Source organism: Microbacterium proteolyticum (assembly GCF_029639405.1).
In the GTDB taxonomy this organism is placed as follows: domain Bacteria; phylum Actinomycetota; class Actinomycetes; order Actinomycetales; family Microbacteriaceae; genus Microbacterium.
The window spans coordinates 3352215-3406841 of sequence record NZ_CP121274.1 but is presented as its reverse complement, the minus strand read 5'-3'; the positions used below and the strand labels follow the sequence as shown (position 1 = coordinate 3406841).

The following is a 54627-nucleotide window of genomic DNA, read 5'->3' as shown; positions in this document are numbered from 1 at the left end:
GGCCCGATCCTCGCCCCACACGCTCCGACCGCGATCACTAGACTCGACCACGGACCGACGACGCTCCGCTCTCTTCCACCCAGAACCAACGAGGAGTCCTTCGTGGCACTTATCGAGGCTGTCAACGCGCGCGAGATCCTGGATTCGCGCGGTAACCCGACCGTCGAGGTGGAGGTGCTCCTCGACGACGGCATCGTCCAGCGCGCGGCCGTCCCCTCCGGCGCGTCCACCGGCGCGTTCGAGGCCTACGAGCTTCGCGACGGCGACAAGAGCCGCTACGGCGGCAAGGGCGTTCTGAAGGCCGTCGCCGCGGTCGTCGACGAGCTCGGCCCCGCGATCGAGGGCGTCGAGGCCAGCGAGCAGCGCATCATCGATGAGATCCTCATCGAGACCGACGGCACCGAGAACAAGTCGCGCACCGGCGCGAACGCGATCCTCGGCGTCTCGCTCGCCGTCGCCAAGGCCGCGGCCGACAGCGCCGACCTGCCCCTGTTCCGCTACCTCGGCGGCCCGAACGCGCACCTGCTGCCCGTGCCGCTGTTCAACGTCATCAACGGTGGCGAGCACGCCGACAACGGCATCGACTTCCAGGAGTTCTTCCTCGCGCCCATCGGCGCCGAGACCTACGGCGAGTCGCTCCGGTGGGGCACCGAGGTCTACCACGTCCTCAAGGGCGAGCTGAAGTCCGCGGGCTACAACACCGGTCTCGGCGACGAGGGCGGCTTCGCCCCCGACCTGCCCAGCAACCGCGAGGGCCTCGACTTCCTCATCCGCGCGATCGAGAAGGCCGGCTTCACCCCCGGCCAGGACATCGCCGTCGGCCTCGACGTCGCCGCCACCGAGTTCTACAAGGACGGCGTCTACACCGTCGAGGGCAAGGAGTGGAGCGTCGACACCCTGGTCGACTACTTCGCCGACCTCGTCGCGAACTTCCCGATCGTCACCATCGAGGACGCCCTCGCCGAGGACGACTGGGACGGCTGGAAGAAGCTCACCGACGCCATCGGCTCGAAGGTCCAGCTCGTCGGCGACGACCTGTTCGTCACCAACCCCAAGCGCCTGAAGCAGGGCATCGACCTCGGTGTCGCCAACTCGCTCCTGGTGAAGGTCAACCAGATCGGCACGCTGTCGGAGACCCTGGATGCCATCGCCCTCGCGACCCGTTCGGGCTACACCTCGATGCTGTCGCACCGTTCGGGTGAGACCGAGGACACCACGATCGCCGACCTCGCCGTCGCGGTGAACGCCGGCCAGATCAAGACCGGTGCGCCCGCGCGCAGCGAGCGCGTCGCCAAGTACAACCAGCTGCTGCGCATCGAGGAGGACCTCGGCGACGCCGCCGTCTTCGCCGGCCGCTCGGCGTTCCCCCGCTTCAAGGGCTGAACGCACCCGCGCCGGAAGGGGGGAGCCGATCGGCTCCCCCCTTCGTCGTTCGCGGGGCCCGGCCGAGGGGATCCCGTGAGCCCGGCGCGTCATCCGGGCGTCGGTGTCCCGCGACGTAGAGTCGGATACCGGCCGTCGCGGGCAGCGCCGCGGGTGCGAGGAAGGAGACGTCGTGGATCGACCGACGCTCCCGTCCCCCCGCGGACGGAACGAGGCGCCGGCACCTGCCGCGTCGAAGCGCCGGCGTACGCGTGCCGCGCGGGAGTCGACCCCGCGTCCCGCCGCTCCGACGCGGACCCGTCCGGCCGCGCGCCGCGTCGACGTCCGAGAGTGGCTCGGCGGCCTGCGCATCTCGGGGTTCGTCGTCATCATGCTGGGCCTCGTGGTGCTCGGCACCTTCGTGCTCGTCCCGACGGTGGGCACGTACATGGACCAGCGCCAGCAGATCCAGGCCCTGCGCAGCGCCGTCGCGCTCAGCGAGAGCGAGGTCGCCGACCTGCAGTCGCAGCGCGAGCGATGGTCGGATCCCGCGTACATCACCACTCAGGCGCGCGAGCGGCTGTACTACACGATGCCCGGCGAGGTCGTGTACCTGATCGACGACGACCTGCCCGCATCGGCGGCACCGCAGGAGCAGCAGGACGTCGTGCAGGAGGTCGGCCAGACCCGGACCGACTGGATGTCGCAGCTCGTGCGGTCGGTGACCTCGGCCGGCGCCGCGCAGGTCGCGGTTCCGAGCATCGGCGTGCCCGACCCCGCCGCGTCGACACCGGCTCCCTGAGCCAGGACCGCCCGATCGGTGCCGCGGACACCGCCGGGTACCCTGGATGCGATGAGCACCCCGCCCCTGCCCCCCGCATCCGACGCCGACCTCGACGTCCTGCAGTCGCAGCTCGGTCGTGTCCCGCGCGGAGTCGTCGGCATCGCGGCGCGGTGCGTCTGCGGCAACCCGACCGTCGTCGCCACGTCTCCGCGGCTCGACGACGGCAGCCCCTTCCCGACGTTCTACTACCTCACGCACCCCGCGGCCACGGCGGCGATGTCGGTGCTCGAGGCGGGTCACGTGATGAAGGAGTTCTCCGACGAGCTCGCCGCCGACGACGATCTGAGCGCCGCCTACGCGGCGGCGCACGAGGCGTACCTGCGCGACCGCGCGGTGTACGGCGAGCCCGAGGAGATCGCGGGGATCTCGGCCGGGGGGATGCCCACGCGTGTGAAGTGCCTCCATGCCCTGGCGGGGCACGCCCTGGCGGCGGGCCCCGGCGTGAACCCCATCGGCGACCTGGCCCTGTCCCGCGGCACCTGGTCGCCGGAGCGCTGCGAGTGCGAGACTCCCGGGGCGGGCGGATGAGACGCGTCGTCGCGGCTGTGGCATCCGTCGTCGTGGGCGTCGTGGTGCTGACGGGTGCGGCGACGACCCCGACTCCGCAGGATTCCGTCGACCCCGTCCGCGCGTCGCAGTACTGGCTCGATCAGTACGGCATCACGGAGGCGTGGAAGACCACCCGCGGCGCGGGGCAGAAGATCGCGATCATCGACACCGGTATCGCACGCGGCCCGGTCGAATTCTCCGGTGCCGTCGTCGGCGGCACCGACGTCTCGGGAGTCGGCGCCGCCGACGGGCGCACCCCGGTCGGCGCGGTCGATTCCAACCACGGCAGCTGGGTGGCGTCTCTCGCCGCCTCGCGGGGCACGGGCGACGGCAAGGGCATGATCGGCGTCGCCCCGGATGCCGAGCTGCTCTCGATCTCGGTCGGCTTCGGTTCCGTCACCTCCAAGTCGTTCACCGAGCAGATCGTCGACGCGATGCACTGGGCCGTCGACCAGGGTGCGACGGTCATCAACATGTCGCTGACCACGAACACCCTGGACTGGGACCAGAGCTGGGACGAGGCGTTCCAGTACGCGTTCGATCACGACGTGGTCGTGGTCGTGGCCGCCGGCAACCGGGGGAGCGGCACGTCGCGCGTCGGTGCCCCGGCGACCATCCCCGGGGTCCTCGCCGTCGGCGGCGTCGACCCGTCGGGCACGGCCAGCAACGACGCCTCCACCCAGGGCATCACCATCGGTCTCTCCGCGCCGAGCGAGCGTCTGCTCGGCGTGTCCGCCGACGGCTCGCTGGTGCAGTGGAACGGGACGAGCGGCGCTGCGCCCATCGTCTCCGGCATTGCGGCGCTGGTCCGCGCCGCGCATCCGGACCTGGATGCCGACAACGTGCTGAATCGGCTGATCCGCACCGCCAAGTCCACCCCCGGCGCGGGGTCGGGTCAGGACCCGCTCTACGGATACGGACTCGTCGACGCCGCGGCCGCCGTGTCGTCGGTCTCGGTGCCGTCGGTGTCGTCGAATCCACTCGGTGACCTGGCCGAGTGGGTGCGGCTCTACCGTCGAGCGAACGCCCCCGCGCCCACCGGTGCAGCGACGTCCGCACCGGTGGAGATCCCGGCCCTTCCGCCGGTGGAGTCCGCGCCGCGCGCGTCGTCGCCGCTGCTGCCGACCCGCGACAGCCTGCTGTACGGGACCCTGCCGCTCGCGGGCGCGACCCTCGCCGCTATAATGATCACGCTCGGCGTCAGTGCTGCTGCCCGGCGTATCCGTAAGGCGCGCATTTCTCGCGAGCCGAGCCGCACCACAAACCAGGAGTCTCTTCCATCGTGACCAGCACCGTGCCCAAGATCCTCATCGTCGGCGGAGGCTACGCGGGTTTCTACACTGCGTGGAAGCTCGAGAAGCTCCTCGGCCGCAACGAGGCCGAGGTCACTCTCGTCGACCCGCTGCCGTACATGACGTACCAGCCCTTCCTCCCCGAGGTCGCGGCCGGCGAGATCGAGGCCCGCCACGTCGTCGTCGGCCTCCGTCGCCACCTGAAGCGCACGACCGTCATCGCGGGCAAGGTCACCGGCATCTCGCACGCCACGAAGACCGCCACGATCACGCCGATCGCGGGCGACGACACCTGGACGCAGGAGTACGACCAGATCGTCGTGACCGCCGGCGCCGTCTCGCGCACGTTCCCGATCCCGGGCATCGCCGAGAACGCGATCGGTCTGAAGACGATCGAAGAGGCCGTCGCGATCCGCGACCGTCTGACCTCGAACTTCGACAAGGCGTCGGTGCTTCCCGCCGGTCCCGAGCGCGACCGTCTGCTGACCGTCGTGGTCGTTGGCGGTGGCTTCGCCGGCATCGAGGTCTTCGCCGAGCTGCGCGCGTACGCGTCGTCGCTGCTCAAGCAGTACCCGACGCTGACCTTCGACGACACGCACTTCCACCTCATCGAGGCGATGGGCCGCATCATGCCCGAGGTGTCGCAGAAGACGAGCGAGTGGGTGCTGGCCGACCTGGCGAAGAAGGGTGCGTTCGTGCACCTCGACACGCAGGTCAAGGGCGCCGTCGACGGCGTCGTCGAGCTCTCCACCGGTGAGCAGCTGCCCACCGACCTCATCATCTGGACCGCCGGTGTCATGGCCAACCCGACCGTCGTGCGCGGCAGCGACCTGCCGGTCGAGGAGCGCGGTCGCATCCGCACCCGTCCCGACCTGCGCGTGGGCACCGACGAGGAGTTCGTCGAGGGTGCCTGGGCCGCCGGCGACGTGTCGGCCGTCCCCGACCTCTCGGGTGGCGGCGTGGGCGGCTTCTGCGTCCCGAACGCGCAGCACGCGGTGCGTCAGGGCAAGCTCATGGCGAAGAACATCGTCGCGGTCCTCCGCGGCGAGGAGCCCAAGCAGTACTTCCACAAGAACCTCGGCGCGGTCGCCGGACTCGGTCTGTACAACGGTGCGTTCCAGTCCGGGAAGATCGCGCTCACGGGTCTCCTCGCCTGGTTCGCCCACCGTGGCTACCACGGCCTGGCCATGCCGACCTGGGAGCGCAAGTTCCGCGTCGTCGGCGACTGGGTGCAGAACTTCTTCCACGGCCGCGAGACGGTGTCGCTGGAGGCCGTGCAGAACCCGCGTGCCACGTTCGAGGAGTTCGCCGCCCGCCCGCGTCCGGCGCAGTCCGCGGCCGAGCCGGCCCCGGCTGACAAGAAGCCCGAGGCCGTCGCCGCCAAGTGATCGCGTTCGAGACCCCCGCACGTCGCGTGCGGGGGTCTCGTCGTTTCCGGATGCCGTCACCCTCCGCGCTACGGTGGAGCGTGGCATCCGCCCCCGTAGCCCAATGGCAGAGGCAGGCGACTTAAAATCGCTCCAGGTGTGGGTTCGAGTCCCACCGGGGGTACGTGTCGGGGCGCCGCGCGCGCATCGCTCATCGCGTTGCATGCGTATCGACTGGGAGTCGTTCCCAGGCCCCTGGTGCGCGCCGCCCCCGCCGTTAGGATTGTGCGGCAGTCGTCGAACGGAGAACCGGAACATGTGGGAGTGGCTCGTCCCCGTCATCGTGATCGTCGCAATCCTGGCGATCGCGGGGATCTATCTGTGGGCGACGTACAACGCCCTGGTCTCCCTCAACGTCCGGGTCGACGAGGCGTGGAGCGACATCACCGTCCAGCTCAAGCGTCGCGCCGATCTCCTTCCCAACCTCATCGAGACGGTGAAGGGGTACGCGGCTCACGAGAAGGCCGTGTTCGAGAACGTGACGCGGGCCCGCGCCGAGACGATCTCGGCGCAGAGCCCCGCGGAGGCGGGCGTCGCCGAAGGCCACATGCAGCAGGCGCTGCGGTCGCTGTTCGCCGTCGCAGAGGCGTACCCGCAGCTCCAGGCGAGCCAGAACTTCCTGCAGCTGCAGCAGTCGATCGTCGACACCGAGGACAAGATCCAGGCGTCGCGCCGGTTCTACAACGGTGGCGTGCGCGAACTCAACACCAAGATCAAGGTGTTCCCCAACAACCTCTTCGCCCGCCAGCTGGGCTTCCAGGCGCGGGAATTCTTCGAGGTCGTCGACGGCGCCGCGATCTCCGAGCCACCGCGCGTCCAGTTCTGACGGCATCGACTCCGCCGCCCCCTCAGCCCGTCACGGGTGAGGGGGCGGCGTCGTTCCGAGGGTGCTCGTGCCGTTCGGCGCGCAGGGCTCCCGCGAGGGCGTCGGCGGCGTCGCCCCACCGGGACACCGTCACGCGCTCGAGCCCCTGCCATTCCGCGGCGGTCCGCAGTTCCGCTGCAAGCCGCTCGGCGGCATCCGCGGGTGCGCCGTGCTCCCACCACGCCGACTGCACCCGCAACGCGGAGGCACCCCGGTCGGCCTTGAGATCGACGCGTCCGACCACGTCGTCGCCGACGACCACGGGCAGCGAGTAGTAGCCGAAGCGCCGCTTCTCGGCCGGGGTGTAGATCTCGATGCGGTAGTCGAAGTCGAACAGCCGCTCGGCGCGGTCGCGGAACCACACGACGGGGTCGAACGGGGTCAGGACGGCCGTCGCATCGACGCGGCGGGGGCGGGCGGCATCCCGGTGCAGCCAGGCCTGGGCGGGCCGACCAGCGACTCGCCACCCCTCGACGACGACGGGCTCGAGCTCGCCGGTATCGACGAGGTCGCGCACGGCGCCGAGAACGGCGGGGCGGTCGCGGATGCGCCAGTAATCGGCGAGGTCGGCGGCGGTGGCGACGCCGTACGCGACGGCGGCGCGTCGGACGAGCTCGTGGATGGCCTCGGCCCGGGGGACGGGGGAGTGGAGGGCCTCGGGCGGCAGCACGTCGGAGGCCAGCGCGTATCGGCGCTCGAACCCGCGACGGCCCGCGATCGCGACGTCGCCCATGAGCCACAACCGCTCCAGGCCGTTCTTGACGTCGTCCCATCCCCACCACGATCCGCGCGACCCCGCGCGCGCATCGTGCTCGATGTCGGCGGGGCGGAGCGGTCCCCGCGCCGCGAGCTCGTCGCGCAGCCAGCCCAGCAGTGCGGCGTTGGCCTGCGCCCAGTCGTCGGTGCCGTACTTCTCGCGGGCCGCGTCGCGGCGGAACTGCAGCAGCGGCCAGTCGGCGACCTCGACGAGGGATGCCACGTGCGCCCAGGACTCCACCCACCGCGGGCGGCGCGAGAACGCCAGGCGATCGAGCAGGGCGGTGTCGTAGGCCCCGAGGCGGGCGAACAGCGGCATGTAGTGGCTGCGGGAGAAGACGTTGACGGAGTCGATCTGCAGGATCCGCATGCGCCGGAGCGTCGAGGTGATCTGGCGTGTACCGACCACCGCGGGACGCGGGCGTCCGAGGCCCTGGGCGGCGAGCGCGATGCGGCGTGCCTCGGCGCGGCGAAGGGTCGTCGTCATACATCCCAGCGTAGGCATGGCTGCCGACATTCCCGGCGTTCCCGGGGCGGGGGCGGCGGTAGGCTGACGGGATGACCGGAACCGATCCCGAGGACCGCGGATCGTTCTTCGACGCCCTGCGTCGGCGCACCGTCTCGAGCGACCTTTCGCCGGCGGTCCCCTCGGCGCTCCGCCAGGCCACCGCCTACTCGTGGCGACTGCTGGTCATCGCGGCCGCCATCGGCGTGGTGGTGTGGCTGGTCATCCAGCTGAAGCTCCTGGTCATCCCGTTGCTGGTCGCGATCCTCATCACCGCGCTCGTGTGGCCCGCGTTCTCGTTCCTCCTGCGGCACCGGTGGCCGCGCTGGCTCGCCATCGTCGTCACGGTGCTCGGGACGATCGCCGTGATCTCGGGGCTGCTGTGGCTCGCGGTCTGGCAGATCACGCGGGAATTCGGCTCGGTGCGCGACCGCACGGTGGAAGCGATCGGCCAGTTCCGCCAGTACCTCATCGACGGCCCCCTGCACCTGTCGGCGCAGCAGATCGACGACGGGCTCCGCCAGGCGGGGACGTTCCTGCAGCAGCAGGCCGAGGTGCTGTGGACGGGTGCGCTGGCGATCGGGACGACGATCGGCCACGTCGGCACGGGGCTGCTGCTGACGCTGTTCATCCTGCTCTGCCTGCTCGCCGACGGCGGCGGCATCTGGCGCTGGACGACGCGGCTGTTCCCGCGCGTCGCGCGCCCCGCCGTCGACGGCGCCGGCCGCGCCGGGTGGCGCACCGTCATCACCTACGCCCGCACGCAGCTGCTCGTGGCCACGATCGACGCGATCGGCATCGGCCTGGGCGCGTTCCTGCTCGGTGTGCCGCTCGCGATCCCGATCGGCGTCCTGGTGTTCCTGGGCGCGTTCATCCCGTTCGTCGGCGCCGTGGTGACCGGGGCCCTCGCGGTCTTCATCGCGCTGGTCTACAACGGGCCGCTGATCGCGCTGTTCATGCTCATCGTCGTGCTGGGCGTCCAGCAGATCGAGAGCCACGTGCTGCAGCCGATCCTCATGGGATCCGCCGTGAAGGTGCACCCGCTGGCGGTGGTCCTCGTCGTCGCCGGCGGGGCGATGATCGGCGGCATCCCCGGTGCGCTGTTCGCGGTGCCGCTCGCCGCGTTCGTCAACGTCGTCTCGGTGTACCTCAGCAGCCATGCGTGGCGGGACGGCGGTTCCGCCGTCGACTCCGCCGACCTCATCTGGCAGACCGTGCCCCGCGAACGCGGAAGGAGATCATGAACGACACGCCCACCCTGGCCGAGTTCGAGGATGCCGCGCAGACCCTGCGCGGCATCATCACGCGGACCCCGCTCGACGAGTCGCTGCACCTGACCGAGCTGCTCGGCGTCCCCGTGCACCTCAAGCTCGAGAATCTGCAGAGGACCGGGTCGTTCAAGATCCGCGGAGCGACGTACCGCCTGTCACGCCTCACCGCCGAGGAACGGGCGCGCGGCGTCGTCGCGGCATCCGCGGGCAACCACGCGCAGGGCGTCGCCCTCGCGGCGCAGCAGCTCGGCATCACGGCCACGATCTTCATGCCGCTCGGCGTGCCGGTGCCCAAGCTCCTCGCGACCCGCGGGTACGGCGCCGAGGTGATCCTGGAGGGGGCGACCGTCGAGACACCTCTCCGCCTCGCGGCCGAGTTCGCCGAACGCACGGGCGCGGTGCTGATCCATCCGTTCGATCACCGCGACATCGTCGTGGGTCAGGGGACGCTCGGCCTGGAGCTCGTCGAAGACCTGCCGGATCTGGACACCGTCATCGTCGGGATCGGCGGCGGCGGTCTCGCCGCCGGCGTGGCCGCCGCGGTCAAGGCGCGGGCGGCCGCCGAGGGGCGCCGCGTGCGGATCATCGGCGTCCAGGCGGAGAACTCCGCCGCGTATCCCACCTCCCTCGCGGCGGGGTACCCGATCCAGGTGCCGACGACCCCGACGATCGCCGACGGAATCGCCGTCGCGCGTCCGGGTGATCTGCCGTTCGAGCTCATCCGGCAGTTCGTCGACGAGGTCGTCACCGTCACCGAGGACGACATCGCGCGGGCGCTGCTCGTCCTGCTCGAGCGCGCCAAGCAGGTCGTCGAACCCGCGGGCGCAGTCGGGGTGGCCGCGATCCTCGCCGGGAAGATCCAGGCGACGGGGACCACCGTGACGATCCTCTCCGGCGGGAACATCGATCCGCTGCTCCTCCAGAGGGTCGTGGCCCACGGGCTGTCGGCATCCGGTCGCTACATGTCGCTGCGCATCCCGCTCCCGGACCGCCCCGGGCAGCTCGCCCGCGTGTCGGAGCTGCTCGCCCAGGTCGGCGCCAACGTCATCGAGGTGCTGCACACGCGGCACGGACAGGGCCTGCAGATCAGCGAGGTCATCCTGCAGCTGAGCGTGGAGACACGGGGCGCGGAGCACCGGGCGCTCGTCATCCGCACGCTGGAGGAAGCCGGCTTCTTCGCGACCGTCGTCCCGGACTGACGCCCCCGCCCCGGCGACACCGGGCGAGACGCGAAGAGCCGCTCACCCCGAACGGGGGAGCGGCTCTTCGCACGTAGCGGTCACTGACCCGAGTAGGTCTCGACCTTCACGATCTCGACCGAGATCTGCTTGCCGTTGGGCGTGGTGTACGAGCCGCTGTCGCCCTCCTTGAGGCCGAGGATCGCGGCGCCCAGCGGCGACGCCTCGCTGTACACGTCGAGTTCGGAGTCGGCGGCGATCTCACGGTTGCCGAGGAGGAACTTCTCCTCGCCCCCGGCGATGATCGCGGTGACGACCGTGCCGGACTCGACGACGCCCGTGCTCTCGGGCGCCTCGCCGACCTTGGCGTTCTTCAGCAGCGCCTGGAGGGTGCGGATGCGGGCCTCCTGCTTGCCCTGCTCGTCCTTGGCCGCGTGGTAGCCGCCGTTCTCCTTCAGGTCGCCCTCTTCCCGGGCGATCTCGATGCGCTTGGCGATCTCTTCGCGGCCCGTGGTCGAGAGGTGCTCGAGCTCGTTGGCGAGACGGTCGTAGGCATCCTGGGTGAGGAACGTCACCTGAGCGTCAGTGGACACGGTGGTCTCCTTCGTCGATCGGGCCGGAGTCGGGCAGGGAGAAACCGCCGACCGCCGGGGGATATGTCGAACGCCCCGGCTTCGGGCCGGGGCGCGTCTTGGTGATCGAGACTACGGCACCCAGCAGGAGTTGACAAAACCCGTCGTCGCCAGCGCCAGGGTCGGGATCTCCTCCGAGAAGGCTCGGGTGTGATCCTCGGATGCCGGGTACTCCACGACCCGCCACCCGACGGTTCCGTGCTCTTCGTCCTGCGCCTCGATCGCGCAGGCGACCGGCTGCCCCACGGGTGCGGTGATCTGGAACGAGATGGTGACGCGCTCGGCATCCGTCACCGCGAATCCGGTGTCGGTGGAGGTCACGGACGCCAGGTTGTTCGCCACGGTCGTCCATCCGAGCGCGACGGTGAGAGCCACCGCGACCACGCCCACGACGCTCCACAGCACGATCCGCCGACGCGGCGACCGGGTGCGGCCGTAGCGGTCGTCGAGCTGGGCTTGCGTCGTCATGGTCTCCCCGGGCTTTAGGCTGGACTTCCAGGCTACGCGCTCCCGCCCGGACCGAAGGACTCCATGCTCACCGCGCTCGCGGCCCTCGCGGCCACGCCCACCCCCGCCACGACCCCCGACGAGTCGATCGTGACCCCGGGACCGCTCGGCTTCGCGGCGGTCGCCTTCATCGGCGTCGCGGTCTTCCTCCTCGTGTGGGACATGCTGCGCCGCATCCGGCGCGGGCGCTATCGCGAAGAGGTCAACGCGGAACTGGATGCCGAGGAGCAGGCCCGCGCGGCCGAAGCCGCCAGCGAGACCGACGACGAAGACATCGACCGCGACGCTCCCCGCAGCTGATCCGCGCCGCGGGGGAGCGGCATCCGTCGCTATCCGCCGTGGAAGGCGGGGTGCATCGCGATCAGCAGGCACGCCGTCCAGTGGCAGAGGAACGCCAGGACCGTGCACACGTGGAAGATCTCGTGGAAGCCGAAGTGGCCGGGCCACGGGTTCGGGCGCTTGAGGGCGTACACGATGGCCCCCGCCGTGTAGAGCAGTCCCCCGATGACGACGAGCACCATCATCGCGACGTTCGCGTTCAACAGGTCGACGATGTACATCACCGCCGCCCAGCCGAGGGCGAGATAGAGCGCCACGTAGAGCCAGCGCGGGGCGTTGATCCAGAACACGCGGAAGAAGATCCCGAGGATCGCCCCGCCCCAGACGATCGACAGCAGCAGGATCGTCTGCGGGGTGTCCAGTGCCAGGACGGCCAACGGCGTGTACGTCCCCGCGATGAGCAGCAGGATGTTGGCGTGGTCGATGCGCTTGAGTACCGCCCTCGTCTTCGGCTTCCAATTGAACCGGTGGTACAGCGCCGAGTTGCCGAACAGCAGCATCGACGTCGCCATGAAGACCGCGGAGGCCCATTTCGCCGGAGCACCCTGCGCGAGGCTGATCAGGACGATGCCGGCGGCGATGGCCACCGGGAACGTGCCGGCGTGGATCCAGCCGCGCCAGGTGGGCTTCAGATCGGCCTGCGCACCGACGGCCCCCGCCTCGAGGAGGGGGAGCTGCGGCATCTCCGGTCCGTCACCGGTGGGGGAAGGCGTCACGCGTCGAGCCTACGTCGGCCCGCATACCCGCGCGGGCACATGGTCGGCCCACGGCGGCTCGCCGCGGAGACGGGCGAACCGTGCCGCGAGGAGGTCGACGCGGTAGCGTAGCCGGGTGGCGCGCGTGTGGAGGAACGAGGGGCGGGGTCCCCTCTACCGGCTGTACATCCAGCGCTTGCGCCGGCAGATGCCCGCGACCGTGCCGCATCACGTGGCGATGATGATCGACGGCAATCGCCGCTGGGCGCGGCAGCTCGGGTTCGATAGCGCCGCGCACGGCCACCGTGCCGGCGCGGCCAAGATGCACGAGTTCCTCCGCTGGTGCGACGACCTCGGCATCAAGGTCGTCTCGCTGTACCTGTTGTCCAACGACAACCTCCGCAAGCGCGACTCCCGCGAGCTGGAGGACCTCATCGAGATCATCGCCGAGCTCGCCCGCGAACTGTCGCACGAGCCCGACTGGCGTGTGCAGCACGTGGGGCGGGCCGACGACCTGCCCCCCGCCCTCGCCGAGGTGCTGCGGGAGGTCACCGACCGGACCCGCTCGCACACCGGTCTGCACGTCAACCTCGCCGTCGGCTACGGCGGCCGCAGCGAGATCGTCGACGCGGTGCGCAGCATCATCGCTAAACACGATCAGCGGGGCGGGTCGCTCGAGGAGCTGGCGGCGAGCCTCACTCCCGAGCAGATCGGCGAGCACCTGTACACCGGCGGCCAGGCCGACCCCGACCTCGTCATCCGCACCTCGGGGGAGCAGCGTCTGAGTGACTTCCTCCTCTGGCAGTCGGCGCACTCGGAGTTCTATTTCGTCGAGGCGCTCGGTCCCGACCTGCGCGAAGTGGACTTCCTTCGCGCAATTCGCGACTTCTCCGCGCGCGACCGCCGATTCGGCCAGTAGCCGTGCGTCAGCGTTAACGCACTCGTCATTTTTCCGGGCGTGTTCGCGACCCCACGTGCCCGCGGAAGGCTTTACGGTGAGGTCATCGGGCACGGAGCCCGGTCGAGTCGGCCTTCGGATCGCGACTCGTGACCCACAGGTCGACTCGTGACAGCCGGGTGAGACACCCGGGTCGGGAGTGGGTTGTGACTGCACGAGCACCGTACGACCAGCGGAACGTCGTCGACAGCAGTGTTTCGGAACCGGATGCCTCAGCCGATCAGGCTCTGCGCACCTACGTTCTGGACACCTCCGTCCTGTTGAGCGACCCGCGGGCGTTCTTCCGCTTCGCCGAGCATTCGGTCGTGATCCCGGTCGTGGTGATCACCGAGCTCGAGGGTAAGCGCCACGACCCCGAGATCGGCTACTTCGCGCGGCAGGCGCTGCGTCACCTCGACGAGTTGCGCATCGAGCACGGCCGCCTCGACTTCCCCGTCCCGGTGGGCACCGACGGCACGCTCCGCGTCGAGCTGAACAACACCGACCCCTCGGTGCTCCCGTCGGGCATGCGCCTGGGCGACAACGACAGCCGCATCCTCGCGGTCGCGATGAACATCGCGCGCGACGGCGCCGAGGTCACGGTGGTGTCGAAGGACCTGCCGATGCGCGTCAAGGCGTCGTCACTGGGTCTCTCCGCCGAGGAATACCTCGCCGAGCAGGCGATGGACTCGGGCTGGACCGGGATCGCCTCGATCGACGTCTCGGGAGACGACCTCAGCGACCTGTACGAATCCGAGGTCGCCGCCAGCGACGACGTCCGCGGCCTCCCGGTCAACACGGGCCTCATCATCCACTCGGAGCGGGGCTCGGCGTTGGGTCGTGTCACCGGCGACGGCGAGTTCCGGCTCGTCCGTGGCGACCGCGACGCGTTCGGTCTGCACGGACGCTCGGCCGAGCAGCGGATCGCGATCGACCTGCTGCTCGACCCGGAGGTGGGGATCGTCTCGCTCGGAGGCCGTGCCGGCACAGGCAAGTCGGCACTCGCGCTGTGCGCGGCGCTCGAGGCGGTGCTGGAACGTCAGCAGCAGAAGAAGATCATCGTCTTCCGTCCGCTGTTCGCCGTGGGCGGGCAGGAGCTGGGCTACCTCCCCGGCGATCAGGCCGAGAAGATGGGCCCGTGGGGGCAGGCGGTGTTCGACACGCTCGGCTCGGTGGTGTCGGGGAACGTGCTCGAAGAGGTACTGGCCCGCGGCATGCTCGAGGTTCTGCCCCTCACCCACATCCGCGGTCGCTCGCTGCACGACGCGTTCGTGATCGTCGACGAGGCGCAGTCGCTCGAACGGAACGTCCTGCTGACGGTGCTGAGCCGCATCGGCCAGAACTCGCGCGTCGTGCTCACCCACGACGTCGGGCAGCGCGACAACCTGCGGGTCGGCCGCCACGACGGTGTCGCCTCGGTCATCGAGACGCTCAAGGGCCACGCGTTGTTCGGTCACGTCACGCTGACCCGGTCGGAGCGGTCCGCCATCGCCGCGCTCGTCACCGAGCTGCTGGAGGCCGGAGAACTCTCCTAGAGATCGCGTACGGAGGGGCCGGGATGCCACGCATCCCGGCCCCTCTTCTGTGGGGTCGGGCAGATGAGAGCTTTCTCATCTGCACCTCCTCGCATTCTCACGGGGAACCGACAGAGTTGTGTCAACGGCGAGGGAGACCTCGTCACCGCCTCGGCGGTTCCCCCCATAAATGAAAAGAGAACGGTTCGCCGTGCAGGTCACCGACGTTTCGGGTACGTCGGAAGACCGCCGTGGACCGCATCCCCATACCCCCGGTTTCCCCCCAACCGGGGGCTTTTGGGTTTTCGGGGGTCTATTGCCATCGATAACCGGCACCGCGCACGGTGGCGATGCGCGCCGCGCCGAACTTGGCGCGCAGATAGCGGACGTAGACGTCCACCACGTTGGAGCCGGGATCGAAGTCCAGCCCCCAGACGCGGCTGAGCAACTGCTCCCGACTCAGCACCTGCCCGGCGTGACGGAGGAACTCCTCGGCGAGGGCGAACTCGCGTGCGCTGAGATCGATCTCCCGCGCGCCGATCGCGGCGCGGCGGGTGAGGACGTCGAGCGACACGTCGCCGTGCGCGATCGTGATGGACCCGAGCGACACCGGCTCGCGTAGGCGCGAACGGACGCGGGCGAGCAGCTCGTCGAACTTGAACGGCTTGGCGACGTAGTCGTTCGCGCCGGCGTCGAGTCCGTCGACGGTGTCGCGGGTGCTGGTGCGGGCCGTGAGCATGATGACCGGGATCGACGACCCCTGCCCGCGCAGGCTCCGCAGCACCTCGAAGCCGTCCATCGTCGGCAACCCCACGTCCAGCAGGACGAGGTCCACCTCGCCGGCGAGCGCGGTGTCGAGAGCCTCGGCTCCGTCCTCGACGATGAGGGTCTGGTAGCCGGCGGCCTCCAGACCCTTGGCCACGAACGCAGAGATGCGCTCCTCGTCTTCGGCGATGAGGATGCGGGTCATCCGGTGGCCTCTCTCTGCTGGACGACGTCGCCGGCACGGACGGGCGTCGGAAGGTGGGTCGGTGCGTGCGCTCCGCCCAGGGGCACGTGGATGGTCAGGGTCGCGCCGCCTCCGGGGGTGTCGGCGATGGTGCAGTGTCCGTCGTGCGCTTTCACGATGGCATCCACGATCGACAGGCCGAGCCCGGATCCGTCGACGCCGCGCCGGGTCGAGACGCGGTCGAAGCGGCGGAACACACGATGACGGGCGGCGGGAGGGATGCCGGGGCCGTGGTCGCGGACCCACAGTGTCGCGACCACGCCGTCGTCGGAGCTGCCGATCTCGATGGGGCTTCCGGCCGGGGTGTACTTCGCGGCGTTGTCGGCGAGCTGCAACCAGGCCTGCACGAGACGGTCGTGGTCGCCGACGATCCGGCCGCGGCCGCGTGCTTCGATCGTCCAGGTGTGTTCGGGGATGGCCTCGACGAGTTCGCCGACGCGGTCGGTGAGCGCGCTCACGTCGACGACTCCCGCCGACAGCGAACCGGCTTCGACGTCGGCGAGGGCGTCGATGTCGTCGACGAGGCGCGAGAGCCGGTCGAGCTCGGAGATTCCGAGGTCGCGGGTCTCGACGACGTCTTCGGGATCGGCGGGGTTCATCGTCTCGAGGTGGCCACGGACGATCGTGATCGGCGTCTTCAGCTCGTGCCGCACGTCGTCGAGGAGCTGCCGCTGGGCGGCGACCGACATCGCCAGTCGGTCGAGCATCGAGTTCACGGAGGCCGTCAGGTCGGCGATCTCGTCGTTGCCCTCACTCGAGACGCGCACCCCGAGATCGGCGATCGTGATCGCGTCGGTCGTGTCGCGGAGCTTCCGCAGCGGCGAGAACAGACGGCCCGTGACGAACCAACCGGCCACTCCGACGGCGAGGAGCACGCCCGCCCCCGCGATCGCGTACGTGAGGGTCGACAGGGTCACCAGCTCCATGCGCTGGTCGATCGATATGGCCTGCACGATCGCGGCATCCTCGTCGGCCACCGCGGCGTACAGGACCGGGCCGACGCCCGTGTCCAGGCGCCCGCGCATCTCGCCGCGATCCAGCGCGGCACGCAGATCGGCGAGGAAGTCCGCGTCGCCGGCGAGCGGGAGGCCCGGCGGGGCCGGGGTCGTGGCGAGGACCGTGGTTCCGCGCAGGGCCAGCGTGCCGTCCGTGCGGCCCGGCACGGCGGCCGCGACCAGGTCGGCGGCGTCCTGTCCGCCGGCGGACACGGTCGAGACGAAGCCGTCGAGCTGTCGCTGCGCGTTGGCGAGCACGCGCTCGCTCTGCACGAAGAACGTGATGCCGCCGGCGATGATGAGGCCGAGCAGCACGACGCCGAGGATCGCCGCGAGGAGCCGCACGCGTGCCGAGATGGGTCTCGTGCGGCGGATCATCCTCTGATTATGGCGTTCCCCGGCGTCGTCGCGATCCGGCTCAGCCCGGGTGGGTCATCGACAGCAGGTCGAGCTTGGCGTCGAGCACCTCTTCGGTGATCTCGCCGCGCTCCACGTAGCCGAGGTCGATGACGGCTTCGCGGACCGTGATGCCCTTGGCCACCGAGTGCTTGGCGATCTTCGCCGCGGCCTCGTACCCGATGACCTTGTTCAGGGGCGTGACGATCGACGGGGACATCCCGGCGAACGCCTCGGCGCGGGCGACGTTGGCCTCGAGGCCGTCGATCGTCTTGTCGGCGAGCACGCGCATGGCGTTGGACAGCAGGCGGATGGACTCCAGCAGCGCCGTGCCCATCACGGGGATCGCGACATTGAGCTCGAACGAACCCGACGCGCCCGCCCAGGCGACGGTGGCGTCGTTGCCGATGACCCGCGCGCACACCATCAGCGTGGCCTCGGGGACGACCGGGTTGACCTTGCCGGGCATGATCGAGGAACCGGGCTGCAGGTCGGGGATGTGCAGCTCTCCGAGGCCGGTGTTCGGCCCCGAGCCCATCCAGCGGATGTCGTTGTTGATCTTGGTGAGCGACACCGCGATGGTGCGCAGGGCGCCGGATGCCTCGACGAGACCGTCACGGTTGGCCTGCGCCTCGAAGTGGTCCTTGGCCTCGGTGATGGGCAGCTCCGTCTCGGCGGCGAGCAGCTCGATGACCTTCTGCGGGAAGCCCAGCGGCGTGTTGATCCCGGTGCCGACGGCCGTTCCGCCGAGGGGCACCTCGCCGACGCGGGGGAGGACGGCCTGCACGCGCTCGATGCCGAGGCGCATCTGGCGGGCGTAGCCGCCGAACTCCTGGCCGAGCGTGACCGGGGTGGCATCCATGAGGTGGGTGCGACCGGACTTGACGATGCCCTTCCACGCCTCGGCCTTCGCCTCGAGAGCGACCGACAGGTGGTCGAGCGCCGGGATGAGGTCGTCGATGAGGGCCTGCGTGACCGCGATGTGCACCGAGGTGGGGAAGACGTCGTTCGAGGACTGCGAGGCGTTGACGTGGTCGTTGGGGTGGACGGTGTCGCCGAGGATCCCGGTGGCGAGGGTCGCCAGGACCTCGTTCATGTTCATGTTCGACGAGGTGCCGCTCCCGGTCTGGTACGTGTCGACCGGGAAGTGCGCGTCGTACGCGCCGGTGATGACCTCGTCGGCGGCCTGGGCGATGGCGTCCGCGATGCGCGGGTCGAGCGTGCCGAGCTCTTTGTTCGCCAGCGCCGCCGCCTTCTTGATGCGGGCGAGCGCGGCGATCTGCGTCGACTCCAGCCCCGAACCCGAGATGGGGAAGTTCTCGACCGCGCGCTGCGTCTGCGCGGCGTAGAGGGCGTCCTTGGGCACCCGCACCTCACCCATGGTGTCGTGTTCGATGCGGTACTCGATGTCGGTCACGTCGTCGTTCCTCCAGATCGTTTCGTGCGGTCTCAGGCGGCGTGGGAGTCGTCCACGTCGCCCACGCTCACGACGGGGACGGCTTCCCCGTCGTCGAGTCGGTAGTTGGCGCCCACGACCGCGACCCGACCTTCGGCGACGGCCTCGGCGATGAGCTCGGAGGCGCGCAGCAGGTCGGCGACGGTGTGACGCAGGTGCTCTCGACCCACCAGCTCGGCGTCGATGCGGTCGGCCGCGCGGCCGGCGGCGGCCTCTTCGCGCTGCACCCGACGCACGGCCGGGACGATCGGGGCGATCTGGCGCCAGATGTAGGGAGGGAGGGTCGGGGCGTCGATGCCGGTGCTGTCGATCGCGGCGCCCACGGCACCGCACGCGTCGTGCGCGAGCACCACGATGAGCGGGACCTCCAGCACGCCGACGGCGTACTCGAGGCTGCCGATCACCGAGTCGGAGATGACCTGGCCGGCGTTGCGGACGACGAACAGGTCGCCCAGGCCCTGGTCGAAGATGATCTCGGCCGCGAGGCGCGAGTCGGAGCAGCCGAAGAGGGCCGCCGTGGGGTGCTGCGAGCTCGCCAGTTCCGTGCGACGTTCGACGTCCTGGCGCGGGTGCGCGGGTTCGCCCGAGACGAAGCGGCGGTTGCCCTCGAGCATCTGGGTCCACACGGCACGGGGGGTGATGCGCTCGCTCACGGGGTCTCTCTCAGTTCTCGAACCTGGGCGGTGACGGATGCCGCGGCGATCGCGGTCGTCTCGGGGCTGGCGTCGCCGTAGATCAGCACCTGATCGGGCCCGGCGGGGGTCGACAGCGCGTAGGTGATGTTGCCGGCACGTTCGGGGTCGCTGGGGCGGTAGACGTTCCAGTCGATCCCGTCGATCGCCACGGTCTCGGTGCTGCGCGCTCCGCCCAGGATCTGGGCGACCCACTCGTCGCCGGTGTCCAGGCCCTGCGCGACGCGCACGAACCCGGACTCGCCGGAGCGGACGTAGACCATCGTCCACGCCTCGGTGCCGCCCTGACCCTCGGTCGTGGCCTGGTTCACGCGCCAGCCGTCGGGGAGCGACGGCGAGAGGGCGGGGCGACCGATCTCGCGGGACAGGTCGGCGGCGAGTGCCACGACGTCGGGCTCCGGACGCGGGGCGGGCTCGCCGCGCGGAACCGCCGCGACCACGACGAGGACGACGGCCACGGTGACGAGGAGCGCGGCGACGAGGTTGCGGAAGGTCTTGCTGGAGCGGTAGCGGCGCGACGATTCGGCCTTGCGGGCCGCTGTCTCCTCGGGCGTCTCGGGGCGACCGAGCTCGGCGACGATGCGGGCCATCAGGACTCCTCACCCTCGCCGCGGGCGGCGTCGAGCCGTCGCTTGGCGCCGAGAAGCCATTCCTCGCAGCGGGCCGAGAGCTGCTCGCCCCGTTCCCAGAGGGCCAGTGACTCCTCCAGCGTGGGCGCACCCTGCTCGAGCTCGGCGACCACACGGACGAGCTCGTCCCGGGCCTGTTCGAACGACAGGGACGCCACGTCGGCGGAGGGGCCGGAAGGCGTCGCGGTCATGGCATCCATCTTAGGCGCGACCGGCGGAGGCGCCGCCGTCCGTCGGGGACTCGGCGCCGTCGATCGGGCCGGTGGAGGAGGCGCCGAACGCGCCCTCGGCGACAGTCACCACGACGCGAGAGCCCGCGGGTGCCTGCGTCGCGTCGCGCACGATCCCACCGCCCTCGACCTGCGCGATCGCGTATCCGCGGGCCAGGGTGGCCTCCGGTGAGAGAGCGCGCAGCGAAGCCCGGAGTTCCCGCGTCCGCCGCTCCTCGCCCTGCAGTCGGCGGTCGACGACGTCGCGCCCGCGGGTCGCGAGCATCCAGACGTCCTGCGCGCGGGAGGTGAGCATCGAGTGGGGCGTCCGCAGCACCGGACGCGAACGCAACTGTTCGAGCTGCGCGATGTCGTGGAGCACGCGCTGCGTGAGTCGGCTCGTCAGGCGCGCCCGCAACTGCGCGACGAGCGCGCGCTGCTCGCTGACGTCGGGCACCACGCGCTTGGCGGCGTCGGTCGGGGTGGAGGCGCGCACGTCGGCGACGTCGTCCAGCAGCGGACGGTCGTTCTCGTGGCCGATGGCGCTGACGATCGGGGTGGATGCCGCGGCCACCGCGCGCACGAGTCGCTCGTCGCTGAAACCGAGGAGCGTCTGCGGATCCCCGCCGCCGCGCGCGATCACGATGACGTCGACGTCGGGGTCGGCATCCAGCGCCTTCAGTGCCGCCAGGGTCTCGGGGACGCAGCGGTCGCCCTGCACCGCCGCGTACCGCGTGCGGAACCGCACCTGTGGCCAGCGCAGCTCGGCGTTGCGGTGCACGTCCTTCTCGGCGTCCGAGTTCTCGCCCGTGATGAGTCCGATGCAGTGGGGGAGGAAGGGCAGCTTCTTCTTGCGCGCGGGGTCGAACAGCCCCTCGGACCGCAGCTGCACGCGCAGCCGCTCCAGACGCTCGAGCTGCTCGCCGAGGCCCACGTGGCGCATCGCCGACACCGAGAACGAGAAGTCGCCGGTCCGGGGGAAGTAGTCGGCCTTGACGCACGCGACGACGTGGTCGCCGACCTGCAGATCCTTGGGCAACCGCGCGAGCGTGCTCGACCAGATGCGGAAAGCGACGGTCGAGTCGGTTCCGAGATCCTTCAGGCGCCCGAAGACGTTGCCGCCCCGCCGGTTGAACGAGGTGATCTCGCCCTCGACCCAGACCGACCCCCAGCGCTCGATGAAGCCGCGGATCGTGTCGTTCAGGCGCGACACCGACGTCGGGGTGTCGGTGCGGGAATCGCGCGGGTGCACGGAGTCGGCCGGGGGCGCCTGGCCCTCGACGGCTTCGGGTCGGAAGGAGGTCATGCTCTCTCGTGGGGGTCGGTGGTGGGCGGTTCGGCCGTCGTCCAGGGGCGCCCCCGTAGAATCGAGGGGTGAGCACACCTGCCGTCCACCTGCCCGTTCCCCGGATCCCGGGTCGACGCGGGCGGCTCCAGGATATCCCCGTCCACGGACAGAAGAAGGTGCTGCTGGCCGCACCGCGCGGGTACTGCGCCGGTGTCGACCGCGCCGTCATCGCGGTCGAGAAGGCGCTCGAGCGCTACGGCGCGCCGGTCTACGTGCGCAAGCAGATCGTGCACAACATCCACGTCGTGACCGAGCTCGAGAAGAAGGGCGCGATCTTCGTCGAGGAGGTCGACGAGGTGCCGGAGGGCTCGCACGTCGTCTTCAGCGCCCACGGGGTCTCGCCGGCCGTGGTGTCGGCGGCATCCGATCGGCACCTGCAGGCGATCGACGCGACCTGCCCGCTCGTGACCAAGGTGCACCGCGAGGCCGTGCGCTTCGCGCGCGACGACTTCGAGATCCTGCTCATCGGCCACGAGGGACACGAAGAGGTCGAGGGTACGGCGGGCGAGGCGCCCGAGCACGTCACCGTGGTCAACTCTCCGGAGCACGCCGACACCGTCGAGGTGCGCGACCCGTCGAAGGTCGTGTGGCTCTCGCAGACCACACTGTCTGTCGACGAGACGATGGAGACCGTCCGGCGCCTGCGCCTGCGGTTCCCCGAGCTGCAGGATCCGCCGTCCGACGACATCTGCTACGCCACCCAGAACCGTCAGGTCGCGATCAAGAAGGTCGCGCGCGGCGCGGACCTCGTGATCGTCGTCGGCTCGGCGAACTCGTCGAACAGCGTGCGCCTCGTGGAGGTCGCGCTGGAGCACGGCGCCAAGGCCGCCTACCGCGTCGACTACGTCGACGAGGTGCGTCAGGAGTGGCTCGAGGGTGTCGAGACCGTCGGTGTGACCAGCGGCGCGTCGGTGCCCGAGGTGCTCGTCACGGAAGTGCTCGAGGAGCTCGCCGGTGCCGGCTACCGCGATGTCGAAGAGGTGCGCACCGCGGAGGAGGACCTGATGTTCTCGCTCCCCAAGGAGCTGCGTCAGGACTCGTCCGGCAAGCGCGACCAGCGCGCCCTCGGCGGCCGGGGTCGCCCGTGAGCGACGATGCCCGTCCACGCCCGCAGTACGGCGAGTACGCCTCGCCCGAGGAGCAGCGCGCGCGCATCCAGCGCCCCGAGGTGACCGAGGCGCTCGAGGCGGGAGTCGCCCCGGCGCCCGAGCCCGCCGTCGACGAGACTCCGGCCGCCGCCCGCGCCCGCGGCCCGCTCGCCGACCGGGTCGCGACGTTCGTCCTGCTCGTCTACGGCCTCATCTCGGTGATCTCCACGATCGTGCAGCTGCTCGATTTCCCCGGCTACGCCGAGCGCGCCGCGCAGATCCTGGGCGTGGATGCCACGTACACGGCGCTGTCGACCGGGTACGTGTGGGGTGCCGTGGCATCCGTCGTGTACGCGGTCGGCTATCTGCTCACGGCCTGGCTCACCTGGCGGCGCCTGCGCCGCGGGCGGATCGCGTTCTGGGTGCCGCTCGTCGGCTTCGTGGCGACGACGCTCGTCGCCGGCGTGTGCATCACCATCGCGCTCACCGCCGACCCGGCGTTCCTGTCGGCCCTCACCGGCTCGTTCGCGAACTGAACCGCGGGGCCCGGCATCCCGTGTTCCCGTGAGGAGGACAGGAGGGATGCCGCGATGCGAGACGATCACGCGCAGCTGACCGCGCTGTACGACGCGCACGCCGCACCCGTCTGGCGCTACGTCGTGAGTCTCACGGGCGACCACGCGGGTGCCGACGACGTCGTCCAGGAGACCCTGCTGCGCGCGTGGCGGACGCCGCGCGTCATGGCGGACGACCCTTCGACGTTGCGGTCCTGGATGTTCACCGTCGCCCGCAACATCGTCATCGACGAGGCGCGCAGTGCCCGGCGGCGCCACGAGCAGCCGGTCGACGAACTGCCCGAGACCGCGGGCGGGGATCACACGGATGCCGTGTTCGACGCGCTGCTCGTCGAGGAGGCCCTGGCGACCCTGACGGCCGATCACCGCGCGGTCATCGTGTCGGCCTACTACGGGGGCCGGAGCGTCGCGCAAGCGGCGGAAGAACTGGGGATCCCGGCGGGTACCGTGAAGTCGCGTCTGCACTACGCCGTGCGCGCGCTCCGGCTGGCCCTGCAGGAGAGGGGGGTGACGCGATGACCTCCGACCACGAGAAATTCGCCGAATGGGACGGCGCGTACGTGCTGGGTGCGCTGTCGGCCGCCGACCGCGGCGACTACGAACGCCACCTCGACGACTGCGCGCTCTGCCGGGCCGCCGTCGCCGAGCTCGCGCCCACGGCCGGGCTCCTGTCGCGGCTGTCGCCCGAGCGTGCTCGCGCGATCGACGGAGACGATCCGCAGTTCCGGGCGGCGCCCACCGCCCCCGATCCCGATCTTCGGGGACGGGTCGTGCGCACCGCGCGGCATCGGCGGCGCCGCGCGGTCGCCCTGTGGGCGGGTGCAGCCGCCGCGGCCCTGCTGGTCATCGCGGTGCCGAGCGTCCTGGCGCTCACGAGCACCCCGACCGACGGTGGCGGCACCGTCTACGCCTTGGACGATGTGGCGGGCGCGCCGCTGGAGGCGTCGGTGAGACTCACGCCCGTCGAGTGGGGCACCCGGATCGATCTCGTCTGCCAGTACACCGGCCAGGTCCTCGACGCTCCGCCCGGCGGCTGGCCCTACGCCCTCGCCGTCACGGACGACTCGGGAGCGACGACCATGCTCTCCACGTGGCGCGCCGGCCCCGGCTCGACCACCGAGCTGAGCGCGGGCACCGACGTGGCGGCATCCCGGATCGACTCCATCGAGATCCGCACCGTCGACGGCGATCGCGTCGTCATGCGACGGGTGTTCGACAGCCCGTAGCATCGAGGGATGCCGAGCCTCGTCGCCGTCTGCGCCGTCCACGCCCTCCGCCCCGACTCCGGTTCGGTCGGCGTCACCGCCATCGACAAGCGCGCGCTTGACGGGGCCGTGCGCATCGGTCCGCTGGGTGTCCGCGCCGACGTGCAGGCGAGCCGCAAGCACCACGGCGGCCCCGACAAGGCCGTCTACGCGTACGCGCAGGACGACGCCCAGTTCTGGGAGCAGCAGCTCGGACGCGAGCTCGCCCCCGGCTGGTTCGGTGAGAACCTGCGGCTCGACGGCGTCGACGTCAATAGCGCGCGGATCGGCGAGGTCTGGCGGATCGGTGACACCGTCCAGCTCGAGGTGACGATGCCCCGGACCCCGTGCGCGACCTTCGCGCGCTGGGTCGGCGGCTCGGCGGGCCGCGGGTGGGTCAAGCGCTTCTCGGACGAGGGGCGGCTCGGTGCCTATCTCCGGGTCCGACGGGCGGGCGACGTCCGCGCCGGCGACCCGGTCGAGATCGTGTCGTCGCCGTCGGACGCCCCCACCGTGCTGGAGCTGTACCGCTCGTAGGTCAGCCGTTCTCGCGGCATCGTCATCGCTGACTTCGGGCGAACGTCCGCCCCGCGCCTCGCCCGTCGGACATCTCCCCGAAGTCAGCGAGGGGTGGGAACGCACGAACGCCCCGGCCGGAGCCGGGGCGTTCGCGGGGGAGCCTTCGGGTCAGCCCTGCGACTTGCCGAACGATCCGAGCTGCTTCGTCGCCTCGACGACGCGCACGGCCATGGCCGACTCCGCGACCTTGCCCCACGCGCGCGGGTCGTACTGCTTCTTGTTGCCGACCTCGCCATCGATCTTCAGCACACCCTCGTAGTTCGAGAACATGTAGCCCGCGATCGACCGGGTGAAGGCGTACTGCGTGTCGGTGTCGATGTTCATCTTGACGACGCCGTTGGAGACGGCCAGGGCGATCTCCTCGTCGGTGGAGCCGCTGCCGCCGTGGAAGACGAGGTCGAGGGGCTTGGGGCCGGTGCCGAACTTCGCGGCGATGCCCTCCTGGATCTCACCGAGCAGCTCGGGGCGCAGCTTCACGCCACCGGGCTTGTACACGCCGTGCACGTTGCCGAAGGTGAGGGCCGAGATGTACCGGCCGTTCTCGCCGAGTCCCAGACGCTCGACGGCCTTCGTCACGTCGGCGACGGTGGTGTACAGCGCCTCGTTGGAGCCCTCGTGCGCGACGCCGTCCTCTTCGCCGCCGACCACGCCGACCTCGATCTCGAGGATCGCGTTGATGTTCTTGAGGCGCGGGAGGAGCTCGGCGGCGATGTCGATGTTCTCGTCGAGGGGCACGGCCGAACCGTCCCACATGTGCGACTGGAAGATCGGGTTGCGGCCGGCCTTGACCTCTTCCTCGGATGCCTCCAGGAGGGGGATCACGAAGCCGGGCAGCGCGTCCTTCGGGCAGTGGTCGGTGTGCAGCGCGACCGTGACGGGATAGTTCTTGGCGACCTCGGTCACGTACTTCGCGAACGCGAGCGCGCCGGTCGCGCGGGCCTTGACGGTGTGGCCGGCGAAGTAGTCGGCGCCGCCGGTGGTGACCTGCAGGATGCCGTCCGAGCCGGCCTCGGTCAGGCCCTGGAGCACGGAGTTGATGGTCTGCGAGCTCGAGACGTTGATCGCGGGGTACGCGAAGCTGCCGGCCTTGGCGCGGTCCAGCATCTCGGCGTACTGCTCAGGGGTGGCGACGGGCATGGAGAGACTCCTTGGTCGTGACGGGGACAACCGTCACTCTAGCGAAGGCGGTCGATCGTGACGGGGTCGGCGGGCGAGGAACCTGCCCGTTCTCCTCTGCTGTTAAGAATCGCGATTCCTTCATCCGCGAGACGCTGAAAACTGCCGATTGTCACGACAAGGCTGGCTACAGTGGGCCACATGGTGAGCCTGACGTCCGACATGAGTCCTCTGCATCCCGATCGGAACCTGGCTCTCGAGCTGGTGAGGGCCACCGAGGCGGCGGCCATCCGAGCCGTTCCGTTCATCGGTCGCGGAGCCAAGGAGGCCGCCGACGGCGCGGCTGTCGACGCGATGCGCGCGTTCTTCAGCACGGTCAACTTCGACGGCACGATCGTCATAGGCGAGGGCGAGAAGGACAACGCCCCGATGCTCTACAACGGCGAGCGGGTGGGGAACGGCAAGGGGCCCCGGTGCGACGTCGCGGTCGACCCGATCGACGGAACCTCCCTGACCGCAGCGGGGCGCCAGAACGCCCTGTCGGTCATCGCGGTCTCGGACCACGGGACGATGCTGGAAGCGTCGAGCGTGTTCTACATGGACAAGCTCGTCACCGGTCCCGCGGGCGTGGGCGTCGTCGACATCCGCCTCCCGATCGGCGAGAACATCCGGCTGCTGGCGAAGGCGCTGGGCAAGCCCGTGGACGAGATCGTGGTCTCGGTACTGAACCGCCCGCGTCACGAGCAGCTGATCGCCGACATCCGCGAAGCCGGTGCCGGAACCCGCCTGATGAGCGACGGCGACGTCGCCGGCGGCATCAACGCCGCGCGTCACAACGCCCGCACCGACATGTGCGTCGGCATCGGTGGAAGCCCGGAAGGCATCGTCACCGCCTGCGCGATCAAGGCGCTGGGCGGGCACATCCAGGGTGTACTCGCGCCGCGCGATGACGATGAGAAGGAGAAGGGCCGCGACGCGGGCCTCAAGGTCGACGGCGAGGTCTACGAGGCCGACGGTCTCGTGACGGGGAAAAACACGATCTTCGTCGCCACGGGCGTCACCGATGGCCAGCTCGTGCAGGGCGTGCGCCGCGACGGCGACTTCATCTACACCGAGAGCGTCGTGCTCCGCGGTGCGTCGGGCACGCTGCGCCGGATCTCGTCGGAGCACCTGACGTCGAAGTGGCTCTGACGCGCTGACGTCGGGCGGCCGGGGCCGCGAGACTGCATCTGACTGACAACTCCACTGCAGGGTGCAGTGGGGATGTCAGTCCGTTGCTGCTTCGCGGTACAGGTGCGTTGCGGCAGCGGTGCGCAGCGGCGCGCCGGAGCGGAGGCGCGCCGGAGCTGTCCCGCGCATGCAGGTACAGCCGGGCGTGTCGTTGCGCAAGCGTGACTCGTTCTCACAGGGCCCTCTGGCAGAATCATCAGCAGTGTCAACGGCGACGCTGTGTTCTTCCGAGACCCGAAGGGGGATCGTTTCATGGCAGCTACGACGAACTCGACCGCACCTCAGACAGGTGCGCAGGCGGTGATCGCCAGCGCCGTCGACCCCGCGCGTCGTCCCGATGTTCTGCTGCGCAAGCGCCGCGCCGAGGGTCACGAGATCAGTGCCTGGTGGATGGTAGGAGCCTTCGTCGCCGTGTCCGCCGCCGTGGTGAGCCTGCTCAGCTGGGTTCCCGGCGGGTCTTGATCGTTCCCGCTCAATCGTCCTGAGCGAGCCCGGCGCGTGCGCGTACCTCGCCGAGATCGGCGTACGCGATTCCGTCGGCGGTGGCATCGTCGCTCGTGGGCGTCCCCTCGTCCTCGATCTCGAGGAGTTCGGGCGCGGTCCAGCGCCGCGGTGCGGACTCGAGCGTGGCGGGAGCGGTGACGGCATCCAACTTGGTCTCGTCGATGCCGGGGAACTTCCGCGCCGAGACGAGCACCCGTGACTCGAGCGAGCCGGCGAACTTGTTGTAGCTGTCGACTGTGCGCTCCAGCGCGCGTCGCAGGTCGCCCGCGTGCCCGGCGAGAACGCCGATCCGGTCGTACAGCTCGGTGCCGAGGGCGAAGAGCGTGCGGGCCTCGTCGGACACGTCCTGCTGAGTCCAGGTGAAGGCCACCGTCTTGAGCACCGCCCACAGGTTCACCGGCGAGGCGAGGGCCACTCGTCGGGCGAAGGCGTACTCCAGCAGGGTGGGGTCGTCGTCCAGGGCCGCCGACAGCAGCGACTCGCTGGGCAGGAAGCAGATGACGAACTCGGGGCTGCTGGTCAGCCCCGCCCAGTACGTCTTGCGGGCGAGCGCGTCGACGTGGGCGCGCACCGCCTTGGTGTGCTTGGTCATGAGGGCGGAACGTCGGGCGCCGTCGTCGCCCGTGGCGGTCACCGGGATCGCGCTGGCCTGCAGGAACGCGTCGAGGGGGACCTTGGCATCCACCGCCAGCGCCTTCCCACCGGGGAGGCGGACGACCATGTCGGGCCGCCCCGCGCCCGCGTCGGAGGCGATCGAGGACTGTAGGTCGAAGTCGACGTAGCGCGTGAGGCCTGCGGCCTCGACCACGCGGCGAAGCTGCGTCTCGCCCCACACGCCGCGGGTGCTGCCGGATCGCATCGCGGAGGCGAGCGCCTCGGTCGTCGATCGCAACGCTTCGTCGGCTTCGCGCGAGAGCCGCAGCTGTTCGCCGAGCGCCGAGTACTGCTCGACGCGGTCGCGCTCGAGGCCGTCGACCTTGCGCTGCATCGCGTCGAGCGTTTCGCGCACAGGGTCGAGGGCGCGCAGCACGGTCTGCTCACGCCGGTCGCGCTCCTCGCGCGCAGCCTGGTCGGCTCGCGTCTGCGCGACAAGGTCGCGGTAGAGCGTGCTCTGGTGGTCGAGCTGGGCCTGGACCCCCGCACGGGCGGCGTCGGCGGCCGCGACGCGCGCGGCGAGATCGACGCGCTCGGCGGCGGCGCGGGAGGTGGCCCGGGCGGTGCCCAGGAACCACCCGGCGGCGGCTCCGACGGCGAGGGCGAGGACCGCGAGGATCAGGGCGATGGCATCCATGTGCTCAGTGTGCCGGAGGGGTCCGACATCGCCCGGAAGCGCGGCGGGACTCAGGCGACGGCGCGTTCGAGCCGCGGCCCGGCGGCGATCTGCGACACGCGGACGCCCAGGTGGGCGGCCAGGGCGTGCACGTCGTCGACGCCGGCGCGGCGCGCGCAGTCGATCGTGATCTCGGCGCACGCGACGGCGTCCGCGAGGGCGTCGTGGTGCGCGAAAGGCGAACAGCCGGCCTCAGCGGCGACGAGGGGCAGGCGGTACGAGTCGAGCGTGTAGGTCTTCCGCGACATCTGCACGCTGCAGAGGTAGCGGTAGGGCGGGCACTCGTCGCCGGTCACGCCGCACGCGCGGCGCAGGACCGACATGTCGAAGCCCGCGTTGTGCGCGACGAGCACGTCGGCACCGGCGAACGCCGTCAGACGTTCCAGCTGCGTGGACCACTCCGGTGCGTCCACGACGTCCGCGGGGCGGATGCCGTGGATGCCGACGTTGATCGGTGCGAAGGTGTCGTGGCCGGACGGGGGCTTGATGAGCCACGCGGCGGTGGCGACGACGCGACCACCCCGGACGCGGGCCAGCCCCACCGCGCATGCGGACGCACCACTGGAATTCGCCGTCTCGAAGTCGATCGCGGTGAAATCCAGTGCCACCCCTCCACCCTGCGTCGCGCGCCGCGCGGTGCCGGGGAGGCGCGCCGCGATTCACCCCGGGCCGTCCGGCGGAGTCCGTCACTGACACGCCGTGGTGTGGCATCCGGGGTCGGCGTGGCGGGCACGGACTCCGCGGCACGGCTCGCTTCGAACACTCGGCGTAGGGTCGAGGGCATGACGGAGAGCCGGAAGTCGACGTCGTTCGGGCAGGCCGCCGCGGCCTACGAGTCGGGGCGGCCGGAGTATCCCGCCGCGGCGGTGGAGTGGATGCTCGCGCCGGTGCGCGAGCCGGGCCGGGCCCTCCGCGTCGCCGACGTGGGAGCGGGGACCGGCAAGCTCACGCGCGCGGTCGTCGAGCTCGGCGCGGATGTCGTCGCGATCGACCCGGATGCCACGATGCTGGCGTCGCTCCAGGACAACGTGCGCGGCATCCCGACGTTCGCCGGCACGGCGGAGGATCTGCCGCTGCCGGACTCCGGTCTCGACGCGGTGGTCATGGGACAGGCCTGGCACTGGGTGGACCCGGACGCGGGCTCGCGCGAGGTCGGACGCGTCGTGAGGTCGGGGGGAGTGCTCGGGCTGGTCTGGAACATCCGGGACGAACGCGTCGGATGGGTGCGGCGTCTGACCGACGCGATGGGCGCGTCGCACGGCGAACGGCTCATCGCCGCGGGCGGTCCGCGGATCGCGGAGCCCTTGGTCGATCTCGAGCACCGGTCGTGGACGTGGAGCCGCCCCATCACCCTCCCGCAACTGCGCGATCTCGTCTTCTCCCGCAGCGACGTCATCATGGCGAGCCCCGAGGAGCGCGCCCGCATCGACGCCGAGGTCGACGGGGTCGTGGCATCCGTCCCCGGACTCGCCGACGGGGGAGCGGTCGACCTGCCCTACGTCACCCACGCCTACCGCGCGCGACGCCCCTGACGCCGTGGGGGCGGCGCGGGCCGGGTAACCTGGACTCCCGTGGCTCTTACCATCGGAATCGTCGGCCTTCCCAACGTCGGAAAGTCGACCCTCTTCAACGCCCTGACCAAGAACGACGTGCTCGCGGCGAACTACCCGTTCGCGACGATCGAGCCGAACGTCGGGGTCGTGAACCTTCCCGATGCGCGCCTGCAGCAGCTCGCCGACGTGTTCGGCTCGGAGCGGCTCGTCCCCGCCGTCGTGTCGTTCGTCGACATCGCCGGGATCGTGCGCGGCGCGAGCGAGGGCGAGGGCCTGGGCAACCAGTTCCTCGCGAACATCCGTGAAGCGGATGCCATCGCCCAGGTGGTCCGCGGGTTCGCCGACGACGACGTGGTCCACGTCGACGGGCAGGTGAACCCCGCGAGCGACATGGAGACGATCAACGCCGAGCTGCAGCTCGCCGACCTCCAGACGCTCGAGAAGGCGATCCCGCGCTACGAGAAGGAGATCAAGGGCAAGAAGCTCGACCCCTCCGTGCTCGACGCCGCCAAGGCCGCGCAGGATGCGCTCCAGCGCGGCGTGCTGCTCTCGGCATCCGGTCTCGACCTCTCACCGATCCGCGAGCTGGGCCTTCTCACCGCGAAGCCGTTCATCTTCGTCTTCAACGTCGACGAGGCCGTCCTCACCGACGAGGCCCGCAAGGCCGAGCTCGCGGCGCTCGTGGCGCCGGCGAAGGCCGTCTTCCTGGATGCCAAGATCGAGTCCGAGCTGATCGACCTCGACCCCGAGGATGCCGCCGAACTGCTGGCATCCACGGGTCAGGACGAGTCGGGTCTCGACCAGCTCGCCCGCGTCGGCTTCGACACGCTCGGTCTGCAGACCTACCTCACGGCGGGTCCGAAGGAAGCGCGCGCGTGGACGATCCCGAAGGGCGCCAAGGCGCCGCAGGCGGCCGGCGTGATCCACACCGACTTCGAGAAGGGCTTCATCAAGGCCGAGGTCATCTCCTTCGCCGATCTCGTCGCGCTCGGCTCGGTCGCCGAGGCCCGCGCGAAGGGCAAGGCGCGGCTCGAGGGCAAGGACTACGTCATGCAGGACGGCGACGTGGTGGAGTTCCGCTTTAACAACTGAGGTGCACGAACACTCAGGGTGTCGTGCAGGTCAATAGTGGTACCGCGCCTGCAGGACAGTCACGTGAGTGTCATCGGTGATGTAGACGAGGCGATTGGCCTCGTCGATGCGGCGCGACAACGCGCCGGCGAGGGCATGTCTGAGCGGCTCCGGCTTGCCGATCCCCTCGAACGGGTCGTCGCGGAGCATATCTGCGATGAGTTGGTTGATGCGTCGAAGCGTCTTGCGATCCTGCGTCTGCCAGTACAGGTAGTCCTCCCACCCCTCAGCAGTCCAGGCGAGTGAGAGCTGGCTCACGGCTCGATCAGGTCGCGCTCTTGGACATCTCCAGAACGTGCACTGTCGAGGGCGCTCAGCAACCGCCGAGCGTTTTCGGGCGAACGCAGCAGGTAGCTCGTCTCGACGAGGGAGTCGTACTCGTCCTTCGACATGAGGACGGCCGACCCGCGCTTCGATGTGATCTCGATCTCTGTGTGGTCGAGATTGACGCGTTCGATGAGACCGAAGAGGTCACGTCGTGCCTCGCTCGTGGTGATGGCCATGTTGATCTCCCGCCAGGTGGTACAAGATATGGTACCAGTGGGTGCCGGCGCCGCGCCCGTCGATTCGCCCCTGGCGCAGCACCCTTCGCCGGTGCCACCATCGGGCATGACCTACGCCGTTGTGTCCGTGCACTCCCCGAAGCCCGAGCACCGGGCTGCCGTCATCGACTCGATGCAGCGCTACAGCCGGGTCGCCCGTGAACAGGTGGGTCTCGAATGGACCGGTGTCGTCGACGACGGCAGCGGTCGTCTGGTCGGGATCGCGCTATGGGCATCGGAAGCGGCCGCGGCGGCCGCGCGGCCGGCGCTGATGGCGGAGGTCGGCGACGACCCGTTCGAGATGTGGGACGAGCGCCCGATCGACGGGCTCCGCGGCGTCGTCGTCTGACGGAGGCCGTCGGTCAAGGACACCCTGCCCGACGCCGGCTGAGGGCGAGCGGCTCCTTCGCTAAAGTCAGCGCGTGCACTCCACGCCCGCGGTCGCACCCGACCCGCACCTCGACCGCCGCAGCCGCGCGCGAGCCATTCTCGCCGGATCCGTGCCGAACCTCGCCCAGTGGTTCAACCTGTACGTCTACGCGATCTTCGCGCCGTACTTCCGGACCGAGTTCTTCGACGCGCAGTCGCCCGACTCGCTGATCTACGTGTACGCGCTGTTCGCCGTGACGTTCGTCGTGCGACCGGTGGGCTCCTGGCTGTTCGGCAAGCTCGCGGACACACGGGGGAGGATGGCGGCACTCGTGGCCGCCGTCGCCCTCATGTCGGCCGGATCGCTCGCTCTTGCCGTCGCGCCGACCGAGCGCGCGATCGGGGGATGGGCCGCCGTGATCCTCGTGGTCGTGAGCATCGTGCAGGGGATCGCCGCCGGGGGAGAGTACGCGGCCGCCACCGTGCTGCTGTCGGAGTCCGGCACCCGGGGGCACCGCGGATTCTTCGCGTCCTTCCAAGGGGCGACCATCGTCGGTGGCCTGGTGCTCGCGCAGGGCTCGCTTCTGGTGCTCCTGCTCGTCGGTGATCGCGCCTCCGTGTCGGAATGGGGTTGGCGGGCCGCCTTCGTGGTCGGCGGCCTCGCGGGCCTGGCATCGCTGTGGTGGGCACGGGGACTTCGGCATCCGGGATCCACCGCGCGGGCGGCGACACCGACGGCGCCCTCGACCATGGCGGAATTGCTCCACTCCCACTGGCGTCCGCTCGTGTGGGTGATGCTCCTCACCGCCGGAGGGAGCGCAGCGTTCTACACCGCCACGGTCACGGTTCCCTCCCTCTTTCGCGAGACCGCTTTCGCCGCGGGCGGTGCGCCGGCGGAACTCGCGGTCACGGGCGTCGTCCTCGTGGCCTTCGTCGTGCTCATGCTCCTGCAGCCGCTCGGCGGGGCGCTGAGCGACCGGATCGGCCGCAAGCCTCTCCTCGTCGCCTTTGGCGCGACGGGGGTTCTCGGTGCGGCCGTGCTCGTGTCGACGGCCGCGCGAGTGACGGCACCCCCGGTGGTGTTCGGCATCCTCGTTCTCTCGTTCGCCGTTCTGACCTGCTACCTGTCCGTGAACGGCATCGCCAAGGCGGAGGTCTTCCCGGCCCACATCCGGGCCCTCGGCGTCGGCCTCGGCTACGCGGTGGCGAACTCGCTCTTCGGCGGCACTGCCCCGTTGATCTATCACGCGACAGCAGGCGGAGTCGGATTCCTCGTGTACCTGACCGTGCTTCTCGGGGTGACGCTCGTCGCTTCGCTCGCGATGCGCGGAGGAGCGGCCACCGCCCTGGACGCACCGCGGTCCTGACCGCCCGCACGTCGAAGCCCCCGGCCACGTGACCGGGGGCTCGAGTGCACGGCGTCAGCCGCCGATCGGGGTCGGGTTCGACGGGTCGGGCGGGACCGGCAGCGAACCGTTGATCCGGTTCTGCGCCTGGCACTGACTCGTGCAGTTCGTGGCTCCCGCCGAGAGCTCGATGGCATCCTCTCCGAGCACGCCGCCCAGGCGACCGCCGGACTGGACGATCCACTTCGTCACGGTGGCATCCTGGTAGGTCTTCGTCGCCACCTGCGGGCTGTCCTTGCCGAGGAGCATCTGATGCGCATCGGGGCCGGAGGCGACGGCATCCACTCCGTTGCCGAAGTTGATCTTGCCGGTGTACTGGTTCACGAAGTAGAACAGGCCCGGGCCCAGGGTGTGGACGAGCTCGACGGGGGCCGCGAACTCCGGCTCCATCTGGAAGATGCCGCCCTGAGCGCCGTCCTTCGCCTGGATCTTCAGCTTGCCGCCGGCGGTGGTGAAGATCGCGACGAGCGCGTCGTCGCGGACTTCGAGGCTCGCCAGGCGGGTGCCGGAACGCTGTGCCGCGGTCAGGGTCGGAACCTTCGACGCGAACACCACCGTGGGACTCGTCACCATGCGCTGAGTGTCGGGCGCGCCGGTGAGCGTGTAGGCGTACACGCCGAGGGTCGCCGGGTCGATCGTGAAGCGGTTGTTGCGTCCGCTGACGACGATCGGCGTCGAGACCGTGACGTCCTTCAGCTTCGCGTCCTTGCCCGGAGCGGGGTTGTACGTGGTGCCGTTGACGGTGACGGCGTAGTCGCCGCCCGTCGAGGTCGTCTTCGCCTGGGCGGCCGCCGGGAAGAGGAGACCGGATGCCGCGACCAGGGCGGCCGCGAGGACCGCCGTCGTGCGGGTGAGGGTCGTGCTGCTCATGGGTGCCTCGTTTCGTCAGGGGGTGAGCTGTGTCCCACCCTCGACGCGCGGCAGCGGACGCGACAATGCGACCTTGGTCGTACGACCATCGTCCGATGGTGCCCGACCGGCCGTCCCGTCCACAGTGAACGCAGCGTCTCTCGCGATCCACGCGAGAATGGCGGGAAGGACGGATGACATGAAGAAGCGGATCCTCATCGGCGCGGGCGCCCTCGTACTCGCCGCCGCCCCCGCGGCCCTGGGGCTGTGGGGCAACACCTCGTTCGCCGAATCGGTTCCTGTCCCCGTCCCGGTGTCGGGCCAGGTGGTGACGGTTTCTCCGTCACCCACCATCGACGACCACGGCGGCGAGACACCACGTGATCAGCGGGTGGAGCCCGGTGACGACCGCGGAGGGGCCTCTGGCGGCACGGACGACGGGTCCGGCAGCACGGACGACGGCGGCGGCGACGTCCCCCGTGACGCGCGCGTGGAGTCCGGCGACGACCGGGCGACGCAGGGTGCGACGGTCGACGACTCCGCGGAGCCGTCGACGGCGCCCGACGACTCCTCGGGTTCCGGCGGAGGCACGGACGACACCGGCTCGGGACGCCACGGCGGCGACCGTGGGGGAGAGGACGACTGAGTGGCATCCGATCCCCCCTCGCCACGATCACCGACCACGGACGCCGTTGAGGCGGTGCCGTGGTCGGTTCGCGTCGTCGGACGCGCGCCCGACGTCGTGCCACGGTCCCTCTCGGCCCGCGCCGTGCTGGTGCGTCTGGGTGCCGTGCTGGCGACGGCGCTGGTGGCCGTCACGGTTCTGGCCGGCTTCGGCGCGCAGTGGCTCGCGGAGCGCGAGGCGGTCAACGACGCCGCACAGACGACCAACGTGCTGGCCGAGGCCGTCATCCGTCCCGCGCTCACCGACGCGCTCGCCGCGGGGGATCCTGCCGCCGTCGAGGCGTTCGACACGGTCGTCCGGTCGACGGTGCTGGGGTCCGATGTCGTCCGCGTGAAGATCTGGAACCCGCAGGGACAGGTGCTGTACGCCGACGAACCGCAGTTGATCGGACGCACCTTCGCGCTCGACGATGCGCAGCGCGCCGCGCTGGCATCCCCGTCGACCCGCGCCACGGTGTCCGACCTGTCGGAGGACGAGAACGTGTTCGAAGACGCTCCCCGTCTGCTCGAGGTGTACCGCCCGGTCTGGACCCCGTCGGGCCAGCAGTTGCTCTTCGAGGTGTACTACCCGTACGAACCGGTTGCGGCTCGATCCGCCGAGCTGTGGCGCGGCTTCGCGGGGGTCACCACGAGCAGCCTGCTGCTGCTCGTCGTGCTGACCGCGCCGATCGTCTGGGGGCTCATCCGCCGCCTGCGCGGCGCGGAGGCCCGCCGCGCCGAGCTCTTGCAGAGGGCGGTGGACGCGTCGGATGCCGAACGTCGCCGTATCGCCGGCACCCTCCACGACGGCCCCGTGCAGGACCTGGTGGCCACGAGCTTCGTCGCCGAGAGCGCCGCCGTCGCCGCCGACCGCGACGGTCTGACGGATGCCGCCGGCCGCGCCCGCGACGTGGCCGGTGCCGTGCGCGGCAATGTCCGCGTGCTGCGGTCACTCCTGGTCGACATCTACCCCGAGAGCCTGCGCTCGGCCGGGCTGGCCGCCACGGTGCGCGACCTCGTCGCGACCGCGTCGGCGCGGGGGATCGAGGTCGACCTGGACCTCGATCCGGGCGCCGACGACCTCGCCGAAGACGACCAGCGCCTTCTCTACCGCGTCGCCCAGGAAGCGTTGCGCAACGCGGTGACCCACGCGGCGCCGTGCCGAGTCCGGATCGCCGTGACGCGGGATGGGGGAACGACCGTCCTGGAGGTCGCCGATGACGGCCCCGGCTTCGATCCCGCGGTCCTGGACCTCGCCCGCGACGATGGACACCTCGGCACCCGTGTCATGCACGATCTCGCCGCCGAGGCCGGAGCCGAGCTCTCCCTCGCCACCGCGCCCGGGCTCGGCACCCGCTGGCGCCTGCGCCTGTCCGACCGAACCGCACCCCGGGAGCAGCCGTGATCCGCGTCCTCATCGCCGACGACCACGCCATGGTGCGCGAGGGATTGGCATCCGTCCTCACCGCCGACGGCGACATCGAGATCGTCGCCACGGTGGCGGACGGGTCCGCGGCCGTCGAGGCGGTCTCGGCGGACCAGGTCGACGTCGTCGTCATGGACCTGTCGATGCCCGTGCTCGACGGCATCGAGGCGACGCGCTCGGTCCGAGCGACTGCACCGAGCGTCCGCGTGCTCGTCCTGACCTCGTTCGGCGATCGGGACCGTGTCCGACGCGCCCTTGCGGCGGGTGCGACCGGGTACCAGTTGAAGGATGCCGAACCCGCCGACCTCCGCGCGGCCGTGCGGGCGGTCCACGCGGGTCACGCGCCCCTGGATCCGCGCGTCGCGGGAATCCTCCTCCCCGAACCCGCGTCGGCCGGAACCGGCCTGAGCGCGCGCGAGGAAGAGGTGCTCGGCCTCGTGGCGACGGGGATGCCGAACAAACAGATCGCCGCGAGCCTCGGTATCTCGGAGCGCACCGTCAAGGCGCACCTGGGCAGCATCTTCCGGCAGCTCGGCGTCGGCGATCGCACCAGCGCGGCGCTCTGGGCGCGGGACAACCTCGCGCGCTGACGCCGTCGGACGAGGGTGCAGGTCGTGCGTGGAGAGACGACTCAGGATCGTCGGGGATACTCGCACCATGGGGAAACGGGGGATCGGTGCGGGGGCCGCCATTGTCGTACTCGCCCTTCTCATGTCGGGATGCGTTCCGGAACCGAGTCCGTGGCCGACCGACTCCTCCACCCCCACCCCCGCTGCGACGGAGATGGGACCCGGCCCGGGTGATCGGCGCACCGTGAGCGAACCGACCCTCCCCGCCACGACGTGCACGTCCGTCTCCGCTCAGCTCGCTCTGCCCGACGGAACTGCCTCGGCGTCGGAGGAGAGCGATCCGCCCGACACCCAGCGCCTGCAGGAGGCCATGGACTCGTGCGCCCAGACCGGTGACGACACCGTCGCGGTGAAACTCGTGGCCGATGGCTCCTCCGACTCCTTCCTCAGTGGGCCGCTCACAATCCCGCAGGGGGTGTCGCTCGTTCTCGACTCCGACGTCACCCTGTACGCGTCGCGCAATCCCGCCGATTACCAGATCGACGGATCACCGGACTGCGGAACGGTGGCCACGACCGGGAAGGGTTGCCGACCGTTCCTCTCCGCGTCCTCGCCCAATGCGGGAGTGCAATCCCTCGCGGGCGCCGGCGGGGCGTTGGGCCGGATCGACGGTCGCGGCGGCTCGGACATGCTGGGGGCCTCGAGGACGTGGTGGGATGTCGCGCAGGAAGCGCGTGAGGGCGGCTTCCAGAATGTCCCGCGCCTGCTCCAGACCGATGGCGCGGACAACTTCGTCCTCTCCGACGTCGAACTGGTCGACTCCGCCGGCTACCACGTCTATTACGCCAACGGTGACGGCTTCACGGCCTGGGGCGTGCGCATCCTGACGCCGACCCACGCGAGGAACACGGACGGCTTGGACATCGACGGGGCCACCAACGTCACGATCGCCAACTCCTTCATCTCGGCGGGCGACGACGGAGTCGGTATCAAGGCATCCGCGCAGAAGACGGCGCACGTCAGTGTCTTCGGCAACCATCTGTACGGCACCCACGGCATATCGATCGGGGCGTTCACGACCGGGGGCGTCAATGATGTCATCATCCGGGAGAACACGATCAGCGGTGTGGATGCGTTCGGAGAAGCCAGCGCTTCGTCGGTCGGGATCCGCATCAAGAGCGCCACTCGCTTCGGCGGCACGGTTCAGCAGGTGGCCTACCACGACATCTGCATCGACCAGGTTTCGCGGCCGATCGACATCGATCCTTTCTACTTCGACCTCCGGGGCGACACGACTCCGTGGTTCACGGGTATTTCGATCGACGGGCTGACGGCGACGAACTCGCCCGCCGGGGCGGGATCGCGCCTCAACGGACTTGACAGTCAGCACCCGTTGGGTCTGACTATGTCGAACGTCCGTGTCGACGCCCCTCGCGTCCGGTCGTCGGATGCCAAGATCGCCGCCGACGGTGTGACCTTCGGCGGAGAGAACCTCGAGCTCGACGGGGACGGCGTGACGCTTGCGACGACGGAGGCCTCACCCGCTCCGATGTCCTGCGTGTTCCCGCCGTTCCCCGGGCTCTGAGGCTGGGCCGCCTCGGGCGTCTCGTCGCCGCGCGACCCGTCGTCAGAAGCCCCCGAGCTGCCCCGGGTGCGTCAGCCGCCACCACAGCGTCGGCGGTTCCAGATCGCCGACGACCTGCAGGTCCGACGAGACGCTGTGCGGGCCCGCCGTCCACGTGACCGTTCCGACCTTCTCGCCGTCGGCCCAGGTCTGCGGCTGCACGATCTGCACGGACGGCGTGATCGGCGTGTCCGACCAGGTCCGGATCGCCGCGGTGCGCGTGAGCACGACGTGCGCCTCCGCTCCCCACGCGGTCGTGATCGTCCCGAGATCCTGGCCGGGCGAGGCGACCGAGACGTCGTGGAATCCGGCCTGCACGCTCTTCAAGAACGCCGCCACGTCTTCATCGGTGGAGTCGTGCGTGGCGCCGCCGAGCCGTACGCCGGTGATCTGCAACGGCGCCTCGACCCCGACGTCGAGCAGCGAGCTGAACAACAGGTTGAACGTTCCCTCGCCGAGGTTGCCGGTCTTGAGACCCCGCACCCCCGCGGTGCCGAGGAGGTCGTTCGTGTTCGTCACGAAGCCCGGTCCGTTCGGCAGCGAGATCGAGGGGAGCGCAACGATCGCCGCGAGCGCGGGGTTGGACTCGGCGATCTTGCCGAGGGCGACGAGGTCGCTCGGCGTCGACGTGTTGCGGTCGTCGAGGCCGGTGGCATCCACGATCCGGGTCGAGGTGAGGCCGTTCGCGTCCAGCCACGCGCGGGCCGCGTCCACGTAGGCACCCTCGGAGCCGTATCCCCAGCGCGCCAGGGCGACCGCGTAGTTGCTCGCCGAGGGGAGCAGCATCGTGGCCAGCGCGTCGTGCAGGGACAGTGTCGTCCGATCGGGCATCTTCGCGATCGTCGCGCCGAGCACGTAGAACTGGTCGTAGAGGTCGGTGTCCGCCTCCGTGAACGCCACGGTCGGGCCCGGATCGTCAGGTCCGTCGAGGGGATGCCGGTCCAGGACGACGAGCGCGGTGATGAGTTTGGCTACGCTCGCGATGGGCCGCGGGTCATCGCCTCCGGAGGTGGCCCACACACCGTCGGTGTCGGCGCCGAGGTACTGCTCTCCGCCCACCACGCTCACGCGCATCGATCCCGATGACGGCAGGCGCACGGTGGCGGCCTCGCCGGCGGTCACGCCCGGGGATTGTGTCGCCAGCGTCGGCGCCGGGAGCGGGGCGCTGGACGCCCACCACACGTACCCTCCGGCACCGCCGAAGACCGCGAGGATCGTCACCAGCACCACCACGAGCGCAATGCGACCGGCTCTGCCCGAACCGGATGCCGCCGGTGCCTCGTCCATCAGATCGGAGAACCGATTCAGCTCGTCCGTGCCATCCTGCGTCTGCCCCATGTGATCCCCCGCGTCGAACCCTAACCGTTCGTGGGACGAGATCGGAGCACACCGTCCTACAGGCGTTCGGCGAACACCACGTGGTTGTCGAGATAGGAGCCGGCATCTCGGTCGAAGATGCCTCCGCACGTGATGACCCGGAGCTCGTCGCGCGCGGTCGCGCCGAACACGCGGGCCGTGGGAAACGCGGCCTTCGGATAGTCCGCGGTCTCTGTGACGCGGTAGCCGTGCACGCGCCCCTCGGCGTCGTACACCTCGATGACGTCGCCCACGGACACTTCGTCGAGTCGCTGGAAGACCGCGGGGCCGGTAGGGGAGTCCACGTGCGCCGCGATCACCGTCGGGCCCGTCCCGCCCGGACGCCCGCCGCCGGTGAACCAGCCGACGTCGTCGTAGTCGACGGGCACTTCCATGGCACCGTCCGCGGCGAGCCCGAGCTCGATGAGCGGCTCATCGAGACCGAGCACGGGGATGCGGACGCGGGTCGGGTCGGCGGCCGTGACAGACGCAGGTGCCGCGCTCGCCGCGGCGGAAGCGGGGGTCGGCCTCGGCGCGGCGTCGGAGGGCGCGACGATGGTTGGTGCGGCGTCGGTGGGCGCGGCGCCCGCGCACCCGGTGCAGATCCACACCGCCGCGACTGCGACGACGGCGCACCGCGCAGCGGTCGTCTGCTCGAGACGACGCGCTGCGCGCCACGGGACGGCGAGGTCACCGCGTCGAGACCGCGCGGCGACGGTGCAGGACGACAGCCCCGGCGGCCAGAAGACCCGCACCGCCGAGAGCCGCCGAGACGACGAGCGGAGCCGTGCCGGCCTCGACGGATCCGCCGGCACCGGTGTCGACGCCGCCCACGGGGATCTCGGTGAGCTGACCGCGAACGACACCGGCCGGCGAGCCGACGGTGTGCGAGTCGCCCGTGAACCCGCTCGGGTTGGCCTCGATCTGCGCGAGCGAGAACCCGTCGCCGGTGTCGGCACCGTTCGCCTGGACGCCGGTGGTGAAGGGGCCCTGGAGGCAACCGGACGAGGTCCGCGGTCCATCGCCGGCGGGGGTCGGGTTGGGGAACGCGATGCGCGGCGGTCCGGCCTGACCGACCGCGGCCTCGTGGATGTGCGTGGCGGTCTTGGCGGGGCTCTGGTAGTCGCCCGTCACGCCCTCGAGCCGGATGTCGTAGCAGATGATGTCGAGTTCGGAATTGATGCGGAACGTGAACGTCCCCGTCGCGCCGGCCTCGCCGGGGGTCGCGACGCCGTCGTTGTTGATCACCTGGTCGGGGGTAGCCATGACCGTGAATGCGCTCGTGAACTCCGCCGGCTCAGCGACTTCGGTCTCGGCGTGTGCCGGCGTGCCGAACCCGAGGAGCGCCACACCCGCGAGGGCACCGATCGCGAGGGGGCGGGCGTACGTCTTCTTCGTCATCATCGTGCCTTTCGATCGGGACCCTCGTGGGCCGCTTGCGGGGTGTACGTCGGCGACCGGCCGCGCGTTCATCCGTCGCGCAGCGTCGGTGGTGAACGTTTCCCGCCTCGCGGACGTATCTCTTGCCGAGGGACGGCGCTTCGCTGCCGATAGCCTCGGAGAGGACGGGCGATGAGCTGGACACCCGCGGAAGACGAGGGAGCCCGCATGCCGATGGCGCGACGGCATCCGACTCCATTCGATGTCCGCAGCGCCTTCCGGGAGCATGGCGGCTCGCTGCTGGGGTACGCCGTGAATGCGCTCCGCGATCGGCCGCTCGCCGAGGACTGCGTGCAGGAGACCTTCCTCCGGGCCTGGCGGGCGCGCGACCGGTTCGATCCCGGTCAGGCCTCGACGAGGACCTGGCTCTTCTCGATCGCCCGCAATGTCATCGTCGACGTGCTGCGTGCCCGGGCGCGCCTGCCATTGCTCGGCGATGACGCCGAACTCGAGCACCGGGCCGTCGAGGCCATCGACCCCCTGGAACGGCTGCGCATGCTGGAAGCGCTGTCCGTGCTGAGCGAGGCGCATCGCACGGCCGTCGTCGCCGTTCACCTTCACGGGCGCTCGTACCAGGAACTCTCGGATGCCACGGGCGTCCCGGTGTCCACATGGCGCACCCGCACTTTCCACGCGCTCCGCGCGCTCCGTACGCACCTCGAAGAACTGGAGGACTCCGATGCGCACTCCCGATGACCGGTGGGCCGAACTCGTCGCCGCAGCGCTCGCCGGCGAGCTCAGTGCGGCCGAGACCGTCGAGTTCGACGAACTCCGCCGCAACGATCCTCGGCGTGGGGAGGAGTACGCGAGCTTGCAGGGGGTCGCGCAGCGCCTGCGCCACGGCGATGTGACCTGGGTGGCACCGAGGGACACATCGGAGCTGGAAGACCGGATCCTGGCATCCATCCAGAGGGAGAATGCCGTCGGCGCGGCGCCGTCGCCCGGCGCGCGTGTCGGCACTCGTCGCAGGCGAGCGTGGCTCACCCCGCTCGTGGCCGCGGCGTGCCTCCTGATCGGTATCGTCGTCGGCGTGAACAGTGCGGGGGCGTTCACTCCCGCGATCCCGGTAGGCCCGCCCGGAACCCTCGGTGCGCTCGAACAGATCCAGGTCAGCGACGACACGGCCGGGGTCGACGTCGACGCACAGCTGGTGGCGCATACCTGGGGCACGGAGGCCTACCTCGAAGCCCGCGGGTTGAACGTGGGCCGAACGTACGAGCTGGTGTTCGTCGCGGCCGACGGGGAGGAGTTCACCGCGGGAGAGGTGCTCGGCTCGGAGGTCCCGATCGTTTGCCGAATGAATGCCGCGGTGCTGCGCGGTGACACCGTGCGGATGGAACTGCGCGACGGCCCGGACGTGGTGGTCGCCCACGCGGACCTCCCGCGGGTCTGACCGCTTCCTCACCCGTGCCGGAAGGTCAAGCCCCCCGGCCGTCCGAGGAACCGCGCCTACCGTGGCGTCATTCGGGAAATACCCGGCCACCAAGCGGAGGGAGTCGACATGGGACTCGACGACAAGATCAAGAACACCGCAGAGGACCTCGCCGGCAAGGCGAAAGAAGGCTTCGGCAAGGCCACCGGCAACGAGCGTCTCGAAGCCGAGGGCCAGGCCGACCAGTCGAAGGCCGATCTCAAGCAGGCCGGCGAGAACGTCAAGGACGCCTTCAAGTAAGCGGTCCTCCGAACGCCCCGACCACACCGGTCGGGGCGTTCGTCGTCTCCGGGCTCAGAGATCGGGATAATGGCCGGATGACCGATGTCGCCGCGTCCGTGACCACCGCCGTGTCCGGAACCCCCGTCGTCCTCCGCGCCCACGGCTACGAAGCCGCGATCGCGAGCGTGGGCGCCTCCCTCCGATCGCTGACCCACGAGGGGCGCGACCTCGTCGTGCCGTTCGACGCTGACGAGGTGCGCCCGTACTTCCGCGGCGCGACCCTCGCCCCGTGGCCCAACCGCGTCGTCGACGGCGTGCACCGTTTCGGCGGCGGAGAGCACCGGCTCGCGCTCACCGAGCCGAACCGCGGCCACGCTCTCCACGGGCTCCTCGGGTGGGCGGACTGGGACGTCGTCGACGGCGACGACGCCTCCGTGACCCTCAGCGCAACGGTGCCCGCGCAGGACGGCTACCCGTGGTGGGTCGAAGTGACCACGACCTATAGCCTCGGTGCCCACGGGCTGACCCAGACCGTCCGCGCCACCAACCGGTCCGAGACCCCCGCCCCATGGGGAACCGGGCCGCACCCGTACCTGGTCGCCGGTCCCGCGCCCCTCGACGCGTGGACGTTCGCGCTGCCGGCCGACACCGTGCTCGAGGTCACCCCCGACCGTCTCGCGCCGGTGGGCGTGGCATCCGTCACTGTCGACGCCGAGCGGTTCGACTTCCGCGCTCCGCGGGAGATCGGCGAGGTCGAGATCGACCACGCGTTCACCGACCTGACCCGGGATGCCGACGGGCAGGCGACCGTGACGCTCACCGACCCGTCGGGCACGGGTGTCGCGATGACGTGGGACGCGGGATGCGCATGGGTGCAGATCCACACCGCCGACCGTCCCGAGGGGCCCGACCACCCGGCGCACCGCGCGGGACTCGCCGTCGAGCCGATGACGTGCGCCCCCGACGCCTTCAACGACGACGCCTACGACTTCGCCACCGGTGTCGTGGCCCTCGCCCCGGGCGAAAGCCACGAAGTCGGCTGGACGATCTCCGCGCGCTGAGACGAAGAACCCCGCCCCGGTCCGAGGACCGGGGCGGCGTTCGTGCGCGTGGATCAGACGACCTGCGCGCCGCACATGCCGCAGTCGCCGCCGGCCGAGACCTCGACGAAGCAGTCGGGGCACATCGCCCGCGTGGGGCGATCGGTGACGGGCGTGGGCTTCGGGGACGCGGTGCGCCGCTCGGAACGCGGTGCCGACGCGCGGGCCTTCTTGAGCTCGATCGGGGCGGGTGGCGCGGGCGCCGGCGCCGGCTTGTGCGCGTCGCAGTAGAACCGGACGAACCCGCCGTGGTGCTTGGGGTGGCGGTGCTTGACCGCCCACAGCTCGGTGCGGTCGAACAGCTCACCGTCGGCTCCGCACCCGGCGCAGCGGGTGGGCTCACCGGGCACGACATCGGCGACGACGACGGGGACATCGAAGGCGATGGCATCCCGCCAATCCGCGGACGAGACGATCTTCATGGGGGACCCTTCTTCGGCGGTTCGGGCCGCCTCCCTCTCAACGGTACGCGCCCTCGGAGGGTCGCGGGGACGTCCTTTGCGTACACAGGGGGTGGACAGCGCCGGAGAGCCCCCCGATAGGTTGGAAGGAATTCCCCCTGCGTCGCCTCGGGCGGCGCCCATCGAAGGAGAAGCATGGAAATCGCCGCTCTGGGGGCGATCGGTCTCGTCGTCGTCATCGCTCTCGTCGTCGTCATCGTCGTCATCCTGATCATCGCCGGGCTCATTCGCGGCTGGTACCGCGTGGCCAAGGCGGACGAAGCCCTGGTCATCGTCGGTAAGCGCCAGAAGGCCGCCGACGGGAACTCCTCGCGCATCACCGTCATCACCGGTGGCGGCGCCATCGTGAACCCCCTCACGCAGCGCGGCGAGATGATCTCGCTGCGTGCCCGTCAGATCAAGATGGAGCCGACGGCGCAGTCGTCCAACGGCGTCACCGTGAACGTCAGCGGCGTGGCTCTCGTGAAGATCGGATCCGACCCCGAATCGGTGCGCCGTGCCGCCGAGCGCTTCGCATCCCAGGACAAGGCCATCGAGCAGTTCACGACGGAGCAGCTCGAGGGCGCGCTCCGCGGCGTCGTCGCGACGCTGACGGTCGAGGAGCTCATGCGCGACCGGCAGCGGCTGTCGGACCAGATCGCCGAGGGCATCAAGGCGGACCTGTCGTCTCAGGGCCTGATCCTGGATTCGTTCCAGATCCAGGGCGTCACCGACAGCAACGGCTACATCGCGGCGCTCGGCGCCACCGAGGTCGAGCGCGTCAAGCGCGAGGCGGAGGTCGCGCGCATCAACGCGGTGCGCGAGATCCGCGCGCGGCAGATCGCCACCGACGAAGCGAACCTCATCGAGCAGACCGCGCTCGACAAGAACAGCGCCGCGGCGAAGGCCGAGGTCGGCCGTGCCAACGCCGAGGCCGAGCAGGCCGAAGCGCTCACGCGCGCGGAGCGCCGCCAGGCGGTTCTGCAGCAGGAAGCGCAGAACACCCAGGCGCGCCTGGAGTCCGAGGTCGCCCGCGTCGCCGACGCCGACCTGTACCAGCGGCAGAAGGATGCCGACGCCGAGGCCTACGCGCAGATCAAGGCCGCGGAGGCCCGCGCACAGATCGCCGAGCAGGAAGCCGCCGCCGTCCGCGTGCGCGCCGAAGCCGACGCGCAGTCCGTGCGTCTGGCCGGTGAGGCGCGCGCCGAGGCGATCCGCGCCGAGGCGGAGGCTCTCTCGCACAACCAGGAGGCCCTGCTCGCGCAGCGTGCGCTCGAGGCCCTCGTGCCGATGATGGCCGAGTTCGCCAAGGGGTACGACCGCGTCGGCAACGTCACCGTCCTCGGCGGCGACGGCGCCAGCGGTCACCTCGCCGCGGAGTCGGCGGCGGGGCTGCGTTCGTCGTTCGAGGCCGTGCGCGCGGCGACCGGCATCGACCTGACGGCGATCATCCAGGGGCGCGCCGTGGCCGACGCGTTCGCCGACGCGTCGCGGCGCCCCGTTGAGCCGGAGACGGTCGCGGCGGCGACGTCGGCGCCGACGGCATCCGAGCCCGGCGCCTGACGGGAGCGGACCGTGCCCGAGGCACCCGAGGTCGAGGCGCTCACGCTGTTCCTGCGTGAGCGCCTCACCGGACACGTCGTCGTCGCCGTCGAGCTGGCGGAGTTCCGCGCGCTGAAGACGCGGGCCCGTCCCCTCGAGGAACTCGTCGGTCGGTCGGTGACCGGGGTGGAGCGCTACGGCAAGCACATCGACGTCGACCTGGGCGGGCGCCACCTCGCGATCGGCTTCGGCCGCGCCGGCTGGGCGACGTGGGGCGACGGCGACGTGGCATCCGCTCCGCCCGAAGGCGCGGCCCTCATCGCGACGGTGACTTTCGACGACGGGGTGCTCGGCATCACCGACGCGGGCGACTGGCTCTCCGTCCAGCTCCACCTCGTCGACGACCCGCTCGATGTGCCGGCCGTGGCCAAGCTCGGACCGGATGCCGCCCGTCCGGCGTTTTCGCGCGACGACCTCGTGCGCGCCCTCGGGAAGCGCCGGAAGCAGCTGAAGGCCCTCCTGCAGGAGCAGGAGTCGCTCGCGGGCATCGGCAACGCCTACTCGGACGAGATCCTCTTCGTCGCGCGGCTCTCGCCGCTCGCGCACGCGGCGTCGCTCGGCGACGACGAGGTGACGCGCCTGCACGAGGCGCTGCGTCTCGTTCTGGACGAGGCGGTGGCCGCTCGCCGCGGGGTTCCGATCGCGGAGCAGAAAGCAGCGAAGGTCGCCGCCATGCGCGTCCACGGCCGCACCGGAGAGCCGTGCCCCCGAGGGGACGGCGTCATCGAGGACATCCCGGGGACGAAGGGCGGCGGCCAGTACTGCCCGTCCTGTCAGGCGTCACCGGCCTGAACGGAGCGGGGCCCCGAGCCGCAGCCCGGGGCCCCGCGAGGGTGCGACCCTCACGCCGTCTGGCCGGAGTGCTTCCCCTCGGCGACCTCTTCGATCAGCTTCGCGTTGAACGCGGGCAGGTCGTCGGGGTTGCGGCTGGAGACGAGGCCCTGGTCGACGTGGACCTCCTCGTCGACCCACGTGGCGCCGGCGTTGCGCAGATCCGTCTGCAGCGTCGGGTAGCTGGTCAGCGTGCGGCCCGTCAGCACGTCGGCCTCGGTCAGGATCCAGCCGCCGTGGCAGATCACGGCAACCGGCTTGTGCTGGTCGAAGAACGCGCGGGCGAAGTGCACGGCATCCTTCACGATGCGGATGTCGTCGGCGTTCTGCACGCCGCCGGGGAGCACCAGCGCGTCGAAGTCGTCGGCCGTGGCGGATCCGACGGGCAGGTCGATCTTCTGCTCGTGGCCCTTCTCTCCGGTGACCGAACCGTCGGCGGGGGAGACGAGCACCGCCTCGGCACCGGCCGACGTGACCGCGTCCCACGGACTCGTGAGCTCGCTGTCTTCGAAGCCGTCGGTGAGCAGGAAGGCGATGCGCTTTCCGGTGAGGTCCGTCATGGGACTCCTCTCGATGGGGGCGGGGATGCCACCACGCTAGGAAGGGTCGCGAGCCCGTGGACGGGGGTTGCGGATGCCGATCGCCCCGGCTACCCGAGCGCCGCCGGGACCGCGGCCCGTTCGGGCGCGCGCGGGCGTAGCATGGAGGGATGTCCGGTGAGACCACCCCTGAGACCGAGACGCCGTCGAAGCCGCTGATCGCGTTGCTGACGCCCCCGGCCGACGACGACGCCCCCGCTGCCTCCCGCTGCTGCGGCGGCGGTTCCTGCTCGCTGAACTGACCGCGACCTCGACGCGTCGCCGAGGCCGCGCCGCGGGTCAGTGCGCCGGCACTCCCGCGCCCTCGATCTGGTCGGCGGGCTTGCGGATGAGGAAGGCGCCGACGATGAGGGGCAGCGAGACGATCGCCGCGATCATGAATGCGGTGCGCGCCCCCGCCGCGTCGCCCTCGACACCTCCGCCCATTCCGGCGGACACGCCCGACATGACCGTCACGAGGAGCGCGATGCCTGCCGCTCCGGCGACCTGCTGCACGGTTCCGACGACCGCGGAGCCGTAGGAGTAGAAGCGGGGCTCGAGCGACCCGAGGGATGCCGTGAACAGCGGCGTGAACGACAGGGCGAGCCCGATCGACAGCACCGTCTGCGCCACGACGAGCAGCACGAAAGATGTGTCGGTGCCGACGGTCGCGTAGAACCAGAGAACGACGCTGGTGATGACGGCGCCGGGGATCAGCAGGATCTGCGTGCCGCGTCGGTCGTAGATGCGGCCGATCAGAGGACCCGCGAGCCCCATCGCGAGCGAGCCGGGAAGGACCGCGAGGCCGGTCTCCAGCGCGGTGCGTCCGAGGACGTTCTGCAGGTAGAGCGGCACCAGCGTGATCGCGCCGAAGAACGCGAGCGACATCACGCCGAGCTGGACGACCGAGAGTGTGAAGTTGATCGAGCGGAACACGCGCAGGTCGAGCAGGGCCGCGTCGGAGCGCTGCAGGCGCACCTGGCGCCACCCGAACAGCGCCAGGGCGACGATGCCGATCGCGAAGGACGCGACGAGCGTCACCGTCGCGGTGGCACCGGCATCGCCGGCATCCGTCGATCCGCCATGACCGCCGCCGATCTGACTGAGGCCGAAGACCACGCCGCCGAAACCGAACGCCGACAGGATGACCGAAAGGACGTCGATGGGCGCTTCCCTGGTCTCGCCGAGGTTGCGGATCCAGCGGGCACCGACGAACAGGGAGACCAGGGCGATCGGGAGGACGATTCCGAAGATCCAATGCCATCCGAGCGAGTCCAGGACCACGCCCGACATGGTGGGGCCGATCGCGGGGGCCAGCGCCATGACGATGCTGACGCGTCCCATCATGCGGCCGCGGTGCTGCGGGGGCACGATCGTCATGAGGGTCGTCATGAGCAACGGCATCATCATCGCCGTCCCGGACGCCTGGATGACCCGCGCGGTGACGAGCAACTCGAACCCGGGCGAGAGGAACGCCACGAGGGTGCCGAGCGAGAACAGGGTCATCGCCGTGATGAAGATCTGGCGGGTGGTGTAGCGCTGCAGCAGGAAGCCCGTGACGGGGATGACGACCGCCATCGTGAGCATGAAGGCGGTCGTCAGCCACTGGGCCGCGACGGCCGTGATGTTCAGGTCGCGGATGAGGTGCGGGATCGCCACGTTCATCGTGGTCTCGTTGAGGATCGCCACGAAAGCGGCCACGAGCAGCAGCCAGATGACCCGGTTCTGCTCGGCCGTGACCCCCGACACCGAGGTCGGGGGAGCGGTGGGTGTTCCGGTGGTGGCGGCCATGGCGAGATCCAATCCAGGGAGGGCGTCGTGGCGTCACGGAAGGCGACGGACGTGCGGGGTAACCGCGGGACGCGGCCCCCTATTCCCGGTCGACCGAGGGAGCCCGGTGTCGAGCGGCTGTGCCGAGTCTATGGGGGACCCCCGACATCGCTCCTCGCGTCCCGGTGGCCCCGGTCGGACGTAGGCTGACCCGCATGAGCATGGGCGGCATGGGCGGAGGCATGTTCCGCGGCGTCTACGCGGAGACGCAGCGGCAGCGCAATGCCGAGGCGCCGCGCGTGCCCGACCTGGGCCGCCGCGTGGCGTCCCTGTTCCGCCCCTACCGTCGACGCATCGCCATCACGGTGATCCTGGTCGTGCTGGGCGCCGCGGTCGCCGTCATCCCGCCGCTGCTCGTGCAGCGCATCTTCGACGACGCGCTGTTCCCCGTCGACGGCTCGCCGGTCGACCTCCGACTCCTCACCGGGCTCGTCGCGGCGATGATCGGCCTCTTCCTCCTCTCGGGGGGCCTCGGTGTCGCGCAGACGTGGTTCACCGCCACGGTCGGCAACCGCGTCACGGGTGATCTCCGGGTCCGCCTGTTCGATCACCTTCAGGCGATGGAGCTCGGCTTCTTCACGCGCACCAAGACGGGCGTCATCCAGTCGCGCCTGCAGAACGACGTCGGTGGTGTCTCGGGCGTGCTCACCAACACGGTGACGAGCATCCTCGGCAATTCGGTGACGGTGGTCGCCTCACTCGTGGCAATGATCCTCATCGACTGGCGCCTGACGCTGATCGCCGTCGTCATCATGCCGGTGCTCGTCCTCGTGCAGCGCCGTGTCGGCCAGGTACGGGCACGGATCGCCGCACAGACCCAGGAGTCGCTCTCCGAGCTGTCCGCGATCACGCAGGAGACCCTCAGCGTGTCCGGCATCCTGCTGTCCAAGTCGTTCAACCGGCAGCGCACCGAGTCGACCCGGTACGACGCCGAGAACGCCAACCAGGTGCGCCTGCAGGTGCGGCAGGCGATGAGCGGGCAGCGCTTCTTCGCGGTGGTGCAGGTCATCATGGCCAGCGTCCCCGCGATCATCTACCTCGTGGCCGGCATCCTCGTCGGCAGTGGCGCGGGCACGCTCACGGCGGGCACGATCGTCGCGTTCACGACGGTGCAGGCGCGGTTGCTGATGCCGCTCATGGGTCTCATGCGCGTCGCCCTCGACGTGCAGACCTCGTCCGCCCTGTTCGCGCGCATCTTCGAGTACCTCGACCTGAAGCCCGCGATCGCCGACGCGCCCGACGCGATCCCGGTGTCGGAGGCGCCCGGCCCCGTCGGACGCATCGAGTTCCGCGACGTGGTGTTCCGGTATCCCGATGCGCCCGAGCAGGCGCGACCCACGCTCGGCGGCGTCTCGTTCGTCGTGGAGCCGGGGCAGCACGTCGCGTTCGTCGGCCCGTCCGGCGCGGGCAAGACGACGATCCTGTACCTGACGCCGCGCATGTACGAGGCGAGCGCGGGAGCGGTGATGTTCTCGGGCGCCGACGTCCGCACCCTCGAACGCGCGTCGATCATCGACGACATCGGCATCGTCTCGCAGGAGACATACCTCTTCCACGCCTCCGTCCGCGAGAACCTGCGCTACGCGAAGCCCGAGGCGACGGATGCCGAGATCGAGGCAGCCTGTCGCGCGGCCAACATCCATCACGTCATCGCCGGATTCGAGGAGGGCTACGACACGATCGTGGGCGAACGCGGCTACCGGCTGTCGGGCGGCGAGAAGCAGCGCATCGCGATCGCCCGGGTGCTGCTGAAAGACCCGCCGGTCCTCCTGCTCGACGAGGCGACGAGCGCCCTGGACACGGTGTCGGAGCGCATCGTCCAGGAAGCGCTCGAGACTGCGGCGCACGGCCGCACGACGCTGTCGATCGCCCACCGCCTCTCCACGGTCATCGGTGCCGACCGCATCCACGTCGTCGACGCCGGACGCATCGTCGAGTCGGGCACCCACTCCGAGCTCCTCGCCGCGGGCGGACTTTACGCCGGGCTCGCCGCCGAGCAGCTCGCCGCGTCGTTCGTGCTCACGGAGGAGGAGCGCGACAGCGTCGATCTCGGGCGTCCCGCCCTGGTCTCCCGTCGCGGCGACCAGCCGCCGGCGTAGGCTCCCCGCCCGGTCGGCGCCGGCCCTCCGGTGCGCGCTCCACGCCCGGCGGGCACGCCGCGTCGCTCGCCGAGCGGCGTCGAGTGTCCAAGACACGCGGACCACTCGCCGTGGCATCCGCGTGTCGTGGACACTCACGTGCCGCCGCAGCCCGGACCCGGTCGAGTGTCCAGGACACGCCGTGAGCGCAGCACCCGATGCGGCGTGTCCTGGACACTCGCCGGGCGACGCGACCCGATGCGGCGTGTCGTGGGCGCTCGACCGACGCCGCGGGGCGCCCTACGCCGGCAGCGTCTCGAGGAACGCCTCGAGCGCGATCCGGTACACCGGATCGGGGTGCGTCTCGGCGATGCGTTGCAGGGGTGGAAGATCGAGCGTGCGGATCAGGCGTCCGCGCTCGGCCACGGCGGCGTCGGCTCCCGCCGCCCGCAGCACGGCGATGCCCTCGCCGAGCGCCTCGAGGTAGTCGCGCAGCACGTCGACCTCGCTCAGACGCTGGGTGATGGAGCTGCGGTCGCGGCGTTCCCGCCAGTCCACGACGACGTCGGGAACGACGTCGAACGCGGTCGCGAGCGTGTACATGCGCTGTGCGACGACCTGGTCCTCGTAGTAGCGCCCCTCGGGGAAGCGCAGCCCGTGGGCGTGCCAGAAGTCGGTCCGGCTGAGCTTGGACCAGGCCACGATGTTCCCGGATGCCGAGGGGTGCTCCGTCAGCGTCGTCCCCGTGCGGGCGGGGTCGGTGGCCGCCGACACCCACGGTTGCACGTCGCCCGCGGTGTACTCCGGCCCGTCGGCGTCGGGCCGCAGCCGGACGTACGCGCCGACGACGAAGTCGCTCCGGGAGGACTCGAGGGTGGTCCAGAGCCGTTCGAGCGCCCCCGGCCGGAGACGGTCGTCGGCGTCGAGGAACGCCGTGTAGGGCGTGTCGACGAGGTCGAGGCCGCTGTTGCGGGCGGCGCCGAGTCCGCGGGGCTCGTCGTGCTCGACGAGCTCGAAGCGCGGATCGGCGGCAGCCGCGTCGGCGAACAGGCGGCGGGTGTCGTCGGTCGAGCCGTCGTCGACGAGGACGGCCCGCCACCGTTCGAGGGTCTGCGTCTGCAGCGATCGCAGGGCTTCACCGGCGAACTCGGCCACGTCTCGGCCGGGGACGATCACGGTGATCGCGGGGGAACTCACCCGCGTGATCCTACGGCGGTCACCGCCTCGGCGACGGCGATTGCCACGGCGTCGAGATTCTGCGTCATACGGTGGGGGAAAGTGAACCGGACGGCGGTGCGGGCGTCGTCGGGGTCGATGCCCAGGGCGAGCAGGACGTGCGAGGCCTCGTCACTGCCCGCCGCGCACGCCGAGCCGCTGGACGAGACGATCCCGCGCCGTTCGAGTTCGAGCAGCACCGTCTCGCCGTTCACACCGGGGAAGACGAAACTGGCGGTGGCGGGCAGACGGTGCACGGGGTGCCCGGTGAGTCGCGCGCCCGGGACACCCGCGAGCACCCCCGCGACGAACGCGTCGCGCTGACGCACGGCGACGGCGGCCTCGGTCTCGCGTTCGGCCTCCGCCAGCGTCAGCGCGGTCGCGATGGCGACGGCGCCGGCGACGTCCGGGGTCCCCGAGCGCCGCCCGCGTTCCTGACCGCCCCCGTGCAGCAGCGGTTCCAGGGGGAGTCGCCCGCGGACGGCGAGGATGCCGGTGCCCTTCGGCGCGCCGATCTTGTGCCCCGCGATGGTGATCGCGTCGGCGCCGAGCCCGGCGAGCGGCAGCCACCCCGCGGCCTGCACCGCGTCGAGGTGCAACGGCACGCCCCGGGCCTTCGCGACGGCGGCGAGGGCCGCGGCATCCTGAACCGTCCCGACCTCGTTGTTGGCGTACCCGACGCTCACGAGCGCGGTGTCGTCGCGGAGCGCGTCGGCGAGGGCGTCGGGGGAGAGCGTCCCGGTCTCGTCGACGGGGGCGTAGGTGACGTCGACGCCGTGCAGCCGGGCGAGGTAGTCGGCCGAGGCGAGGACGGATTCGTGCTCGATCGCCGTCGTGATCAGGTGCCGCCGCCCCGATCCGAGGACGAGGCCTTTGATCGCGGTGTTGTTCGACTCGGTGCCGCCGGAGGTGAACACGATGTCACCGGTGCGCATGCCGAGGATCGCGGCGACGCGCGCGCGGGCGTCCTCGAGAGCGGATGCCGCGGCCTCGCCGACCTCGTGGTGACTCGACGGGTTGCCGAACCACCGGGTGAGGTACGGCGCCATCGCCTCGACGACCTCGGGGCGGACCGGGGTCGTCGCGGCGTTGTCGAGGTACAGGCTCACGTCGTGCGGATGCGGATGTCGAGACCGAGGTCGAGCGAGGGAGCGGAGTGGGTGAGCGCCCCGACGGAGATGACGTCGACGCCCGTCTCGGCGATCGCGCGCACGGTGTCGAGCGTGACCCCGCCGGACGCCTCCACGACGACGCTCCCGGCGACCTTCTCGACGCCGGCCCGCAGGTCGTCGAGCGAG

General features: G+C 70.7%; 61 protein-coding genes and 1 tRNA gene (2 of these 62 running past the window's edge). 36 read left to right on the top strand and 26 right to left on the bottom strand.

The genetic code is table 11. The features are described from left to right. From P8R59_RS17130 to P8R59_RS17095, 8 genes are all read left to right on the top strand, one after another. A protein-coding gene (locus P8R59_RS17130) for an O-methyltransferase (RefSeq protein ID WP_278102042.1) crosses the window boundary here: on the top strand, positions 1–41 show its final stretch. 667 nt of this gene lie to the left of the window's left edge; 41 of the gene's 708 nt are visible here — the last part of the coding sequence; its start codon lies beyond the left edge, outside the window; the stop codon is at positions 39–41. A gap of 61 nt (positions 42–102) precedes the next feature. Continuing rightward, entirely contained in the window at positions 103–1383 is a 1281-nt protein-coding gene (gene eno, locus P8R59_RS17125; RefSeq protein ID WP_278102041.1) for a phosphopyruvate hydratase, read from the top strand. A gap of 172 nt (positions 1384–1555) precedes the next feature. Next, positions 1556–2164, top strand: a complete 609-nt coding sequence (locus P8R59_RS17120) for an FtsB family cell division protein (protein ID WP_278102040.1) — start codon at positions 1556–1558, stop codon at positions 2162–2164. Positions 2165–2215: 51 nt separating this feature from the next. After that, entirely contained in the window at positions 2216–2734 is a 519-nt protein-coding gene (locus tag P8R59_RS17115; RefSeq protein WP_278102039.1) for a DUF501 domain-containing protein, read from the top strand. Beyond that, on the top strand, positions 2731–4041 hold the full coding sequence (locus tag P8R59_RS17110; protein ID WP_278102038.1) for a S8 family serine peptidase: 1311 nt from the start codon (positions 2731–2733) through the stop codon (positions 4039–4041). Before P8R59_RS17115 ends, P8R59_RS17110 begins: the two co-directional genes overlap by 4 nt. Positions 4042–4049: 8 nt before the next feature. Then, positions 4050–5435: an NAD(P)/FAD-dependent oxidoreductase gene (locus P8R59_RS17105; RefSeq protein WP_278103849.1), complete on the top strand. Its 1386-nt coding sequence runs from the start codon at positions 4050–4052 to the stop codon at positions 5433–5435. Positions 5436–5524: 89 nt separating this feature from the next. Continuing rightward, positions 5525–5598, top strand: a tRNA-Leu gene (locus P8R59_RS17100). Between the two features lie 132 nt (positions 5599–5730). Continuing rightward, positions 5731–6300, top strand: coding sequence for a LemA family protein (locus P8R59_RS17095; protein ID WP_077051852.1), 570 nt, complete (start codon positions 5731–5733; stop codon positions 6298–6300). A 22-nt stretch (positions 6301–6322) separates the two neighbouring features. Here the strand turns inward: P8R59_RS17095 and P8R59_RS17090 are convergent, their stop codons facing one another. After that, positions 6323–7582 carry a winged helix-turn-helix domain-containing protein gene (locus P8R59_RS17090; RefSeq protein ID WP_278102037.1) on the bottom strand — a complete coding sequence of 420 codons (1260 nt, stop codon included), beginning with the start codon at positions 7580–7582 and terminating at the stop codon, positions 6323–6325. A 71-nt stretch (positions 7583–7653) separates the two neighbouring features. Between P8R59_RS17090 and P8R59_RS17085 the strand changes: the two genes are divergently transcribed. Beyond that, entirely contained in the window at positions 7654–8844 is a 1191-nt protein-coding gene (locus P8R59_RS17085; protein WP_278102036.1) for an AI-2E family transporter, read from the top strand. Next, complete coding sequence (gene ilvA / locus P8R59_RS17080; protein WP_077051849.1) at positions 8841–10070, top strand: threonine ammonia-lyase; 1230 nt, start codon at positions 8841–8843, stop codon at positions 10068–10070. The genes P8R59_RS17085 and ilvA overlap by 4 nt, the downstream gene beginning before the upstream one ends. A gap of 80 nt (positions 10071–10150) precedes the next feature. Here ilvA and greA read toward each other — a convergent pair whose 3' ends face one another. Together greA and P8R59_RS17070 are read right to left on the bottom strand one after the other, a co-directional pair. After that, positions 10151–10642, bottom strand: coding sequence for a transcription elongation factor GreA (gene greA / locus P8R59_RS17075; RefSeq protein ID WP_077051848.1), 492 nt, complete (start codon positions 10640–10642; stop codon positions 10151–10153). A gap of 111 nt (positions 10643–10753) precedes the next feature. After that, complete coding sequence (locus P8R59_RS17070) at positions 10754–11149, bottom strand: DUF4307 domain-containing protein (protein WP_278102035.1); 396 nt, start codon at positions 11147–11149, stop codon at positions 10754–10756. A 63-nt stretch (positions 11150–11212) separates the two neighbouring features. Here P8R59_RS17070 and P8R59_RS17065 point away from each other — a divergent pair, with 63 nt between their 5' ends. Beyond that, positions 11213–11488 carry a hypothetical protein gene (locus P8R59_RS17065; RefSeq protein ID WP_077051846.1) on the top strand — a complete coding sequence of 92 codons (276 nt, stop codon included), beginning with the start codon at positions 11213–11215 and terminating at the stop codon, positions 11486–11488. 29 nt (positions 11489–11517) lie between these two features. Here P8R59_RS17065 and trhA read toward each other — a convergent pair whose 3' ends face one another. Beyond that, entirely contained in the window at positions 11518–12210 is a 693-nt protein-coding gene (trhA, locus tag P8R59_RS17060) for a PAQR family membrane homeostasis protein TrhA (RefSeq protein ID WP_077051845.1), read from the bottom strand. A 157-nt stretch (positions 12211–12367) separates the two neighbouring features. Here trhA and P8R59_RS17055 point away from each other — a divergent pair, with 157 nt between their 5' ends. After that, entirely contained in the window at positions 12368–13141 is a 774-nt protein-coding gene (locus P8R59_RS17055) for an isoprenyl transferase (RefSeq protein WP_077052659.1), read from the top strand. A gap of 185 nt (positions 13142–13326) precedes the next feature. Next, a complete protein-coding gene (locus P8R59_RS17050) occupies positions 13327–14694 on the top strand; it encodes a PhoH family protein (RefSeq protein ID WP_077051844.1) in 1368 nt (455 codons plus the stop codon). Positions 14695–14986: 292 nt separating this feature from the next. Here the strand turns inward: P8R59_RS17050 and P8R59_RS17045 are convergent, their stop codons facing one another. The 7 genes from P8R59_RS17045 to xseA are packed head-to-tail and all read right to left on the bottom strand — an operon-like array spanning position 14987 to position 21365. Then, the gene (locus tag P8R59_RS17045) at positions 14987–15643 is read right to left on the bottom strand and encodes a response regulator transcription factor (protein WP_278102034.1); all 657 of its coding nucleotides are present in this window, start codon (positions 15641–15643) and stop codon (positions 14987–14989) included. Further along, positions 15640–17055: a sensor histidine kinase gene (locus tag P8R59_RS17040; protein WP_278102033.1), complete on the bottom strand. Its 1416-nt coding sequence runs from the start codon at positions 17053–17055 to the stop codon at positions 15640–15642. The genes P8R59_RS17045 and P8R59_RS17040 overlap by 4 nt, the downstream gene beginning before the upstream one ends. 40 nt (positions 17056–17095) lie before the next feature. Beyond that, positions 17096–18490, bottom strand: coding sequence for a class II fumarate hydratase (locus P8R59_RS17035; protein ID WP_278102032.1), 1395 nt, complete (start codon positions 18488–18490; stop codon positions 17096–17098). Positions 18491–18522: 32 nt separating this feature from the next. Further along, complete coding sequence (locus P8R59_RS17030; protein WP_278103848.1) at positions 18523–19143, bottom strand: carbonic anhydrase; 621 nt, start codon at positions 19141–19143, stop codon at positions 18523–18525. A gap of 35 nt (positions 19144–19178) precedes the next feature. Continuing rightward, positions 19179–19811 (bottom strand): DUF4245 family protein, encoded by a 633-nt coding sequence (locus P8R59_RS17025; RefSeq protein WP_278102031.1) that lies wholly within the window; start codon positions 19809–19811, stop codon positions 19179–19181. After that, on the bottom strand, positions 19811–20050 hold the full coding sequence (locus tag P8R59_RS17020) for an exodeoxyribonuclease VII small subunit (protein ID WP_036328293.1): 240 nt from the start codon (positions 20048–20050) through the stop codon (positions 19811–19813). Before P8R59_RS17020 ends, P8R59_RS17025 begins: the two co-directional genes overlap by 1 nt. 1 nt (position 20051) lies before the next feature. Further along, positions 20052–21365 (bottom strand): exodeoxyribonuclease VII large subunit, encoded by a 1314-nt coding sequence (gene xseA / locus P8R59_RS17015; RefSeq protein ID WP_278102030.1) that lies wholly within the window; start codon positions 21363–21365, stop codon positions 20052–20054. Positions 21366–21454: 89 nt separating this feature from the next. Here xseA and P8R59_RS17010 point away from each other — a divergent pair, with 89 nt between their 5' ends. Genes P8R59_RS17010 through P8R59_RS16990 form a run of 5 tightly spaced genes read left to right on the top strand, consistent with a single transcriptional unit; the run spans position 21455 to position 24851 of the window. Beyond that, positions 21455–22495 (top strand): 4-hydroxy-3-methylbut-2-enyl diphosphate reductase, encoded by a 1041-nt coding sequence (locus P8R59_RS17010; protein ID WP_303655357.1) that lies wholly within the window; start codon positions 21455–21457, stop codon positions 22493–22495. Next, on the top strand, positions 22492–23031 hold the full coding sequence (locus P8R59_RS17005; protein WP_278102028.1) for a DUF6264 family protein: 540 nt from the start codon (positions 22492–22494) through the stop codon (positions 23029–23031). The genes P8R59_RS17010 and P8R59_RS17005 overlap by 4 nt, the downstream gene beginning before the upstream one ends. Before the next feature lie 54 nt (positions 23032–23085). After that, on the top strand, positions 23086–23589 hold the full coding sequence (locus tag P8R59_RS17000) for a sigma-70 family RNA polymerase sigma factor (protein WP_278102027.1): 504 nt from the start codon (positions 23086–23088) through the stop codon (positions 23587–23589). Further along, entirely contained in the window at positions 23586–24296 is a 711-nt protein-coding gene (locus tag P8R59_RS16995) for an anti-sigma factor family protein (RefSeq protein WP_278102026.1), read from the top strand. Before P8R59_RS17000 ends, P8R59_RS16995 begins: the two co-directional genes overlap by 4 nt. Positions 24297–24305: 9 nt before the next feature. Next, positions 24306–24851 (top strand): MOSC domain-containing protein, encoded by a 546-nt coding sequence (locus tag P8R59_RS16990; protein WP_278102025.1) that lies wholly within the window; start codon positions 24306–24308, stop codon positions 24849–24851. A gap of 150 nt (positions 24852–25001) precedes the next feature. Here P8R59_RS16990 and fbaA read toward each other — a convergent pair whose 3' ends face one another. Next, on the bottom strand, positions 25002–26030 hold the full coding sequence (fbaA, locus tag P8R59_RS16985; RefSeq protein WP_077051832.1) for a class II fructose-bisphosphate aldolase: 1029 nt from the start codon (positions 26028–26030) through the stop codon (positions 25002–25004). Between the two features lie 180 nt (positions 26031–26210). Between fbaA and glpX the strand changes: the two genes are divergently transcribed. Then, complete coding sequence (glpX, locus tag P8R59_RS16980; RefSeq protein WP_077051831.1) at positions 26211–27200, top strand: class II fructose-bisphosphatase; 990 nt, start codon at positions 26211–26213, stop codon at positions 27198–27200. A 291-nt stretch (positions 27201–27491) separates the two neighbouring features. Further along, positions 27492–27701, top strand: coding sequence for a UDP-N-acetylmuramyl pentapeptide phosphotransferase (locus tag P8R59_RS16975; protein WP_077051830.1), 210 nt, complete (start codon positions 27492–27494; stop codon positions 27699–27701). A gap of 10 nt (positions 27702–27711) precedes the next feature. Here P8R59_RS16975 and P8R59_RS16970 read toward each other — a convergent pair whose 3' ends face one another. Beyond that, on the bottom strand, positions 27712–29034 hold the full coding sequence (locus P8R59_RS16970; protein ID WP_278102024.1) for a DNA recombination protein RmuC: 1323 nt from the start codon (positions 29032–29034) through the stop codon (positions 27712–27714). 50 nt (positions 29035–29084) lie between these two features. Then, positions 29085–29681, bottom strand: coding sequence for a 3'-5' exonuclease (locus P8R59_RS16965; protein WP_278102023.1), 597 nt, complete (start codon positions 29679–29681; stop codon positions 29085–29087). A 174-nt stretch (positions 29682–29855) separates the two neighbouring features. On the opposite strand from P8R59_RS16965, the gene P8R59_RS16960 reads away from it, so the two are divergent. Both P8R59_RS16960 and ychF read left to right on the top strand, forming a co-directional pair. Further along, on the top strand, positions 29856–30605 hold the full coding sequence (locus P8R59_RS16960; protein ID WP_278102022.1) for a class I SAM-dependent methyltransferase: 750 nt from the start codon (positions 29856–29858) through the stop codon (positions 30603–30605). A gap of 39 nt (positions 30606–30644) precedes the next feature. Beyond that, complete coding sequence (ychF, locus tag P8R59_RS16955; protein WP_278102021.1) at positions 30645–31718, top strand: redox-regulated ATPase YchF; 1074 nt, start codon at positions 30645–30647, stop codon at positions 31716–31718. Positions 31719–31748: 30 nt separating this feature from the next. Here the strand turns inward: ychF and P8R59_RS16950 are convergent, their stop codons facing one another. Then, positions 31749–32015: a Txe/YoeB family addiction module toxin gene (locus tag P8R59_RS16950; protein ID WP_278102020.1), complete on the bottom strand. Its 267-nt coding sequence runs from the start codon at positions 32013–32015 to the stop codon at positions 31749–31751. After that, entirely contained in the window at positions 32012–32260 is a 249-nt protein-coding gene (locus P8R59_RS16945) for a type II toxin-antitoxin system Phd/YefM family antitoxin (RefSeq protein WP_077051824.1), read from the bottom strand. The genes P8R59_RS16950 and P8R59_RS16945 overlap by 4 nt, the downstream gene beginning before the upstream one ends. A gap of 106 nt (positions 32261–32366) precedes the next feature. On the opposite strand from P8R59_RS16945, the gene P8R59_RS16940 reads away from it, so the two are divergent. After that, positions 32367–32648, top strand: a complete 282-nt coding sequence (locus P8R59_RS16940) for a hypothetical protein (RefSeq protein WP_278102019.1) — start codon at positions 32367–32369, stop codon at positions 32646–32648. A gap of 73 nt (positions 32649–32721) precedes the next feature. Continuing rightward, on the top strand, positions 32722–34035 hold the full coding sequence (locus P8R59_RS16935; protein WP_278102018.1) for an MFS transporter: 1314 nt from the start codon (positions 32722–32724) through the stop codon (positions 34033–34035). A gap of 54 nt (positions 34036–34089) precedes the next feature. On the opposite strand, the gene P8R59_RS16930 is transcribed toward P8R59_RS16935, so the two are convergent. Then, on the bottom strand, positions 34090–34944 hold the full coding sequence (locus P8R59_RS16930) for a hypothetical protein (protein WP_278102017.1): 855 nt from the start codon (positions 34942–34944) through the stop codon (positions 34090–34092). A gap of 178 nt (positions 34945–35122) precedes the next feature. On the opposite strand from P8R59_RS16930, the gene P8R59_RS16925 reads away from it, so the two are divergent. From P8R59_RS16925 to P8R59_RS16910, 4 genes are all read left to right on the top strand, one after another. Beyond that, on the top strand, positions 35123–35569 hold the full coding sequence (locus tag P8R59_RS16925) for a hypothetical protein (RefSeq protein ID WP_278102016.1): 447 nt from the start codon (positions 35123–35125) through the stop codon (positions 35567–35569). Further along, a complete protein-coding gene (locus tag P8R59_RS16920; protein ID WP_278102015.1) occupies positions 35570–36991 on the top strand; it encodes a sensor histidine kinase in 1422 nt (473 codons plus the stop codon). It abuts the gene before it with no gap. Then, positions 36988–37602, top strand: a complete 615-nt coding sequence (locus P8R59_RS16915) for a response regulator transcription factor (RefSeq protein WP_278102014.1) — start codon at positions 36988–36990, stop codon at positions 37600–37602. Before P8R59_RS16920 ends, P8R59_RS16915 begins: the two co-directional genes overlap by 4 nt. A gap of 223 nt (positions 37603–37825) precedes the next feature. Beyond that, positions 37826–39166: a glycoside hydrolase family 28 protein gene (locus tag P8R59_RS16910; RefSeq protein ID WP_278102013.1), complete on the top strand. Its 1341-nt coding sequence runs from the start codon at positions 37826–37828 to the stop codon at positions 39164–39166. Positions 39167–39208: 42 nt separating this feature from the next. On the opposite strand, the gene P8R59_RS16905 is transcribed toward P8R59_RS16910, so the two are convergent. From P8R59_RS16905 to P8R59_RS16895, 3 genes are read right to left on the bottom strand one after another with little or no spacing between them, the layout of a single operon-like run. Next, on the bottom strand, positions 39209–40543 hold the full coding sequence (locus tag P8R59_RS16905) for a D-alanyl-D-alanine carboxypeptidase family protein (RefSeq protein WP_278102012.1): 1335 nt from the start codon (positions 40541–40543) through the stop codon (positions 39209–39211). Between the two features lie 56 nt (positions 40544–40599). Beyond that, positions 40600–41316: a class F sortase gene (locus P8R59_RS16900; protein ID WP_278102011.1), complete on the bottom strand. Its 717-nt coding sequence runs from the start codon at positions 41314–41316 to the stop codon at positions 40600–40602. Further along, positions 41252–41962 carry a CHRD domain-containing protein gene (locus tag P8R59_RS16895; protein ID WP_278102010.1) on the bottom strand — a complete coding sequence of 237 codons (711 nt, stop codon included), beginning with the start codon at positions 41960–41962 and terminating at the stop codon, positions 41252–41254. Before P8R59_RS16895 ends, P8R59_RS16900 begins: the two co-directional genes overlap by 65 nt. Positions 41963–42133: 171 nt before the next feature. Here P8R59_RS16895 and P8R59_RS16890 point away from each other — a divergent pair, with 171 nt between their 5' ends. From P8R59_RS16890 to P8R59_RS16875, 4 genes are all read left to right on the top strand, one after another. Beyond that, positions 42134–42697 carry an RNA polymerase sigma factor gene (locus P8R59_RS16890; protein WP_278102009.1) on the top strand — a complete coding sequence of 188 codons (564 nt, stop codon included), beginning with the start codon at positions 42134–42136 and terminating at the stop codon, positions 42695–42697. Continuing rightward, positions 42681–43394 carry an anti-sigma factor gene (locus P8R59_RS16885; protein WP_278102008.1) on the top strand — a complete coding sequence of 238 codons (714 nt, stop codon included), beginning with the start codon at positions 42681–42683 and terminating at the stop codon, positions 43392–43394. Before P8R59_RS16890 ends, P8R59_RS16885 begins: the two co-directional genes overlap by 17 nt. 108 nt (positions 43395–43502) lie before the next feature. Beyond that, positions 43503–43673, top strand: coding sequence for a CsbD family protein (locus tag P8R59_RS16880; RefSeq protein WP_077051818.1), 171 nt, complete (start codon positions 43503–43505; stop codon positions 43671–43673). Positions 43674–43750: 77 nt separating this feature from the next. Further along, the gene (locus tag P8R59_RS16875) at positions 43751–44716 is read left to right on the top strand and encodes an aldose 1-epimerase family protein (protein ID WP_278102007.1); all 966 of its coding nucleotides are present in this window, start codon (positions 43751–43753) and stop codon (positions 44714–44716) included. Between the two features lie 53 nt (positions 44717–44769). Here P8R59_RS16875 and P8R59_RS16870 read toward each other — a convergent pair whose 3' ends face one another. Next, the gene (locus P8R59_RS16870) at positions 44770–45177 is read right to left on the bottom strand and encodes a glucose-6-phosphate dehydrogenase (RefSeq protein WP_278102006.1); all 408 of its coding nucleotides are present in this window, start codon (positions 45175–45177) and stop codon (positions 44770–44772) included. A 174-nt stretch (positions 45178–45351) separates the two neighbouring features. Between P8R59_RS16870 and P8R59_RS16865 the strand changes: the two genes are divergently transcribed. Both P8R59_RS16865 and P8R59_RS16860 read left to right on the top strand, forming a co-directional pair. Then, a complete protein-coding gene (locus P8R59_RS16865; protein ID WP_278102005.1) occupies positions 45352–46758 on the top strand; it encodes a flotillin family protein in 1407 nt (468 codons plus the stop codon). Between the two features lie 12 nt (positions 46759–46770). Next, a complete protein-coding gene (locus P8R59_RS16860; protein WP_278102004.1) occupies positions 46771–47589 on the top strand; it encodes a DNA-formamidopyrimidine glycosylase family protein in 819 nt (272 codons plus the stop codon). 50 nt (positions 47590–47639) lie between these two features. Here P8R59_RS16860 and P8R59_RS16855 read toward each other — a convergent pair whose 3' ends face one another. After that, positions 47640–48188 carry a type 1 glutamine amidotransferase domain-containing protein gene (locus P8R59_RS16855; RefSeq protein ID WP_278102003.1) on the bottom strand — a complete coding sequence of 183 codons (549 nt, stop codon included), beginning with the start codon at positions 48186–48188 and terminating at the stop codon, positions 47640–47642. 149 nt (positions 48189–48337) lie between these two features. On the opposite strand from P8R59_RS16855, the gene P8R59_RS16850 reads away from it, so the two are divergent. Beyond that, positions 48338–48469 (top strand): hypothetical protein, encoded by a 132-nt coding sequence (locus P8R59_RS16850; protein ID WP_272918309.1) that lies wholly within the window; start codon positions 48338–48340, stop codon positions 48467–48469. A 37-nt stretch (positions 48470–48506) separates the two neighbouring features. Here the strand turns inward: P8R59_RS16850 and P8R59_RS16845 are convergent, their stop codons facing one another. Further along, a complete protein-coding gene (locus tag P8R59_RS16845) occupies positions 48507–49997 on the bottom strand; it encodes an MDR family MFS transporter (RefSeq protein ID WP_278102002.1) in 1491 nt (496 codons plus the stop codon). Positions 49998–50197: 200 nt separating this feature from the next. On the opposite strand from P8R59_RS16845, the gene P8R59_RS16840 reads away from it, so the two are divergent. Continuing rightward, positions 50198–52135 carry an ABC transporter ATP-binding protein gene (locus P8R59_RS16840; RefSeq protein ID WP_278103847.1) on the top strand — a complete coding sequence of 646 codons (1938 nt, stop codon included), beginning with the start codon at positions 50198–50200 and terminating at the stop codon, positions 52133–52135. Between the two features lie 279 nt (positions 52136–52414). Here the strand turns inward: P8R59_RS16840 and P8R59_RS16835 are convergent, their stop codons facing one another. The 3 genes in view from P8R59_RS16835 to nadC are tightly spaced (each overlapping or abutting the next) and all read right to left on the bottom strand, a layout consistent with a single transcriptional unit that may run on beyond the window. Next, on the bottom strand, positions 52415–53311 hold the full coding sequence (locus tag P8R59_RS16835; protein ID WP_278102001.1) for a glycosyltransferase family 2 protein: 897 nt from the start codon (positions 53309–53311) through the stop codon (positions 52415–52417). Beyond that, the gene (locus P8R59_RS16830; protein ID WP_278102000.1) at positions 53308–54438 is read right to left on the bottom strand and encodes a cysteine desulfurase family protein; all 1131 of its coding nucleotides are present in this window, start codon (positions 54436–54438) and stop codon (positions 53308–53310) included. Before P8R59_RS16830 ends, P8R59_RS16835 begins: the two co-directional genes overlap by 4 nt. Then, on the bottom strand, positions 54435–54627 hold the final stretch of the coding sequence (nadC, locus tag P8R59_RS16825) for a carboxylating nicotinate-nucleotide diphosphorylase (protein WP_278101999.1). The gene runs 665 nt beyond the window's last position; the window shows 193 of its 858 coding nt (coding positions 666–858); its start codon lies beyond the right edge, outside the window; it ends in the stop codon at positions 54435–54437. The genes P8R59_RS16830 and nadC overlap by 4 nt, the downstream gene beginning before the upstream one ends.

Excerpts from the sequence above, each read along its gene's own strand:
- P8R59_RS17115 (WP_278102039.1), top strand. The coding sequence starts at position 2,216 with ATGAGCACCCCGCCCCTGCCCCCCGCATCCGACGCCGACCTCGACGTC.
- P8R59_RS17110 (WP_278102038.1), top strand. The coding sequence starts at position 2,731 with ATGAGACGCGTCGTCGCGGCTGTGGCATCCGTCGTCGTGGGCGTCGTG.
- P8R59_RS17095 (WP_077051852.1), top strand. The coding sequence starts at position 5,731 with ATGTGGGAGTGGCTCGTCCCCGTCATCGTGATCGTCGCAATCCTGGCG.
- P8R59_RS17090 (WP_278102037.1), bottom strand. The coding sequence starts at position 7,582 with ATGACGACGACCCTTCGCCGCGCCGAGGCACGCCGCATCGCGCTCGCC.
- P8R59_RS17085 (WP_278102036.1), top strand. The coding sequence starts at position 7,654 with ATGACCGGAACCGATCCCGAGGACCGCGGATCGTTCTTCGACGCCCTG.
- ilvA (WP_077051849.1), top strand. The coding sequence starts at position 8,841 with ATGAACGACACGCCCACCCTGGCCGAGTTCGAGGATGCCGCGCAGACC.
- P8R59_RS17070 (WP_278102035.1), bottom strand. The coding sequence starts at position 11,149 with ATGACGACGCAAGCCCAGCTCGACGACCGCTACGGCCGCACCCGGTCG.
- P8R59_RS17065 (WP_077051846.1), top strand. The coding sequence starts at position 11,213 with ATGCTCACCGCGCTCGCGGCCCTCGCGGCCACGCCCACCCCCGCCACG.
- trhA (WP_077051845.1), bottom strand. The coding sequence starts at position 12,210 with ATGCCGCAGCTCCCCCTCCTCGAGGCGGGGGCCGTCGGTGCGCAGGCC.
- P8R59_RS17045 (WP_278102034.1), bottom strand. The coding sequence starts at position 15,643 with ATGACCCGCATCCTCATCGCCGAAGACGAGGAGCGCATCTCTGCGTTC.
- P8R59_RS17040 (WP_278102033.1), bottom strand. The coding sequence starts at position 17,055 with ATGATCCGCCGCACGAGACCCATCTCGGCACGCGTGCGGCTCCTCGCG.
- P8R59_RS17030 (WP_278103848.1), bottom strand. The coding sequence starts at position 19,143 with ATGCTCGAGGGCAACCGCCGCTTCGTCTCGGGCGAACCCGCGCACCCG.
- P8R59_RS17025 (WP_278102031.1), bottom strand. The coding sequence starts at position 19,811 with ATGGCCCGCATCGTCGCCGAGCTCGGTCGCCCCGAGACGCCCGAGGAG.
- P8R59_RS17020 (WP_036328293.1), bottom strand. The coding sequence starts at position 20,050 with ATGGATGCCATGACCGCGACGCCTTCCGGCCCCTCCGCCGACGTGGCG.
- xseA (WP_278102030.1), bottom strand. The coding sequence starts at position 21,365 with ATGACCTCCTTCCGACCCGAAGCCGTCGAGGGCCAGGCGCCCCCGGCC.
- P8R59_RS17000 (WP_278102027.1), top strand. The coding sequence starts at position 23,086 with ATGCGAGACGATCACGCGCAGCTGACCGCGCTGTACGACGCGCACGCC.
- P8R59_RS16995 (WP_278102026.1), top strand. The coding sequence starts at position 23,586 with ATGACCTCCGACCACGAGAAATTCGCCGAATGGGACGGCGCGTACGTG.
- P8R59_RS16990 (WP_278102025.1), top strand. The coding sequence starts at position 24,306 with ATGCCGAGCCTCGTCGCCGTCTGCGCCGTCCACGCCCTCCGCCCCGAC.
- fbaA (WP_077051832.1), bottom strand. The coding sequence starts at position 26,030 with ATGCCCGTCGCCACCCCTGAGCAGTACGCCGAGATGCTGGACCGCGCC.
- glpX (WP_077051831.1), top strand. The coding sequence starts at position 26,211 with ATGGTGAGCCTGACGTCCGACATGAGTCCTCTGCATCCCGATCGGAAC.
- P8R59_RS16975 (WP_077051830.1), top strand. The coding sequence starts at position 27,492 with ATGGCAGCTACGACGAACTCGACCGCACCTCAGACAGGTGCGCAGGCG.
- P8R59_RS16970 (WP_278102024.1), bottom strand. The coding sequence starts at position 29,034 with ATGGATGCCATCGCCCTGATCCTCGCGGTCCTCGCCCTCGCCGTCGGA.
- P8R59_RS16960 (WP_278102022.1), top strand. The coding sequence starts at position 29,856 with ATGACGGAGAGCCGGAAGTCGACGTCGTTCGGGCAGGCCGCCGCGGCC.
- P8R59_RS16945 (WP_077051824.1), bottom strand. The coding sequence starts at position 32,260 with ATGGCCATCACCACGAGCGAGGCACGACGTGACCTCTTCGGTCTCATC.
- P8R59_RS16940 (WP_278102019.1), top strand. The coding sequence starts at position 32,367 with ATGACCTACGCCGTTGTGTCCGTGCACTCCCCGAAGCCCGAGCACCGG.
- P8R59_RS16930 (WP_278102017.1), bottom strand. The coding sequence starts at position 34,944 with ATGAGCAGCACGACCCTCACCCGCACGACGGCGGTCCTCGCGGCCGCC.
- P8R59_RS16925 (WP_278102016.1), top strand. The coding sequence starts at position 35,123 with ATGAAGAAGCGGATCCTCATCGGCGCGGGCGCCCTCGTACTCGCCGCC.
- P8R59_RS16905 (WP_278102012.1), bottom strand. The coding sequence starts at position 40,543 with ATGGGGCAGACGCAGGATGGCACGGACGAGCTGAATCGGTTCTCCGAT.
- P8R59_RS16895 (WP_278102010.1), bottom strand. The coding sequence starts at position 41,962 with ATGACGAAGAAGACGTACGCCCGCCCCCTCGCGATCGGTGCCCTCGCG.
- P8R59_RS16890 (WP_278102009.1), top strand. The coding sequence starts at position 42,134 with ATGAGCTGGACACCCGCGGAAGACGAGGGAGCCCGCATGCCGATGGCG.
- P8R59_RS16885 (WP_278102008.1), top strand. The coding sequence starts at position 42,681 with ATGCGCACTCCCGATGACCGGTGGGCCGAACTCGTCGCCGCAGCGCTC.
- P8R59_RS16880 (WP_077051818.1), top strand. The coding sequence starts at position 43,503 with ATGGGACTCGACGACAAGATCAAGAACACCGCAGAGGACCTCGCCGGC.
- P8R59_RS16875 (WP_278102007.1), top strand. The coding sequence starts at position 43,751 with ATGACCGATGTCGCCGCGTCCGTGACCACCGCCGTGTCCGGAACCCCC.
- P8R59_RS16870 (WP_278102006.1), bottom strand. The coding sequence starts at position 45,177 with ATGAAGATCGTCTCGTCCGCGGATTGGCGGGATGCCATCGCCTTCGAT.
- P8R59_RS16865 (WP_278102005.1), top strand. The coding sequence starts at position 45,352 with ATGGAAATCGCCGCTCTGGGGGCGATCGGTCTCGTCGTCGTCATCGCT.
- P8R59_RS16855 (WP_278102003.1), bottom strand. The coding sequence starts at position 48,188 with ATGACGGACCTCACCGGAAAGCGCATCGCCTTCCTGCTCACCGACGGC.
- P8R59_RS16850 (WP_272918309.1), top strand. The coding sequence starts at position 48,338 with ATGTCCGGTGAGACCACCCCTGAGACCGAGACGCCGTCGAAGCCGCTG.
- P8R59_RS16845 (WP_278102002.1), bottom strand. The coding sequence starts at position 49,997 with ATGGCCGCCACCACCGGAACACCCACCGCTCCCCCGACCTCGGTGTCG.
- P8R59_RS16840 (WP_278103847.1), top strand. The coding sequence starts at position 50,198 with ATGGGCGGCATGGGCGGAGGCATGTTCCGCGGCGTCTACGCGGAGACG.